Origin of the sequence: Acinetobacter towneri DSM 14962 = CIP 107472 (genome assembly GCF_000368785.1) — a bacterium.
Classification (GTDB): domain Bacteria; phylum Pseudomonadota; class Gammaproteobacteria; order Pseudomonadales; family Moraxellaceae; genus Acinetobacter; species Acinetobacter towneri.
In genome coordinates this window covers 202,313-259,983 of record NZ_KB849690.1, presented here as the reverse complement: position 1 = coordinate 259,983, position 57,671 = coordinate 202,313, and the positions used below count along the sequence as shown (strand labels likewise).

The 57,671-nt window shown below is 40.8% G+C and carries 47 protein-coding genes, 2 tRNA genes and 3 pseudogenes (1 of these 52 cut by a window edge); 16 read left to right on the top strand and 36 right to left on the bottom strand.

The features are described 5' to 3' along the window. The 6 genes and pseudogenes from F947_RS14350 to F947_RS08445 all read right to left on the bottom strand — a co-directional run. Nucleotides 1–106 (bottom strand): annotated as a pseudogene (locus F947_RS14350) (type II toxin-antitoxin system RelE/ParE family toxin) (its annotated part extends 155 nt beyond the left edge of the window); the annotation flags it as partial. 52 nt (nt 107–158) lie between these two features. Then, nucleotides 159–401 (bottom strand): type II toxin-antitoxin system ParD family antitoxin, encoded by a 243-nt coding sequence (locus F947_RS08465; RefSeq protein ID WP_004974509.1) that lies wholly within the window; start codon nt 399–401, stop codon nt 159–161. A 218-nt stretch (nt 402–619) separates the two neighbouring features. Then, nucleotides 620–2,251 (bottom strand): PglL family O-oligosaccharyltransferase, encoded by a 1,632-nt coding sequence (locus tag F947_RS08460; RefSeq protein ID WP_004974508.1) that lies wholly within the window; start codon nt 2,249–2,251, stop codon nt 620–622. A 152-nt stretch (nt 2,252–2,403) separates the two neighbouring features. Next, nucleotides 2,404–3,132: a TfpX/TfpZ family type IV pilin accessory protein gene (tfpZ, locus tag F947_RS08455; protein ID WP_004974507.1), complete on the bottom strand. Its 729-nt coding sequence runs from the start codon at nt 3,130–3,132 to the stop codon at nt 2,404–2,406. Beyond that, nucleotides 3,129–4,805, bottom strand: coding sequence for a PglL family O-oligosaccharyltransferase (locus tag F947_RS08450; protein WP_004974506.1), 1,677 nt, complete (start codon nt 4,803–4,805; stop codon nt 3,129–3,131). The genes tfpZ and F947_RS08450 overlap by 4 nt, the downstream gene beginning before the upstream one ends. Before the next feature lie 54 nt (nt 4,806–4,859). Then, nucleotides 4,860–5,321, bottom strand: a complete 462-nt coding sequence (locus F947_RS08445) for a pilin (protein ID WP_004974505.1) — start codon at nt 5,319–5,321, stop codon at nt 4,860–4,862. Nucleotides 5,322–5,600: 279 nt separating this feature from the next. On the opposite strand from F947_RS08445, the gene F947_RS08440 reads away from it, so the two are divergent. The 6 genes and pseudogenes from F947_RS08440 (at nt 5,601) to F947_RS08420 (ending at nt 9,693) form a co-directional block, all read left to right on the top strand. Then, the gene (locus F947_RS08440; protein ID WP_004974504.1) at nt 5,601–5,870 is read left to right on the top strand and encodes a type II toxin-antitoxin system TacA family antitoxin; all 270 of its coding nucleotides are present in this window, start codon (nt 5,601–5,603) and stop codon (nt 5,868–5,870) included. Nucleotides 5,871–5,879: 9 nt separating this feature from the next. Then, nucleotides 5,880–6,089: a type II toxin-antitoxin system Phd/YefM family antitoxin gene (locus F947_RS08435; protein ID WP_004974503.1), complete on the top strand. Its 210-nt coding sequence runs from the start codon at nt 5,880–5,882 to the stop codon at nt 6,087–6,089. 391 nt (nt 6,090–6,480) lie between these two features. Beyond that, on the top strand, nt 6,481–6,927 hold the full coding sequence (locus tag F947_RS08430) for a pilin (RefSeq protein WP_004974501.1): 447 nt from the start codon (nt 6,481–6,483) through the stop codon (nt 6,925–6,927). Between the two features lie 76 nt (nt 6,928–7,003). Further along, nucleotides 7,004–7,171: pseudogene (locus F947_RS14860) on the top strand (type IV pilin accessory protein); the annotation flags it as partial. 152 nt (nt 7,172–7,323) lie between these two features. After that, a pseudogene (locus F947_RS08425) lies at nt 7,324–7,572 on the top strand (polymerase); the annotation flags it as partial. A gap of 234 nt (nt 7,573–7,806) precedes the next feature. Then, complete coding sequence (locus F947_RS08420) at nt 7,807–9,693, top strand: DUF262 domain-containing protein (protein WP_004974499.1); 1,887 nt, start codon at nt 7,807–7,809, stop codon at nt 9,691–9,693. 52 nt (nt 9,694–9,745) lie between these two features. On the opposite strand, the gene F947_RS08415 is transcribed toward F947_RS08420, so the two are convergent. Genes F947_RS08415 through F947_RS08400 form a run of 4 tightly spaced genes read right to left on the bottom strand, consistent with a single transcriptional unit; the run spans nt 9,746 to nt 15,524 of the window. Further along, complete coding sequence (locus F947_RS08415) at nt 9,746–10,105, bottom strand: hypothetical protein (RefSeq protein ID WP_004974497.1); 360 nt, start codon at nt 10,103–10,105, stop codon at nt 9,746–9,748. 3 nt (nt 10,106–10,108) lie between these two features. Beyond that, entirely contained in the window at nt 10,109–12,166 is a 2,058-nt protein-coding gene (locus F947_RS08410; protein ID WP_004974496.1) for a hypothetical protein, read from the bottom strand. Beyond that, nucleotides 12,163–14,100: a hypothetical protein gene (locus F947_RS08405; RefSeq protein WP_004974494.1), complete on the bottom strand. Its 1,938-nt coding sequence runs from the start codon at nt 14,098–14,100 to the stop codon at nt 12,163–12,165. The genes F947_RS08410 and F947_RS08405 overlap by 4 nt, the downstream gene beginning before the upstream one ends. Further along, a complete protein-coding gene (locus F947_RS08400) occupies nt 14,097–15,524 on the bottom strand; it encodes a tyrosine-type recombinase/integrase (RefSeq protein ID WP_004974492.1) in 1,428 nt (475 codons plus the stop codon). The genes F947_RS08405 and F947_RS08400 overlap by 4 nt, the downstream gene beginning before the upstream one ends. Nucleotides 15,525–15,947: 423 nt before the next feature. On the opposite strand from F947_RS08400, the gene F947_RS08395 reads away from it, so the two are divergent. Next, complete coding sequence (locus F947_RS08395; protein WP_004974490.1) at nt 15,948–16,904, top strand: Arc family DNA-binding protein; 957 nt, start codon at nt 15,948–15,950, stop codon at nt 16,902–16,904. A gap of 48 nt (nt 16,905–16,952) precedes the next feature. Here the strand turns inward: F947_RS08395 and F947_RS08390 are convergent, their stop codons facing one another. Beyond that, on the bottom strand, nt 16,953–17,159 hold the full coding sequence (locus F947_RS08390) for a helix-turn-helix domain-containing protein (RefSeq protein ID WP_081402485.1): 207 nt from the start codon (nt 17,157–17,159) through the stop codon (nt 16,953–16,955). A 158-nt stretch (nt 17,160–17,317) separates the two neighbouring features. On the opposite strand from F947_RS08390, the gene F947_RS08385 reads away from it, so the two are divergent. Together F947_RS08385 and F947_RS08380 are read left to right on the top strand one after the other, a co-directional pair. Further along, on the top strand, nt 17,318–17,584 hold the full coding sequence (locus F947_RS08385; RefSeq protein WP_004974487.1) for a hypothetical protein: 267 nt from the start codon (nt 17,318–17,320) through the stop codon (nt 17,582–17,584). Between the two features lie 104 nt (nt 17,585–17,688). Continuing rightward, nucleotides 17,689–18,312 carry an HAD family hydrolase gene (locus F947_RS08380; protein WP_004974486.1) on the top strand — a complete coding sequence of 208 codons (624 nt, stop codon included), beginning with the start codon at nt 17,689–17,691 and terminating at the stop codon, nt 18,310–18,312. A 79-nt stretch (nt 18,313–18,391) separates the two neighbouring features. On the opposite strand, the gene F947_RS08375 is transcribed toward F947_RS08380, so the two are convergent. The 16 genes from F947_RS08375 to F947_RS08295 form a co-directional block, all read right to left on the bottom strand. After that, nucleotides 18,392–19,945, bottom strand: coding sequence for an esterase-like activity of phytase family protein (locus F947_RS08375; RefSeq protein WP_004974485.1), 1,554 nt, complete (start codon nt 19,943–19,945; stop codon nt 18,392–18,394). Nucleotides 19,946–20,055: 110 nt separating this feature from the next. Further along, nucleotides 20,056–20,934 (bottom strand): IS982-like element ISAba4 family transposase, encoded by an 879-nt coding sequence (locus tag F947_RS08370; protein WP_004973252.1) that lies wholly within the window; start codon nt 20,932–20,934, stop codon nt 20,056–20,058. Nucleotides 20,935–21,044: 110 nt separating this feature from the next. Further along, complete coding sequence (locus F947_RS08365; RefSeq protein WP_004974482.1) at nt 21,045–21,533, bottom strand: hypothetical protein; 489 nt, start codon at nt 21,531–21,533, stop codon at nt 21,045–21,047. A gap of 744 nt (nt 21,534–22,277) precedes the next feature. After that, the gene (locus F947_RS08360) at nt 22,278–22,838 is read right to left on the bottom strand and encodes a TPM domain-containing protein (RefSeq protein ID WP_004974478.1); all 561 of its coding nucleotides are present in this window, start codon (nt 22,836–22,838) and stop codon (nt 22,278–22,280) included. Continuing rightward, entirely contained in the window at nt 22,832–23,932 is a 1,101-nt protein-coding gene (locus F947_RS08355; RefSeq protein ID WP_004974476.1) for a TPM domain-containing protein, read from the bottom strand. Before F947_RS08355 ends, F947_RS08360 begins: the two co-directional genes overlap by 7 nt. A 19-nt stretch (nt 23,933–23,951) precedes the next feature. Then, nucleotides 23,952–24,542, bottom strand: a complete 591-nt coding sequence (locus F947_RS08350) for a LemA family protein (RefSeq protein ID WP_004974474.1) — start codon at nt 24,540–24,542, stop codon at nt 23,952–23,954. 291 nt (nt 24,543–24,833) lie between these two features. Further along, nucleotides 24,834–26,255 carry an FAD-dependent oxidoreductase gene (locus F947_RS08345; protein WP_004974472.1) on the bottom strand — a complete coding sequence of 474 codons (1,422 nt, stop codon included), beginning with the start codon at nt 26,253–26,255 and terminating at the stop codon, nt 24,834–24,836. 91 nt (nt 26,256–26,346) lie between these two features. Beyond that, nucleotides 26,347–30,822: a glutamate synthase large subunit gene (gene gltB, locus F947_RS08340; protein ID WP_171062584.1), complete on the bottom strand. Its 4,476-nt coding sequence runs from the start codon at nt 30,820–30,822 to the stop codon at nt 26,347–26,349. 543 nt (nt 30,823–31,365) lie between these two features. After that, a complete protein-coding gene (locus F947_RS08330) occupies nt 31,366–32,211 on the bottom strand; it encodes a hypothetical protein (protein ID WP_004974470.1) in 846 nt (281 codons plus the stop codon). A 10-nt stretch (nt 32,212–32,221) separates the two neighbouring features. Next, nucleotides 32,222–33,301, bottom strand: coding sequence for a 3-dehydroquinate synthase (gene aroB / locus F947_RS08325; RefSeq protein WP_004974469.1), 1,080 nt, complete (start codon nt 33,299–33,301; stop codon nt 32,222–32,224). A gap of 18 nt (nt 33,302–33,319) precedes the next feature. Beyond that, nucleotides 33,320–33,862: a shikimate kinase AroK gene (gene aroK / locus F947_RS08320; protein ID WP_004974468.1), complete on the bottom strand. Its 543-nt coding sequence runs from the start codon at nt 33,860–33,862 to the stop codon at nt 33,320–33,322. 37 nt (nt 33,863–33,899) lie between these two features. Beyond that, nucleotides 33,900–36,035 (bottom strand): type IV pilus secretin PilQ, encoded by a 2,136-nt coding sequence (locus F947_RS08315; RefSeq protein WP_167538857.1) that lies wholly within the window; start codon nt 36,033–36,035, stop codon nt 33,900–33,902. Nucleotides 36,036–36,095: 60 nt separating this feature from the next. Next, nucleotides 36,096–36,620, bottom strand: coding sequence for a pilus assembly protein PilP (locus F947_RS08310; RefSeq protein WP_004974465.1), 525 nt, complete (start codon nt 36,618–36,620; stop codon nt 36,096–36,098). Then, a complete protein-coding gene (locus tag F947_RS08305; protein WP_004974463.1) occupies nt 36,620–37,327 on the bottom strand; it encodes a type IV pilus inner membrane component PilO in 708 nt (235 codons plus the stop codon). Before F947_RS08305 ends, F947_RS08310 begins: the two co-directional genes overlap by 1 nt. Next, nucleotides 37,324–37,959: a PilN domain-containing protein gene (locus F947_RS08300; RefSeq protein WP_004974461.1), complete on the bottom strand. Its 636-nt coding sequence runs from the start codon at nt 37,957–37,959 to the stop codon at nt 37,324–37,326. The genes F947_RS08305 and F947_RS08300 overlap by 4 nt, the downstream gene beginning before the upstream one ends. After that, nucleotides 37,959–39,017, bottom strand: a complete 1,059-nt coding sequence (locus F947_RS08295; RefSeq protein ID WP_004974460.1) for a pilus assembly protein PilM — start codon at nt 39,015–39,017, stop codon at nt 37,959–37,961. The genes F947_RS08300 and F947_RS08295 overlap by 1 nt, the downstream gene beginning before the upstream one ends. Before the next feature lie 169 nt (nt 39,018–39,186). On the opposite strand from F947_RS08295, the gene ponA reads away from it, so the two are divergent. Beyond that, nucleotides 39,187–41,736 carry a penicillin-binding protein PBP1a gene (ponA, locus tag F947_RS08290; RefSeq protein WP_026438400.1) on the top strand — a complete coding sequence of 850 codons (2,550 nt, stop codon included), beginning with the start codon at nt 39,187–39,189 and terminating at the stop codon, nt 41,734–41,736. A 123-nt stretch (nt 41,737–41,859) separates the two neighbouring features. Here ponA and F947_RS08285 read toward each other — a convergent pair whose 3' ends face one another. The 8 genes from F947_RS08285 to F947_RS08250 form a co-directional block, all read right to left on the bottom strand. Further along, on the bottom strand, nt 41,860–42,663 hold the full coding sequence (locus F947_RS08285) for a putative RNA methyltransferase (protein ID WP_004974455.1): 804 nt from the start codon (nt 42,661–42,663) through the stop codon (nt 41,860–41,862). 71 nt (nt 42,664–42,734) lie between these two features. Next, entirely contained in the window at nt 42,735–43,853 is a 1,119-nt protein-coding gene (gene mraY, locus F947_RS08280) for a phospho-N-acetylmuramoyl-pentapeptide-transferase (RefSeq protein WP_004974448.1), read from the bottom strand. Continuing rightward, entirely contained in the window at nt 43,854–45,263 is a 1,410-nt protein-coding gene (locus F947_RS08275) for a UDP-N-acetylmuramoyl-tripeptide--D-alanyl-D-alanine ligase (protein ID WP_004974445.1), read from the bottom strand. It abuts the gene before it with no gap. A 9-nt stretch (nt 45,264–45,272) separates the two neighbouring features. Next, a complete protein-coding gene (locus tag F947_RS08270) occupies nt 45,273–46,766 on the bottom strand; it encodes a UDP-N-acetylmuramoyl-L-alanyl-D-glutamate--2,6-diaminopimelate ligase (protein ID WP_004974444.1) in 1,494 nt (497 codons plus the stop codon). Nucleotides 46,767–46,776: 10 nt separating this feature from the next. Then, entirely contained in the window at nt 46,777–48,600 is a 1,824-nt protein-coding gene (gene ftsI, locus F947_RS08265; RefSeq protein WP_004974442.1) for a penicillin-binding protein PBP3, read from the bottom strand. Nucleotides 48,601–48,612: 12 nt separating this feature from the next. After that, nucleotides 48,613–48,942, bottom strand: coding sequence for a cell division protein FtsL (ftsL, locus tag F947_RS08260; protein WP_004974439.1), 330 nt, complete (start codon nt 48,940–48,942; stop codon nt 48,613–48,615). A gap of 11 nt (nt 48,943–48,953) precedes the next feature. Beyond that, nucleotides 48,954–49,865 (bottom strand): 16S rRNA (cytosine(1402)-N(4))-methyltransferase RsmH, encoded by a 912-nt coding sequence (gene rsmH / locus F947_RS08255; RefSeq protein WP_004974437.1) that lies wholly within the window; start codon nt 49,863–49,865, stop codon nt 48,954–48,956. A gap of 197 nt (nt 49,866–50,062) precedes the next feature. Next, entirely contained in the window at nt 50,063–51,076 is a 1,014-nt protein-coding gene (locus F947_RS08250; RefSeq protein ID WP_004974436.1) for a sulfate ABC transporter substrate-binding protein, read from the bottom strand. 504 nt (nt 51,077–51,580) lie between these two features. Between F947_RS08250 and F947_RS08245 the strand changes: the two genes are divergently transcribed. The 5 genes from F947_RS08245 (at nt 51,581) to F947_RS08225 (ending at nt 54,259) form a co-directional block, all read left to right on the top strand. Then, nucleotides 51,581–51,868 (top strand): hypothetical protein, encoded by a 288-nt coding sequence (locus tag F947_RS08245; RefSeq protein WP_004974433.1) that lies wholly within the window; start codon nt 51,581–51,583, stop codon nt 51,866–51,868. 141 nt (nt 51,869–52,009) lie between these two features. Next, the gene (gene gltX, locus F947_RS08240) at nt 52,010–53,518 is read left to right on the top strand and encodes a glutamate--tRNA ligase (protein ID WP_004974431.1); all 1,509 of its coding nucleotides are present in this window, start codon (nt 52,010–52,012) and stop codon (nt 53,516–53,518) included. A 57-nt stretch (nt 53,519–53,575) separates the two neighbouring features. Next, nucleotides 53,576–53,651, top strand: a tRNA-Ala gene (locus F947_RS08235). Nucleotides 53,652–53,687: 36 nt separating this feature from the next. Then, nucleotides 53,688–53,763: transfer RNA gene (locus F947_RS08230), tRNA-Glu, on the top strand. 154 nt (nt 53,764–53,917) lie between these two features. Continuing rightward, nucleotides 53,918–54,259: a hypothetical protein gene (locus F947_RS08225; RefSeq protein WP_004974430.1), complete on the top strand. Its 342-nt coding sequence runs from the start codon at nt 53,918–53,920 to the stop codon at nt 54,257–54,259. Nucleotides 54,260–54,387: 128 nt separating this feature from the next. On the opposite strand, the gene ettA is transcribed toward F947_RS08225, so the two are convergent. Further along, nucleotides 54,388–56,049, bottom strand: a complete 1,662-nt coding sequence (gene ettA / locus F947_RS08220) for an energy-dependent translational throttle protein EttA (protein WP_004974427.1) — start codon at nt 56,047–56,049, stop codon at nt 54,388–54,390. A gap of 281 nt (nt 56,050–56,330) precedes the next feature. Here ettA and F947_RS08215 point away from each other — a divergent pair, with 281 nt between their 5' ends. Then, the gene (locus F947_RS08215; protein ID WP_004974425.1) at nt 56,331–57,608 is read left to right on the top strand and encodes an O-acetylhomoserine aminocarboxypropyltransferase/cysteine synthase family protein; all 1,278 of its coding nucleotides are present in this window, start codon (nt 56,331–56,333) and stop codon (nt 57,606–57,608) included. The last annotated feature ends 63 nt before the right edge of the window (nt 57,609–57,671 follow it).

The window sequence follows — 57,671 nt, the reverse complement described above, 5'->3', positions numbered from 1 at the left end:
CAATATCTACACATGCATAACCAATCAGCGGTGAACTCACTAACAAATGAAAGGTATTTTCCAAATGTTGCGTGTATTGGTCAGCTTGAGCTACACCAAAATTAAGTAAGGTGTATTCTTAAATAGCAGTGAAGTCGTCGACAGCTAAATTTGATAGCTTATACACGATGCTTCTGCTTCACTTGAGCCGCAATATCTTTTAGGCTAAGTGTACTTTCTCCACTGTTCTCACCTGCTTCAATCGCTTGCTTTAAAGCTGCAGTTTGATTTTCTTGCTGCTCCAATAATCTTAGTGCAGATCGCATCACTTCACTGGTTGAACCATAACGTCCAGATTCAATCAGTTTGCTCACAAAGTTATCGAGTTGTGGGCCAATTGTTACACTTGTAGTTCTCGCCATCAGCATGCCTTATTGTGTGAATAGATCATACAATTCTAACACAACTCCCTTTATCTGAACAAAAGTTCAGCATCTCTTTAAATTTTCGCACATGAAATCAATTTTATAATGAATACCCCCTCTCTTTTTAAAGAGAAGTTGGGAGAGATTTTCAACATTGAAAATTTTCACCATATTTGGCTCACTATTTTCAAATCCCCCTCCTTGCGCTACACAAATCAGCGCGGCTTTGCCTCATCCAATAAAGTCGCATAATCTACATTGACCTGCCACAAAGTGCTTAACAACCATAATTGCTTTTTGGCTTCTGCTTCATAACCGTTAAATGCTAATACGCGTGCATATTTCAATAAATCGTAGCGGGTTGGATAATTCAACACAATTTCATGAATCTCTTGCAGCTGTTCAGGCGTCTGCTGAGTGTATGGATTTAAACGAATCCACTCAATGCGGCGGTTAAATTCTTCGAGTACCAAAATACGCTCTTGATGGGTGATTTTTTCAGGTGTATGTTCGTAGCGTACCGACTGATTCAATTTAGGCACCATCACTTCATAATCACGATAAATCAGCATCAACAACAATGCACCAATCACAAAAGTCGTGCGTAAATAAATTGGAGATAAAGTGAAGTTTTTAAACACCCGTTGTGACTGAACCATGCCGATAATAAAACCTACAGGCAGCAAGAAGTAGGCATAGTTTTGTGGAAACTCCAGCATTGCATGCACACTAAATGCACCGACCATCAGAATACCAACAACCGATTCCACCGACTGGGTATATTTATGCAATTGGTAACCCCAATAACCCAAATACGCCAAAAATGGTACGCCTAGTATCACACCATTCCAAAGTAAAAAGTCCAAAATGAAATTGTGTGCGCTACGAATCCACACAGGGCCTTGCACAAATTCACTAATCGTGACATACGCCACACTGGTTTGATGCCAACCATAGCCCCACCACGGTTGATGTTCAATCGCAGCGAGCATTTGCTGCCAAATGGCCAAGCGCGACATATCACCTGTGGCGCGTTGTACCACATCACGAGATTGCACCGAAAGGTCTGCACTTTGTGAGAGCAATTGACTAAAAGCAGGTGCGATAAAAATCAGCCCGATAAATGCGGCAAACCACAGCAAGCTATAGCGGCATTTAATCCGCATCACACCACGGTATTGTTGATAGCTCAAATAGGTCAAGAGACACAGTGACGCCAACCACGAAGTCCGTGATTGACTCAATACCACACCGACCAAAATCATGGCAGCTGCAATCACAATCCACATGGTTTTAAGTTTTTGTTTTTCGTATAAATATAGGCATGCCATGAGTGACATCACCAAAAAGGTCGCCATATTATTGGGTTGGGCGAAGTTGGCATAAGGACGTTGCCCGATTTTAATATCTACCATAATAGGCAGGTATTGATCGATTGTGAGCCACTGGCAAATGGCCATGAATGCGGTAATACTTCCCACGCCAAGCAGCACATAACTAAAGCCTGTAAAGATGCGTTCACGTTCAATACTATTTTGAGTGAGGTTATAGCCAAAAATGATTGCCAGCCAAAAACTAAAGATATACACGCTGCTGAGCAAGGCTTTGTCAAAGAAATAGACTAAGCCAAAGCCCCACTGAATGAAGGGAACACTGCACAATGCCAATAATGGCAGGCTGATTTTAGGTATCTGTAATTTTTCTTTGAATAGGCAAACTGCGAGTGTAAACAGGGCAAAAAATGCGTATAGTTCGCCTGTATAGGTAACCCACGGGCGGTAGTGAATAGGCAATAGCCATGCTAGGGAGATGAGGATGGCAGCCAAAAATAGCAATGCAGATTTCATAAGAAAAATAGACCAAAAAACTGGCTCTATCTTATATTTTTTTAGACAAGATGATAGTGCTTTGTGTAGCAGGTTTAATTGGAATTCTGCCAGTTTTAAAATGGGATGATCGCATGGGGAATACTTAAATTCCCCATTTTTAACTCAAGAAATTATTCCCACGGTCTTAAGTCTACAATTTTGATCACTTCGGCTGTTTCTTTCTTCATTAAAACCACCATATCGACTGTATTGGCTTTTAAAGGTAACCATGCATCCGCATTTGGATATTTTTTCAAGATTTCTTCAACCCTAGCCTCATTATTGAAATGTACTAAGTTATTCAAATTTTGAGTTTTTAGCTTTATCTGATTCCGCATATTCTCCAAAGATTGATAGTATTCAGGTCTTTGGCTCAAAGACACACCTCCAAAGACTTCATCAAACATCACTTTTTCTCTTAGCTTAATATCTTCAGGGTATTTAACAGCGACATAGTTTGGCGACAACCCAATATTCCCTATTTGTAGGCTCTCATTGCTAACAATCTCATTTTTTCGGACAAGTTCAAAACGATCAATATTATAAACAATATATACTGGTCGGCCTTTTTCAATGCTATATAAGCCATATACCAAGGCAGCTAATTGAATCAGAATAATGATTGTTAAATCTATTTTGAGAGTTTTCTTACTTTCTTTATAGACAATAAAACCAAGGATTGGGCCAACGATAACATCGATGATCAGCATCATTAAAAAGATTTTTGTTACACCAACAGCCTCTGCTAAAGGTGCTGGATACCATAATTTAAATACAACAAGTAAAACTAAACTTGCAATAAATGCCGATATTAATAAATGCCCAAGAAAAAATTTAGCCCTTTTATAATTTAATTTCATTTAGAAGCCCCTTGATTCATCCATTCAAATGCTAGATTTGGTTGTACAATATATAATGAATTCCATGAATACTGATGTTCATGAAGTTTTTCTATAATGATGAGTTGGTCCTTGGCTTTTTCTATGTGACCATTCAATGCCAACACTTGAGCATAACGATATAAGGCTGCAGCAGATGAAAAACGATAAGCTGCTTTTCTCACCGCCTCTATCTCCTCTAGACTCATGTTTGAACGAGGTTCAGTTCTAATTAAAGCAATATGCGCACTAAGCTGGGTTAACATCTGGATATCTGGTGTTCTATGCTTCGCTGCAATAAGACCAATATTTAAAGACTCATAGCGTGCTGATTCTATATCTTTTTCGATTACTCGATATTCACTCAATATTTTTACAAACATTAACAAGCACAAAAGACTGATACTCAATCCTGAAAAAAATGAAATAGGAATATATCTTGTATTTATATTATCTGTATCGGATTGAATCAAACCTAAGATCAAACCTGTCGGTAATAGAAAAAATGCGTAGTGCAATGGAAATTCAAACATCGCATGTACGATCACTCCCCCCACCATTGCAAGCATAAGGAAATTTTCTTTACAAAATGCTTTGTCTATATATTTAACTAACCAAAATATCAAAAATAAGCTAATTAATCCCCCTAACGGAATACCAGTCCATACGAATATATCTAATATTAAATTGTGAGTATGCTCCATCCAAACTAATGATGAAAATTCCAAAGTCGTTTCGACTTGAGCGACACTCACTTGATTCCAACCATAACCAGACCATGGTGCATTACCAATGGCAATGAGCATTTCTTTCCACATCTCTAAGCGATGAAATCCAGATACTGCTCTATTGAGAGGATTAATAGCAAAGCCTAAGCCTAAGATTTTAGAGAGAAAAGGAATAATGATTACACTACAGACAACTAAGTAAAGTACTCCAGTAAATACCCACCAAGATTTAATATTTAATCTCGCTGATGAAGCTTTCCACCACCACCAAATACAGAAAAAAATCAGATAAACCCAAGGAGTTCTGGACTGAGTTAAGGCGATTGCAAATAAAAAAACAGCACTGAGCAAAGCTAAAACAGAAGCATTAAATACCTTGGCTTCATACAAATAACAAGTAGAAATGACAGCCATAACCAAGAAAGTGGCAAAATTGTTTGCCTGCGCAAAATTCGCATAAGGTCTACCACCCGGAGTTAGATCTACGACAAAAATCCCATGCCGTTCAATCATCAACCACTGCAATAACTGAATGTAAACAGAAATAAGTGCGACCAGCAAAATAAGCCAACAGACAATCTTAAAACTATTTTTTTTGTTTTTATCATCCTGACCGATAGTATTTCCAATCATTAATGCAATAAAAAAACCAAAGATATAAATTGATGCAACCAGCGCATCCCCTAAAAAATATATTTTTTGAAAGAAAAACTGTAATAATGGAATACTTGCGATAATCAAGAAAGGTAAATTGATAGATGAGATGACCAATTTCTTATAATGGGCAACTGCATAAACCAATAGCAATAATAAGCTCAGAAATATGGAAAAATCACCATGCGAACTTGCCCATGGAAAAATATGATTTGGGCTCAGCCAAGCAAAAGATGCACACAGCACCGCAAAAAGTATCAATATTTTTTTCATAAATATCATCTATAAAAAAAGAGGCTATACAGCCTCTTTTATACAATTCTTAAATTAGAACTGACCACGGCATGAACCTGGTAAATACTTTTGAGGAATAGTTGTTCCCGCACTAGAATCACCACACTTCCAACCATATACAGTTACACCAACATCACCGTTAGCTAATGCTGTGTTAGCATCTTTGTATGGAATTAGAGTAAGTTGGTTTTTACCTGAACCCAACTGATCAATATTCTTAGCAGTCACGGTAATAACACCTTTGTTGTCAGTCGCTACAGAATCTACATATTTAGTTGTTTGAGATGCAGATTCACAGCCCCAATCACCAGCAGCTGGAAGCGTAGCACCAACAGCACTTTGTACAGTTTCAGTTACAGTAGTACGGCATTGAGAAGCAGCTAAAACTACTTCTGACACTTTTGCACGAACGGTATAGTCTTGGTATGCAGGAAGTGCAACCGCAGCCAAAATACCGATAATTGCAACAACGATCATTAATTCGATACAATCCATAAGTCACTTTATATGGACACACTCCAAGCCATTGAATTCTATTAATTTACCCCATTTTGTATTTTGTCCATATGGACATGCTTTTATAACGACAATTTTTTCAAGTTTGTCCATATCCTAAAAATAGCATAGTGTGTTTAAAAAGTATTTTATTCCGCATAATTAAAACAAGCAGACATGGAAAGAGAATTTTTGTTTATATTTATACCGACCATAAGACTTTATATTTGCTATGTGTCATACAAAATACAAAAACTTCTACCCAAAAGAAGATGAGTAATGACAAACAATGAGGTTATAGAAATACATGTAGATGCTGAAACAAAGCAATTGGCAGAACAAGCTGCGATTGTTCTAGGCTGCTCTGCACTCAGTGAGTTTTTTATTTATTTAATTCAAAATTACGCACCGCAAATTTTGCACGAACACACTCATATTCAGTTAAGTCATGCACAGTTCGAGCAATTTATCGAAGCATGTCACACTCAAAATACCGTTCCTGACCGATTAAAACAGGCTGCTCAACTTTTAGATAAAGAAAACTCTTAAGGAGTAAAAATGAAAGTCATCACATGTGAAGAGCTGCAAGAAAATTTTGCGGATATACTCGATTACGTTATAGAGGATCACGCACCTGTACTTATTAATAGAAAAGATAAACAAGCCGTGGTGCTGATAAGTCAAGATGACTACAAAGCATTTGAAGAAACAGCGTACCTACTCAAAAGTCATGCCAATACAAAACGGTTACGCGATTCAATTGCGTAAATTGAAGCAGCTCAAACTAAAAAGCACAACCTCGTTCAAAAATGAACTTTAGTTATGTAGATGATGCTAAAAGTAGTTGTATATTAAAAAAGTACACTAAGTTTTAGGCTTTAAGCTACTCTCTCAACTCAAACATAAAAAAATCACTCAGAAAATTATGTGACACAAATCACAAAATGACAATATTTGTCAAAATCGCAGAACGCCGCCTGACAATAATTGTCACTTTTTAACAAAAATATACAGATGAATTTATAGTCTGAATTTTTTTATGTATAAGGTGCTGTTTTTCTGTGTAAATTGTCTATAATAAAAGTTGGCACGTTTAGTGCTAAGTATAAAATAGCTTACAAAGCTTATAATTAAATTAACAACATTTGTGGAGAATGTTATGAACGCTCAAAAAGGCTTTACATTGATCGAGCTAATGATCGTAGTCGCTATTATCGGTATTTTGGCTGCAATTGCGATTCCGCAATACCAAAACTATATTGCTAAATCACAAGTTAGCCGTGCTGTAGCAGAGCTAGGAGCAATTAAAACTGCTTATGAAACTTGTATGAATGATGGAAAAACTGATGCAAATGCTTGTGCTTTGGGTTGGACTGCTTCAAACATTATTACTCAAACTACACCAGGTGTTGATACTGATGGTACAAATAAAGCAGCACTCTCAGAGACAGGCACGATTGTAGGAACATTTAGTGGTAATGCTGCTGCAGCATTGCAAGGTACTACTCCAAAAACTGTTACTTGGACACGTACAGCTGATGGCGCATGGACTTGTGCTACTACTGCTCCTAAAAAATATGAAGCTGCTGGTTGTCCTGGCGTATAAGTTCGGATATAAAAAACGCATCTTTAGAGATGCGTTTTTTTGCTAAAATCTTTTAATAATATGTATTACCATTCAAAAATTAGAACAATTCAACTCAAAAACTGAAGTTAAAAAAACTTTAGCTAAATATCCAAATGCAGATGCTTGGCTACCGCTAAAAGCCAATGCAATAGATATGGTGGTGTTAATCAATAAAGAATCTGCAAGCATCATCAAAATAGTAGACTTAAGACCGTGGAAATAATTTCTTAAGTAAAAAATGGGGAATTTAAGTATTCCCCATGCGATCATCTAATTTTAAAACTGGCAGAATTCCAATCAAACTTGCCACACAAAGCACTATCATCTTGCCTAAAAAAATATAAGATAGAGCCAGTTTTTTGGTCTATTTTTCCTATGAAATCTGCATTGCTATTTTTGGCTGTCATCCTCATCTCCCTTGCATGGTTATTGCCCATTCACTACCGTCCGTGGGTTACTTATACAGGTGAACTTTACGCATTTTTTGCCCTGTTTGCCCTCGCAGCCGGCCTTTTTAAAGAAAAACTACAGATACCAAAAATCAGCCTGCCATTACTGGCATTGTGCAGTGTTCCTTTCATTCAGTGGGGTTTTGGCTTGGTTTATTTCTTTGATAAAGCCTTGCCGCAGCGACTTCTCTGTTGGCAGTGACAGAGAATAACGAAATAGTAGTATGGTTAGGTAATGCTTCAATACCACAACCTGAAGCAGATAAGAACAGTTTAGACTTACTTTTATATAATGAATTAATACCCACAACTAATCACTAAAAGTATAGTCAAGTTATTTTCATTACAATTATTAGACTGTTATATTTAATTTGTTACAATAGGGGAATTTATTTTATTAAAATCCATTATGAAAGCTTCACAACAATTACTTTCCAACATCTTAAATTCAAGCAGTGCAAATGAGCATTATCATATTCCTAAGTTTCAAAGACCGTATAGCTGGCAAAAAGACCATTGGGAAAAGTTTCTAGATGACATAGAAGAGGACGATTTAGGCCATTTTATCGGTTCAATTATATGTTTATTTGATGAAAGCTCTACTGAGCCAAATACAGACAAAGTATTTGAACTTATTGATGGACAGCAGCGTTTTACAACCATCTCAATTTTTTTAGCTGCTCTTAGAAAAAAATTGAATATTGAAATTGAAAAATCGAAATCTAATCTAGACGAAGATGAGTTCTTTGAATACAAAGCAACCTTGATTAATATTTCTAATCAGCTTATTAAGAAACTAAAATCGTCTAACAACCCACAGCAGAAAGGTGTTTTTTCAGTTGGAAATGATAATTTTATCCTTAGGTTCTTACCATCAACACAAAATGATAACGAAAGCGACTATAAGTATATTCTTAGCTTATGTGGCGTTTTACCTGAATCTGTAAAAAAACCTAACTATTTTAATTTAAGAAGAATGTCTAAAGCTTATTCATATTTTTTAGAACGGTTAGAGGAAAAAAATCTGGACGATTTAAAAAATATTGCTCAAAAGGTTAATGCTATTACAATGGTTCATATACAAGTTAGTTCCAATAGTGATGCTTTTAGACTATTTGATACACTTAATAACCGTGGATTACCGTTATCGGCAATTGATATTATCAAAAACAAAATGCTTGCCACACTAACCAGTAAGTATAACCAAAACATAGATTCAGCCTATGATCAATGGCAAGATCTAATTAACAATATTGAAGGGTTAGAGGACAGATTTCTAAGACAGTATTTCAATGCTTTCAATCACTTGCCATTAATTTCAATGAGCAACAAGAAAGCAACAACATCACAATTAATTAAGATTTATGAAGAATTGATTGAAAAAAGAGATACGCAAAAATTATTTTCAGACTTAATTGCTAAATCAAATATTTACAAGTCACTTGTCGAGCCAGATACAAAAACAATAATTGGTCAAAATCTTCAAGAGTTTAATTATATTAATACTGCGCCAACCTATACTTTATTAATGTACTTAATGTCCTTAGACTCTAAGTTTTTTTCTAATGACTATGAGCAAACCTTACTTGAAATTTTAGAATTTTTGCAAAAATTTGCTATTAGAAGAAACCTAACCGATATGCCAAAAACTCGAGCACTAGATCAAATCAACATTGATGTCATTGAAAATTGTCACAATGCCATGAAAGATGGTAAAAAAATTGATATCAACTTAATAAAGTCATCTTTTTTAAATAATAAACATAAGCCTGCAAGCATTGATCAAGTCAAAGAGATACTATCAAGTAATGATTTCTACCAGAATAGTATGTCTAGATATTTACTAATCAAATTAGACTCTCTTTGGACAAATCGACAATACAATCCTAATTTATGGGAAAGAAATAATAAAGGTGACTACATTTGGACGATTGAACATGTATTACCACAATCAGAAAATATATCTAAAGATTGGGAAGAAATGCTCAAAAAAAATGCAAACAATCGAGATATAAAAGATATACACCAAGAAAGTGTACATAAAATCGGGAATTTAACTTTATCTGCTTATAATTCAAAATTATCTAAAGGTAGTCTAACTCAAAAGCAAAAGTTGAATATTATAAAACTTGGTGGCCTTACAATTAATATTGGCTATCAAAATGGCTTAGCAATCAACACCAACCTTTCTTTTAATAATCAGTCATTAAGTAATGTTAGCGATTGGACAGATATGGAAATTATGAAGAGGGGGCATGTTATGGTAGATTTATTAATAAAAACCTTAGATTTTTAATTTTAATATCCCTTTATAGCCACTAAGCCCACAAACTTAGTGGCTATATAAATCAAAAAATTCGAGTATTTTGCCTCAACTCAAAATTTTCCAACAACAGCGAGTTCGCCTTTTCCAACAGCCTCTCATAATCTTCCTGAAGTTTCTCATAATCAGTTTTAACCGCCTTGGTCTTGCTTTTGGCTTTTTCAACCCGCTGTGTAGGCGAAAGTACATTTTGTCCTGCTTGCTGTGCAGCCAGCTCAATTGCCTGTACCAATGCTGCATGGCGGCTCTTTTTAATCGAACCCCGTTTACGCCCTGCTTCAAGCGCTACCGTGTCATTATTAATGGCAGAGCCTTTCGGTAGGACAGTCGGTTTATTGGCTTTTAAACGCTCTAAAGCAGCGTAATAATCATTAAGTGCACTCATATTTTACACCTCAATATTGATCGTTTTAATTTTTTGAATCATTTTGTTTAAAGCCAAAATCTCACCGTCCATTTGCCCGTACAGCAAGCTATTTTGGGTTTGTGTATCTCGTACTCGCTGTAGTCGCTGAACTGCTTTTTGCATTTTTTCAGCACTCCCAGCATCAAACACAGCATGGGCGCAACTCAAGCAACTGGTAATAGCCGTAAAAGAAATTTTTTCACAGGAGTCTGGATTGGTACAAGCACCAAAAAGACTCGGTTTGTAGGCAATTTCTCCCTTTTTCATTCGCTTAATCGCTTCATTTCTATCTGGAAATACTTTAAGTAGCTGTTCACGATCTTTTTGTAGCTGTAAATAGGTGCCTGCACCACCGAGTAAACGACTAGAACTATTAATTACACCATCCTCAAATTGCGCATATGAATGCATTAGACGTTGATATTCCAGCTCTTGAATAAATTCCTTTTGGCTCTCACTGGCTAAAATATTCGGGGCAAATACTGCATTATTTCGGTAATACAACGTCATAGACTCTGTTAGATGCTTAAATTGAACAGACAAAGCACCGAGTCCGATCATGCCTGAACGTGCGCCATAAACTGCAAGTGAGCGTCTAAACTGATGCGTGCAAATATTCCAGTATTGACCAATTTGACAGTCTTTTTCTTCACGCCAGTTGCGGAAACCATCGAAAGCTTCAAGCTCGGCGATATCACTTTCTGTGATTTTCAACCCCTCTCCAAGCAAGACAGTAATACGGCTTAAGTACTGATTAAAATTGGCATTAGTTCGCGTTGGAGCACCTTCAAAATTAGAGATAAAATCCGTTTCATTTTCGATATTTCGATTGTTTTTATGCCGATGTTTTTGTGAATATCGTGCTGGAAATAATGGATATTCACAAGGATTAGAAAAATCGTAATGCGGATTAAATATGGCGTAGATTTCACCAACACTTTGTGCTGCATGTACGCCAGTTTGAATATCTTCAAACGTAATCCAATAAGTAGACTTGTTGCCACCCCCATGTAACTTAGAGGTGTAGCCCATAACCACATGCACAAGATGCTCATTACTTTGAACCGTTTGATAGCAATCATAAGACAGCTGATTTACTTCATTGTCCCGCATACCAGTAAACAAATGAATCCACAACTTGGCCATTCCTTGTATCAACGTCATGTAGCGAGTCAAATTCGCATGTTTTTGAATCTGATTATTTTCAAACAGCGCTGTTAAACCGAGTAAATCTCGAGCATCAGTAAAACTTACCGCATTTTTTTCACGCTTAAATTCTGTCGGCATCAAAGCAAAATTTGCATCCTGCTGCTTGCGCTGAAACCATTTCAGAAGTGCTGAAGCATTTTGATTAAACTCGTTTAATAAATCTGCTAAAGCATTAATTAAGGCAATATAAATACGTGAAGGTATTAACTTAGTTTGCGGACCCACTTTGCCCGATTGCAACCTGAGTTGAACAGCCAACTTTGCTAAATGCCCTATTGGCTTATATGTACTAAAAGCAGGAATGAGCAATGGGTATTGCTGTTGCAATGCAAAACAATCCGTTAAAAATGCTTTGATATGGATGGCTTTTTGATAGCTCACACCAACATAAGCATTATTTACTTTTGACATATAAGCAACATCGCTAAACAATTGCTGCAATGTGCAGCCATTTTTATATGCAATTGCTGCAAACTGGCGCAAAACCGTATGCCGCTGTTCAATACTTTTAATAATCGACTTACCTGATTTTATATAAAGCAAAGCAAAACTGATTTTTTTCATTTCTGCCCGAATTTGACAGTAAAGAAAGTCATTTTCTCGGGCATTTTCAAGCCAGCTATCAAAATTCAGGCGACAATGACACTTCGGTAAATATGGAGAAAGATCCCACACATTGTCTGAATAAACTGATAGTGTTTCACCGTTTTTTGTTCGAGACAGTACAAAAGAAGCAGGTACTGTCAACTGATCCTTTTCTAAATGATACTCATCTGGCAAAAACTGCTCAGCAACACCCAATGAATATAGATATGAATTAAATGAACTCATGATATCCACCCCAGATCAATTAAAAGCTCAAAATGATTGAGCCAATAGGCATCTAAATCACCGTTTTCTACTTCTTCTTGAATTGAAAAAATACGATCACGCAAATTCCCATAAGTATTTGATAAATTGTTGAGTACTTCGTCAATTCGATGTAAAACCACACCGAAGTGTGACTCCCATTTGATCAAATCCGTGGCTTTCTGCTTAACGTAGCCGAGCAGGCTTTTTAGGGATAAAAGCTTGCGTACATCTTCATCGTCAGCGTGGACTGCATAGTATTGACAGAATAGGCAATACTCAAATTGCTGACAGTTTGGAGCTGGGGCTTGTTTGGTAAAGCCTAAAGTTTTTTCAGGTTGTAGATTGGTAGTCGTACAAGCCCCGACAGGTAAGGTTTGAACATCAACAGTCTCATCTAACGTTTGCACAGGAATGCGCTCAACGGTTCGAGTTTGTGCCACCGCAACTTCTCTCAACTCATGAAAGAATTGTGAAATTTGCTGACTCGCATCTTTAAATGAAGTTCGACTGTAATTCTTGCGAGCTGTATCGAGTGAATGCCCCATTTTTTCAGCTTCGAGTAAGAGATCACCATCGCTCAATTCAACATATTGACTGCTAACATGCTTGCGCCACTCTTGTGGGGTGATCCAGGCCATTTTTGGGAAAATGCGCTGTAAAAAATTTTTTATTAATTGTAATCTGGCGTTGCTTACAGGTCCCAATTGCTGAATTTCGTTGCGCAATGGAAAGATAAAATCACATGGCTCATCTTGAATATACCATTCTCGAAGTTCCAGAATCTTCCTAAAAACTGGCTCAAATTTCACCCCAAACTCTGGCCGTACTGTCTTGCCACCTGCACGGCTTTTTGTACCTGAGAAACGTCGGCCTTGTGTGGATGGCAGGACTTCCATGCTGTCGAGTTGTAATTGTTGAGCAGTGTCTAGATTTGCACCAGTTTGTGCAATAAATAACAGCATGCCGATTGCTAGACCGTAGGATGCAAGTCTTGTACGCTCTAAATGTCGCTTGTCTTTATTACGCTCTTCAAGTTTACGAATCGCTTGATTGCGATTTTCACGTACACGCTTTCGATGTTCACTATCCTCAGCAAGCCCGAAATCCATCAACATTTTTGACAATGTCGGAATTGAGCTATATTTGGCTAAGTAACTCTGTACATCAAACTGAATATGTTGTTTTTCAGTTTGATGATGAAAGTTCGAGTAAAAATAGAAGTTTTCTTCATCCACGGATTGAAAATGTGCAGGAAAGTCATTTTCTTGTACAACAATACGATGAATTTCAAGAAAGGCATTCAACAAAGTTGCATAAGTTTTTTGATGATCTTGTTCTGCGATCGGTAAAACTGGCACATCATAACGCTGAGACTGTACTTGCATCGCTTGACTAAAAATATCAATTTCGTGACAATCAAATACATATGCGATTAACTTCGCTGCATTACGCTGATATTGTTTTGCTGTATGCGCAGCCAGGTTTTCTTCGTCAGTATCTGCAAGCAAAGTGCGATCAACTAAATATTTACTGTAACGACGATACGCATCGATAACGCTGTCTTGATTTGATAAATCAAAATTTTTCTTTTGCAAATCCACATAATCTAGAAACATTTTACTAGTGTAGTAAAAGAGGCCTTTTGATAAGTCTGATCCGCCCATTTGCAACAAATAATTGGTCAAACATTGTAAAAAATAGCGTCTTTTTTCATCAAAAGATGCAGATAACTGTTGTTCTGATAAAACCTCACCAGATACTCTTTTCCGATAAAACAGAGTTCCGATGTCGAATGTCTTAAAAGCAAAAGAAGCTGTCTTATCTTTGCAGACAAGAACAAGTCGCTCATGCTCATTAATTTGTTTATTGATATCTGAGATATGCACAAAAATCGGAGAACGTCTAAAATTCATGACAATTCTCCCGCAAAATTGACAGAAGACATCACGTATTTCATTAAGCTTGATTCATACTCATGCTGAATTTTACTACGCCATTCTAGTCGCGATTTATAGTTCAAATACTGTAAAGTCGTACTAATATTAGTATGACCCATTCTGGCTTGCACATATTCAACAGCGGTCATAGCAGAATGCCCTTCTGGCAGGTGCTGTAACTGACTTTCGAGTAAATTCATACCAAAACTGGCGCGTAAATCATGAAATCTAAAGCTTTTAAATTGTGGATCAATCAGGCGAATTTCAGGCAATAGTACGACTTTTAAATAACTACGAACCGCTTCACCGTCATACAATTTCAGCCTCACCCCAGATGAGTCAGATGCTTTAATCTGCTCAGTCAGTTCTTGCTGTTCAGTTTTGCTTGTATAAAATGATGTGCCAAATTTGGTGAGAAACACATAGTTTTCATCCGAGTCGCCTAAGTTTGATTTCTGTCTACGCTGACACGCTCGCTCACTATTGATATAGATTTTAAGATCTTGCACTAACCACTTCGGAATTAATAATCTCATTGACTTTTGAAATTTGGTATCAATGCCTGTACCCGCTCCAACTAGCAGATTAATAAAGCCATGACTATCTGGCTCACAATCAATTAAGTTTTTGATTCGTAAAGTACAAATCGTTTGCAAACGTGCGCCAGTGAATAATGCAAGATAGAACATCAGCTGATATTCACGTGATGACTTCCGCAATGCTTTTAATACAACAGCTTGCTCTTCAACAGTAAGCGGACTTAACTCACCACCATCCGCAATCGTTTCAGGATTCGGTGCTTTGGCCGGAACATGAATCGCAAGATCATGCGACTTAATTGCCATTTTTCTACGTGCGCCAAACTCATTATCCACGGCAATGTATTTGTAGACGTCTTTAAATGGTATGCCGTAGCGCTGATGATCAACCAAATCTTCAGTAACAAGAAATCGGTAAAAGTTCACCACTGCATTAATTCGATTACGTGCCGAACTAACTGAAATTAGACCTGCATTCGCTTGCTCAATTAGCCGAGTACGATATTTAAAAATCGCATTTGACTGTTTTAGTTTGTGAAATTTCAAACAGTCCAATTGCTCATCTTCTAAAAAACGCTGAAAATCAACAAGCTGATGCGCAATAGATGCAAAGGTTTTAAAATCGTACTGTACTGTTTGCTGTAATTTTTTCAGCAAATACAGATTAAAAATTTCTGACGGATGACCATCTCCCTGAATAATTGAAGGAAATTCGAGATATGCATCACCATAATTTTCGAACTCGGCATCATTGAAACAATGAGTTGCCTTAGCCAACGTCAATAATTGAAATTTTTTGATGGTCACGACTTCGGCTTTAGACTGGTAGCGTGACTGACCATTTTTAAGTTTAGTGCTCATTTTGAGCCTCCTGTTTATTAAAAACAGGCAAAAAGTGACCTTGAGATAGGATTGACAAAAATGTCCCTATTCATCAAAATACAAATGTCTGATCACCAATGAAGACATTCATAAGAGCTCATGTTGGAACCATGGGCTTTTATACTTTTTGCCGAATGAAACTTTAATTTTTCAATTGATCCTCCGTAATTTGTTTAAATTGAGTTAGAATAAAATTCACTTGTGAATTTAATGACCTATTTTGTAACAAAGCTTCTTTTTTCAACCAGCTTTTTAATGCAGGTGAAATGCGCAGCTTGAGTTGTGTCGAAGAACTTAATAATTTCATATGAACCACCATGGTTATTATTTTGGTTTATCTTTAAACCATGTTTTGATTAAATTAAACTCTATAAATATAGTCAACACGGGATTGTATTAATTATGTTAATTTCTCAGGATGCTCAACTAAAGATTCGTGTCCCAAGTGACCTAAAACAAAAAATTGAAGAAGTTGCAAATCAAGAAAAGCGTTCTATGAATGCAGAGATAGTTGATCGCCTTGAAAAAAGCTTTCACTTTTTTACCCCCTCTGAAACCAATCCTTCAAATTTAAAACTTTCGTCCTATCAGATAATTGATCGAAAAGTAGAAGTTGCTGAAAGACTTGCGCACAGCCTAAATTTAATAAATAGCTTCAAAATGAATGCAATAAAATACTCACATATTGCTCAAATGTGTGAGTATGAAAATGCGGAAATCTTTCTAAATTGGCTACAAGCAAAGCAAGAACCTTCTTTTGCTGAGTTGAAGAAAATTGCATCATATTTATATGTGGATGAGAACTGGCTGATACATGGCGATGGACATCCCATCCCATGCTCCCATTGGCAACCAGAAAATAATGTAGACTTCAATATTAATTCTCTTTTCTCTTACGTTGATCCTGTTTCTAAGCATGAGTCTGAAGCCCAAAAGATTATTTTTGTTCGAAATATATCTAAAGAAGGTGAGTTAATTATCATCAAAATATTACAAGATTGGCGTGTCGAAGTGCTAACTAGTAATATTCATGTTTCTACTTATAATGGAGTAGGTGGAACGAATATGTTAGAAAACTTTGCACGTATATGTTCACAATTATACAAATCAACCAAATATTTAACGAAAACTAATGCCTATTTAATCAATAATGAATTATTTGAAAAAATTTTAAAGTGCGAAGAACACCCTCTAGCTCTACTAAAGAAAGAGCAAACGAGTATTTGGTGGGAAGCTTTTTGGGATGCAACTGACTCAAATCACGTTCGAAAAGACTTTTTAGACATATGGCACGACTGGGATCAAACTTCCTCTATTGCCGTTAATGCCCTTTCTAAAAAACTTATAGATAAAGAGTAGATATCTAATCACTACAATTTTTAGCACCTCATCCCATTAAGTGATGTGTTAATGATTGGTATATTCAAATAAATCCTGCATATTACAATTAAAATATTTACATAATGTATCTGCGACTGAAAGTTCAATTCGCACGGCACGATCATAGTAAAGACTGGTGAGGGTATTTCGATTAATACCTGTCGCCTGAGCTACCTCACTTAACTTTAAAATTTTTCGCTCACCCATCAAAGTTGATAGCCTACATCTAATCATAACGACCTTTAAATTAAAAAATTAACCTACAGCAAGTCAATTTAACTTGATAAATCATATTCAGGGTGATAATTTAACCTACAGCAGGTTATTTTGTTTCCTAAAAACAAATTAACTTTTCTAAATCTCATTATATAATTTTTTATGGAAGTTCAGCTATGAATAACTATTTTTCTCCAAAATTCTCTGTTTCAGAGGAAGTTCGTTCAACTGCTGTTGCACTGATCAAAGAGTTTAATATTGACCGTACATTTGATTTAGCTTTGTTTCTGAATGTTAACCCCAATTTAAATGACCAAGATGCAACTTTAGCCTGGGTTAATTATTTTGAAAAAAATCAACATGATCTCAGTGACTTCAACTATGTTAGACGTCACTTCATGAAAAATTTTCCTAAAATCATGTTTGCAAATTTTAGCGAATAAAACAAACAAAGGGAGATATCAAATATCTCCCTTAATTTTTATAGCAATGTCTCTTATGATAATCTCAACAAAAAGTAAAATTCAATTTAATTGGTTGTAAAAATATGGAATCATTTATAAAAGCAGGTCATATTGAGCCTTCAGTCATTATTTTTGACGTGTTTGGTACACTTATAAAAATAGAGAAAAGACGTTCCCCATATAGAAAATTAATGAAATGGTTAAAAGAAAATGGGCGACAACCAAAATCTGATGATGCCAAATTTATTATGTCCCAAAATTTAAATTTGGCAGAGCTTACAAAGCGATTAGCAGTAAATATTCCAGACCAATTTCTGCAAGAACTTGAGCATGATTTAGATGAAGAGTTACGCTCTATTAGACTGTATGAAGATACCTTATCAACTCTGGAAGAGTTAAAAAAATTGGGATTCAGGTTGGCATTATGCTCAAATTTAGCTATGCCATATGGAAAAGTTGTTTCTTCACTTTTACCTTCTCTTGATGCTTATGCTTGGAGTTATGAGGTTGGAGCAATTAAACCGGATTCACAAATTTATCAATATTTAATTGATAAATTACAATGTCATGCCAAAGACATTTTGTTTATTGGAGATACACTTTTAGCTGATTACAGTGGTCCAACTGAATTTGGTATGTCAGCTCGTTTAATTGATCGTAAGAATGGGCAAAAGCTGGCAGATGTTTTAGCTGATATCATTCGGTGATTAATATTGGCTTAAGTCTGAAAAAAACTAGTTGAATTTAAAAAGCCCAAAAGTTTTAGCTTTTGGGCTTCATTCATTGTTATGGGTTGAAAAGATTTAACTTATCGGCAATATATAAGGTAGGTGTATCGACACGCATGCCCACATTATCCAAATACTTTTGCTCTAAACCATTGGTTGTCCAAAGCCCCATGTCATCATCATTCACAATGCCAAGAGTTTGTCGGTTAATCAACCATAAACCTTCCATTTTGTCATGTGCATAACTTACACGTTTGCCCATATCCAATACCAAGGTTTTACTTGCAGGCTGAATATTTAGTGCTTGTAATGCTTCCCATTTTTTGTCGTTATTGATGAAATACTGCTCTAAGGTTTTACCTGCAATAGTTAAACCAAGTTTAGGATCTTGCACTAGATCACCCTGAGTTGCGATATCCTCCAAATTGGTAGCATCCTTCAGATCAATACGATAAACATGTTTCATGATATTCGGATCGTCTTTAAGGAATTTGCCATCACGTTCCAGTACTAAAAACTCATGATCATTAATCGCAATAATAGCTGAGTTTGAGTTAGCATCAATTTCTTGACAATAGAGATACTGAGCAACTTTTCCTGTTTCAAGATTGATCGTCACAATACGTGTTAAGGTTGATTTATTAACAGCTTTGGTCGGTAAGTCCATTGTCGATTGCATAATCCCAACCAATGTTTTTTGGTCAGGTGTAATAGTTAAACCTTCCATACCACGGTTGGCACGACGATATCTAAATTCTTGCGGTAAAGTGAATGTATTGCGCACATCATTTACAAAAGGATTAATACGACCAATTTCTTTTCCATTGGCATCATAGTGCACAATGTGCGGGCCATATTCATCACTTACCCAAAATGTACCATCATTCAATGCTGCTAAACCTTCAGTATCTAGACCATAATCGTCAAGCTTGATTGGGTTAGTTAGTGGGTCATATGGCTTTGATGGATCTTTGGCAATTACCTCACCATTGATATCGTAAGGTGTTTCACCTGTACCACCGAGTGCAGCAGTATTCGGCAATCCACTAATATTATTTCCATCACGATCTTTTAATAAAATTGTTTTGATGAGTTTAATTGAGCCATCATCTTGCACCTCAAACAGCCCAATTTTAGGTACATAGTCTGGCATTGGGAAAATCTTACCAGCACCATTCACGCCATCATTATAGTCAGCATTTGGACCGCGATCTGTGATTGCATAAAATTGTTTATTGTTAGTAGGGTGCGCAGCAACATCAGATCCAAAGCCACCTTGTCGAAGGGTAAATGGACTAGCAATAGTTGTTCCATTTACCTTAAAGCTCGTTAAATTTTGGTAAGGTAAAGCAACACCTTGGGCAAATAAATTTGGACCACACTGGGTTGAGCTTTGCTGGATTTCATTAGTATCCAGCTCCCCATTTTGATTTTTATCCAAACCGCTTTCAATACGTGTTCCAGCACTCCAGCAATCATCATTTCCAAGTACTAAAGGCGTCTGTTGAATCAAACTATTCAATCCATTTTGACCATTGTCCCCATCATCAGTACATGCTGTTAAGAAAATTGTCGAAGCTAATAAAGCTAAAGTTAGTGGTGTTTTTTTCATTGTTCATAAGCATCATTGTAGATTTAGATCTCATGGTAAAAATCAAAAATGACATTAATGTGAATAAAATATAAATCATTCATGATATTAAAATCTTAAATTAACCCCAGTTACGGATAAGCTAAAGATTTAATCACATGAATTTTAGGCTTATTCTTTTGGCAAAGTTGATACGCACATAGTGAAGAAAATACGCCTGCTAAAAAACCAGCAATCGAACGATGTTTACTCGTAACTAAGTGATATTTTTCTTTCAATAATCCTATCAATGTTTCAATTCTTTTACGTTGTCGTAGATGAAATTCATCAGAAAATGGCAATAAGGTCACTCTCATATTTTTTCTTGGATAAGTAATTAAATCAATGCCTTGCTCTTTAAGTGTTTCTTTCAATGGTTGGCTAATGTAGCCTCTATCACCATAGACCGTTGCTGATAAGCCATTCACTAAATCCTCAACTTTTTTAAGATCAGCAATATGTCCGTTTGATAAATCTGAATTTACAATTTCACCCTCTTGATTCATCAGCAAGTGTAATTTGCAACCATAAAACCAGCCCATCGTACTTTTACCACGAGAAGCAATCTCATCTAAAGCATGATGACCTTTAGGGATTCTTTTATTTTTACAAACAGGTAAAGGTGTTGAATCAATCCATAAATATGAACTTTCATCTTTTTGGCTCAACGCATAAAGCAAAGCATGAATAGCAAGTTGGTGCTGATTGATGAGGGTAATCAGGTTTTTATAACAAGGCAAGTCTTTAAAGAGTTTGCTTTCAAACTGACAAAGCAAGTTAAAAAACATCTTAAAATTATGTACTTGAGATGTTTTATAGTAGATGGAGATAGCCACAATTTCTGATAAAGATAGCGTTGCTTGTCTGATACGTTGACGTTTGTTTTCTTGCTTGAGAAATTGCCAATAGATGGGTTCAAATTTTTTGAAAAAATCATCAACAATACAAAAAATTTCTGTAAAATCGTACATGGTAGTTAGAGCCTTTGGGTTGTGTCGTAACTTTCTAAATGGCTCTAACTACCTTTTTTTCAAGGGCTTTTCTTATCCGTAATTCGGGTTAAATTAGCATTTAAGTTCAGCTATCTTCCTAATTTTTTAAAATAGGTTTCACATTTTGAAGCGGTATTGGCTCTAGCTGTTGCATATTCAATACCTTGAATCTCACGCTGCTGAGCAAAAACTTGAATCGCAGGATGTAACTGTTCTGAGCAACTGGCATCGTTGCTAAAGTATTTTAAGGTCTTGGTATTGGCAAAATATATTGCAGCAAACAATCGCCCATCTTTAAACACAATCGCGGATGAAGCATCTAAACTGCTTCCAGACCGACCCTCATAATACAGAGCCTCATCTGTTTTCAGTAAATAGGGCGCTGAGTAATTGTCGAAATTAAATTGAAATTTTAGATAATCATGCTTTAACAATGTTTGAAGTTCTGTTTGGATTTTTGGATTCAAAACAATTTGAGGAATTGATGAAATATCTGAATATTCAATGAAGTCTAGTTCTTGAGCATGAGTAAAAACGGAGATTGAAAAAAGTAGAAAAAGATAATGTTGATTCTTCATATCAAATTTATTATTTTATGTCCATATTGACTTACTTATGGATTGTTCATTTTATATGGACACTTATGGAGTATCGATAAGGGTAAAACCTTTTTGAGCGTTCATAAACATTCTCCACAAATGTTTGTTAATTTAATTATAAGCTTTGTAAGCTATTTTATACTTAGCACTAAACGTGCCAACTTTTATTATAGACAATTCTCACAAAAAAACAGCACCTTACACATAAAAAATTTAGAACTTTTAATTTGACTGTGTATTTTTGTTAAAAAGTGACAAATATTGTCAGGCAGAAATTGGAAATTTAACAAATTTTGTCAATTTTATAGCAATAAGTCACACTTTTTAATTTTTAAAATAAACTCATCGCACAATTGTTTGCATTTTTGATCTAAATTTCAGCAAATTTAGCTTGTGTGCAATAGTTATCTTTTGTGCTTATGTGGCTTCCCTTTTTGAAAAATTAAGCCAAATTTTGCGAAAACGCCAATGTTGAAAATCTCTCCTAGCCTCTCTTTAGAAAAGAGAGGAACATTCATTATAAAATTGATTTCATGTTAAAAAAATTAAAAATACGCAAGTTTTCACTTTTTGGCACATCGCCCAAATAAACTTGTACAAACTTCCCCCCTTTGAAAAATGTGAGCCATATTAGCTTTGAACTAAAATATGCTCGTACTAGCCTCCCCCTTTGAAAAAGGGGGATTGAGGGGGATTTAAAAAAGAAAGGAACACTAACAGCTCTCAACCCAAAATAATCGGGGCATTGCTCAATTCATTCTGACGATCTACCAACTTACGGTCATAAAAAGCATCCAAAATTTCACCAATTTCTTCCACACCTGTTATCACCGCTTGTCGATACTGCTGCTGTGCCAAACCCTGCACAATATGCGTACAGACATCATCCCACACCTGTTGCGTGGTCGCGGTTTTAATGCCACGATCAATCACAATTTCTACTTTGCGTTCACACAAATTCAGGTACAGCAAAACGCCGCTGTTTAGTTCAGTATCCCAAACCCCTAATTCTGCAAATAATTGGCGTGCACGGGTATGCGTATCTATCGCATACGCCAACCGCGAGGGTAAACAGCCTTCAATCACCACCTGAATTTCACCTACATGCCCATGCTCGGCGGCAGTGACCGCTTCTGCAATGGCGTGTTGATCTTGCGCATTAAAAAAACGTTTGGTGGCAGGTAAATAAAAGAAATGCTTCAGCCAACGCTTTACACTCGGACGCGCTGGAATGTCCATTTTCGGTTGGGTAATAATCTCTGTTGTATCGGTTGTTGTTACCATGATCCTGATGCTCCTCCCCCACCAAAGCCACCGCCGCCGCTATAGCCACCGCCACCCAAACCGCCACCGCCACGTCCACCACCACGACCTGCAGAGGACAAGAAAATTTGGAAAATGGTCTGTGCAATGGCAGTAATGAGTAAAAAGAAAATTCCCGCGCCAATCATTAAACTGGTGATTAAGCCTGCACCATTGACCAAACCTGCCACTGTACCTGCCACGGCAGCGGTTGAAGCACTTAGGCGTTTTCCGACAATCAGTGAGCCAATTACCCCTGCAATTAAAATAAATAAAGCAGTGCTCAAGGTTTTTTCACGCGCCTGTTGTTCTTGCAAGGCTTGTTCCTGACGCTGTTTCAGTTCTTGCGCCGCCTGTGCAGCAACTTCTGGATCTAGGTTTAAAATCCGTTCAATTTCTGCCACGCCTGCATCTATGCCTTGTGCATATTGCGCTTGTTTAAAATAGGGGGTAATACGCTGGTTAATAATCCGACTGACCACAATATCGGGCAGCACGCCTTCTAAACCGTAACCTGTTAAAATTTGAATACGGCGGTCATTGACTGCGATTGCCATCAACACACCATTGTCTTGCTTAGCAGAACCGAGCTGCCATTGTTCTGCAACTCGCATGGCAAATTCAAAAATATCTTCCTGCCCTGTAGTTGGAACAATCACCACACCAATTTGCGCTTTGGCTTGTTGATGTAAATTTAAAATCCGCTGGCTGATTTGCTGTTTTTCTGCAGCAGTCAGCAAATTGGCTTGATCGACCACGGGCTGATTCAGGGTCGGTAAAGCACGGATAGATTCACCCTCTGCCATATCATTGGCAATTTGTGGTTGCTGAACGGGTGTTTCTATAGGTGCTTGCTGAGTGCTCGATGTAGGCTGACGTGAATTCGCAAGATCAGGGATAGGGTTTACATTTTGAGGATGCTGTTGCTGCACAATTTTACCCAACACCACAGCTTCGGCGGTTTCATCCGTTGCTGTAGCAACTTCACTATATGCCAAGCCACTAAAACACATGACAACCATCAGCAGCAGCATCTGCGCTAGATTTATACAGGTCTTGCTGTACGATTGCAGCATCCAGGCATCCTCCTAGGCGTTATTCAAACGAAACTTTAGGTGCGGTTTGTGCGCTTTGTTCTGCGCTAAAGTTTGGTTTGGTGTCCATGCCAATCACTTTAGCAGTCATGACTTGCGGGAACTGACGTGCATAGCTGTTAAAGTCTTGCACTGTGCTAATGTAACGGTTACGCGCCACGGCAATACGGTTTTCTGTGCCTTCTAGTTGTACTTGTAAATCACGGAATTGCTCATTGGCTTTTAAGTCTGGGTAATTTTCAGACACCGCTATTAAACGTGATAAGGCACTGGTCATTTGCGCCTGTGCTTCCTGATATTTCTGGAATAACGCAGGGTCTTCCAATACCGACTTATCCACTTTTAAGCCTGCGACATTGGCACGTGCCTGAGTGACTTCAGTCAAGACTTGTTCTTCATGTTTGGCATAGCCTTTGACCACATTCACCAAGTTTGGCACTAAATCGGCACGGCGTTGATATTGGTTTTGGACTTCTGACCAAGAAGCAGTCACAGCTTCATCTTTCACTTGTAAGGTGTTATAGCCACATCCGCTTAATGTCAAAGTACTGCTTAAAGCCACTGCGAGCATGGTTTTTTTTGTGAAATTCATAAATTAACCTCTAAATTTTCTTTGTATTTGTATGAAATGATTTCATTCTAACGTGAAATTCTGACCTGTTTGTGTATTTTGTTTAATCGAGCGAATCACCAAACTGTTTACATCCAACAATAACCTTGTACAGCAGATTGAATTGATATTGAAGTTTCAGCTCTTAAACCTTATATGAATCAGGAATGGCAATAAATTCCACAAGAAGATGAGCTAGATAAAATATCCAATAAAAAAGGACTGAATTCCTTAAAACTCAGCCCTTTCTAGATCTAAGCAAAACAAACTCGTTTAGACCTCTAAATAATCTAAAATACCTTCTGCCGCCTGACGACCTTCCCAAATTGCGGTCACGACCAAATCAGAACCACGCACCATATCGCCCCCTGCAAAAATTTTCGGGTTTGACGTTTGGAACTTAAATGTTTGCTGTTCTGCTGCCACTACACGACCTGAACCGTCTACCCCAACATTGGCAGAGGCAAACCAATCTGCAGGACTAGCACGGAAACCAAAAGCAAGCAATACCGCATCTGCAGCTAAAACTTCTTCGGAACCCGGTACAGGCTCTGGGCTGCGACGGCCACGGCTGTCTGGCTCACCCAATTGAGTTGTCACCACTTTTACACCTGTAACCTTGCCATTTTCACCTACAATTTCAATTGGTTGACGGTTAAACAAGAAGCTCACCCCTTCTTCACGGGCATTGGTCACTTCACGACGTGAACCTGGCATATTGGCTTCATCACGACGATAGGCACAAGTGACTTGCTGCGCACCTTGACGAATAGAAGTACGGTTACAGTCCATGGCAGTATCCCCACCACCCAGTACAATCACTTTTTTGCCTTCAACACTGATGTATTCTGCAGGGTCTTTTTCCCAGCCTTGGCAACGGTTGACATTGGCAATCAAGAAATCCAGCGCATCATAAACACCATCTAAATCTTCACCAGCAAATCCACCTTTCATATAGGTATAAGTGCCCATGCCCATGAACACGGCATCGTAATCTGCAAGCAATTGTTCAATCGTGATATCTGTACCAATTTCGGTATTTAAACGGAATTCGACACCCATGCCCGAAAAAATTTCACGGCGGCGTTTCATTACGTCTTTTTCCATTTTAAATTCTGGAATACCAAAGGTGAGCAAGCCACCAATTTCAGGGCGTTTGTCAAAGACTACCGGTTTAACGCCATTACGCACCAAGATATCGGCACAGCCTAAACCTGCAGGGCCTGCGCCAATAATCGCCACTTTTTTATCTGTCCATTTCACATGCGACATGTCTGGACGCCAGCCCAAGGCAAAAGCTGTATCGTTGATGTACTTTTCGGCATTGCCAATGGTGACTGCACCAAAACCATCATTTAAAGTACATGCGCCTTCACACAAACGGTCTTGCGGACAAACACGTCCACAGACTTCAGGCAAGGTATTGGTTTGATGACACAACTCTGCTGCCTGAAAAATACGACCTTCCGAAATTAGTTTGAGCCAATTCGGAATGTAGTTATGCACAGGGCATTTCCATTCACAGTACGGGTTACCACAGCCCAAACAACGATGGGTCTGATTAGCTGCCACTTCTGCAGTAAACGGTTTATAAATTTCCACAAACTCATTTTTGCGGACATCGAGATCTTTTTTCTCTGGATCTTGGCGTGCTACATCCAGAAATTGAAAGTCATTATGTAGGCGTTCTGCCATGTCTTTCTCCGTAGGTGGATGTGGATAACGCGACATTTACACTGGGTATAAGTCGAAAGTTATCCACACCTGCCGAATGCTGAGTCGTGGATTATTGTGGATCTGCTTGGGTGGTTTTCAACAAAGTCTGCAAGTTTGCAGCTTTTGGTTTCACCAACCAGAATTTACGGCTATAGAAATCAAACTCATGACGGATCTTATACGCCCACGCACTGCCTGTTTCGGCAATATGTTCATCTAAAATACGTCCTAAGAATGCTTTATGTTCTTCCATCGCTTCAGTCGAAATACGATTCAGCTCAATCAGTTCGTGGTTGTAACGATCTACAAAGTCATTGTCCAAATCGAGTACATAGGCAAAACCACCTGTCATACCCGCACCAAAGTTGTGTCCCACTTTGCCCAATACCGTTACAATCCCGCCAGTCATATATTCACAGCAGTGGTCGCCTGCACCTTCAATTACCGCAAACGCGCCCGAGTTACGCACCGCAAAGCGCTCGCCCGCAGTGCCCGCAGCAAATAATTTACCACCAGTTGCACCATAGAGGCAGGTATTACCAATAATGGCTGTGTTTTGAGTTTGGAATGGCGAACCTTTTGGTGGGAAGATGGAAATACGTCCCCCCGCCATGCCTTTACCCACATAGTCATTGGCATCGCCCTCAAGTTTGATATGCAAACCACCTGCATTCCAAACACCTAAAGATTGTCCCGCAGTACCCGTAAGGTTCAATTTGACAGGATGATGTTCCATGCTCAAGTTACCATAACGACGGGCAATTTCACCTGAAATACGCGCACCAATTGAACGGTCACAGTTGCTCACATTAAAGTAATATTCGCCCCCTGTACCTGCTTCAATTGCAGGCAACATTTCTGCAATCATTTTTTCAGCCAAGACGCCTTTGTCAAATGGTGCATTGCCTTCAACCTGACAATATTGTGCTTTGCCTTCTGCCGCAGGGTGCGATTCCAACAAGGCACTTAAATCCAAGTGCGCATGTTTTTCGGTTTCACCCGGTAAAATTTCTAGCAAGTCGGTACGACCAATCAAGTCTTTCAAGCTCGCAACACCCAGTGCAGCTAACCATTCACGGGTTTCTTCTGCAATGAAAGTGAAGAAGTTGATCAGCATTTGTGGTTCACCAATATAGTGTTCCTGACGCAAATGATCTTGTTGAGTTGCTACCCCAGTTGCACAGTTATTTAAGTGGCAAATACGTAAGTATTTACAACCTAAGGCAATCATTGGGGTTGAACCAAAGCCGAAGCTTTCCGCACCTAAAATTGCCGCTTTCACCACATCTAAACCAGTTTTTAAGCCACCATCGGTTTGCACACGAACTTTGCCACGCAAGTCATTCACACGTAATGCCTGATGCGCCTCACTTAAACCCAACTCCCACGGCGAACCTGCATGGTGAATAGATGACAGTGGCGATGCTGCGGTACCGCCATCATAACCCGAGATGGTAATGAAGTCGGCATAGGCTTTGGCTACACCTGCTGCAATGGTCCCCACGCCTGGTTCAGATACCAACTTGACCGATACCATAGCCTGCGGATTGACTTGTTTTAAATCAAAAATCAATTGTGACAAGTCTTCAATCGAATAAATATCGTGGTGTGGTGGTGGTGAAATCAAAGTTACACCTGGCACAGAGTAACGCAAACGTGCAATCAAGCCATTCACTTTACCGCCAGGTAACTGACCACCCTCGCCTGGTTTTGCTCCCTGCGCCACTTTAATCTGCAACACTTCTGCAGAGGTTAAGTAAGCAGGTGTTACCCCAAAACGTCCCGAAGCAATCTGTTTGATTTTCGAGTTACGAATCGTGCCATAACGCGCAGGGTCTTCACCGCCCTCACCTGAGTTTGAACGCCCACCAATAGTGTTCATGGCAATCGCAATCGCTTCATGCGCTTCCGGCGACAAAGCCCCCAAAGACATCCCCGCAGAGTCAAAACGCGGCAAAATTTGCTCAACCGACTCCACTTGATCTAAGGCAATGGAATTGTCTGTTTTTAACTTGAATAGATCACGAATGGTTGCGATTGGGCGATTATTCACGATTTCTGCATATTCTTTAAAATCTGCATAATTGCCTGAACGCACCGCTTTATGTAAGGCATTGATCACATCTGGGTTAAAGGCATGGTATTCCTTGCCAAATACAAATTTCAGCAAACCGCCCTGATCAATTGGTTTACGTGATTTCCATGCAGTGTCTGCCAGTTTTTTCTGATCATTTTCAAGGTCGGAAAAGGTAGCCCCCTGAATACGGCTTGGCACACCAATAAAGCAAGTATTCACCACTTCAGCAGACAAACCCACCGCTTCAAACAACTGACCACCACGGTAAGACGCTACAGTTGAAATACCCATTTTAGACAGAACTTTGAGCAAGCCTTTTTCAATGCCTTTGCGGAAATTGCTTTGCGCATAGACTGGATCGCCCAATAACTCGCCTTTGGCAATCAAGTCATTGATCACATCATAAGCCAAATATGGATACACCGCAGTTGCACCAAAACCGAGCAATACTGCAAATTGGTGCGGATCGCGGGCAAAGCCTGTTTCCACAATAATGTTGGCATCGGTACGTAAACCGACTTGTATTAAGTAGTGATGCACCGCACCAGTCGCCATGACCGCATTGGCAGGCAAGTAACCTTCACGGATTTTTTTATCGGTGAGTACCAATAAAGTTTTACCCTCACGCACCGCTTGTGCAGCAGTTTCGCAAATCCGTTGAATTGCAGCTTGCAAACCTTCGCTTTCGGCATAGTTCAGGTCGATGTCGGCAATTTCATAGCCTTTACGACCCAAAGTGCGAATTTGGTGCATTTTGGAGTTGGTCAACACAGGGCTTGAGATAATCAAGCGGTCTGCATGTTCTGGACCTTGCTCAAATACGTTTTGTTCACGCCCTAAACAGGTTTCCAAAGACATCACGATCGATTCACGCAATGGGTCAATCGGTGGATTGGTCACCTGCGCAAACTGCTGACGGAAATAATCCGACACATGGCGTACCTGGCGCGACAATACTGCCATTGGCGTATCATCACCCATAGAACCCACGGCTTCTTGACCACTTTCTGCAATTGGACGCAATAATTGATCACGCTCTTCAAAGGTCACCATAAACATTTTTTGTGCGGCTTTTAAGGCATCACCTTTTAAACCCTGATCACACAAATATTCTTCAAGCTCTGGGCTACCTTGTAAACGGATTGAATTTTCACGTAACCATTCACGGTAAGGACGCATTCTTTTCAGATGGTTATTTACATCCTGCGTATCGAGCACTTTGCCAGTAAAGGTATCCACCACCAAAATTTGCCCTGGGCCAACACGTCCTTTAGAAATTACATCTTCAGGTTCATAACCCCACACCCCAATTTCAGAGGCCAAAGTGATGTAGCCATTTTTAGTGATCACCCAACGTGCAGGACGTAAGCCATTACGGTCTAACATACAGATGGCATGACGACCATCCTGAATCACCAAACCTGCAGGACCATCCCACGCTTCCATGTGTTTAGAGTTAAATTCATAGAAGGCGCGTAAATCGGCATCAATGGTTTCGACGTTCTGCCATGCAGGCGGAACCAACATGCGTAAGGCACGGAATAAATCCATTCCGCCACCCACCAGAATTTCCAGCATATTGTCTAAGCTTGAGGAGTCTGAACCTGTACGGTTTACAATTGGGTTTAGCTCTGTCAAACCTGGCAATAATGGATTTTCAAATTTTGGGGTACGTGCCATTGCCCAGTTACGGTTGGCGGTAATGGTGTTGATTTCACCATTGTGTGCTAAATAACGGAACGGCTGCGCCAACGGCCAACGTGGCAAAGTATTGGTCGAGAAGCGCTGGTGGAACACCACAATATGTGATGCCAGACGTTCATCGGCAAGGTCGGTATAAAAGTCTGCAATCGCTGCAGGCATCATCAAACCTTTATAGCTGATCACGGTTGAGCATAGCGTGGTCACATAAAAATATGGATCGGCAGTCAATTGCTGCTCGGCACGACGACGCGCCAAGAATAACTTGCGGTTGAATTCAACTTCAGTCACACCCAATGGGCAATTGACAATAATTTGCTCAAACGCAGGCAAAGACTGCATGGCGATTTCGCCCAATGCCTCATTATTGGTTGGCACCACACGCCAAGCCAAAACTTTACAGCCTTCTGCTTCAATTTCTTTGGTCAGGATATTTTTAGCATGTGTCGCCAAAGCAGGGTCTAGGTTCAGAAATACTGTACCCACTGCAAAAATTTCGCTCAGGGTAATGTCACTTAAGCGTTTTGCTTCTTCACGGAAAAATTGCTTTGGCATTGCCAACAGCAAACCACATCCATCGCCCGTTTTACCGTCTGCGGCAATACCACCACGGTGGGTCATGCAACTTAAACTATGAATGGCTGTCTTGACGAGATCATGGCTTGCATCACCCTGCATATGGGCAATTAAACCGAAACCACAGTTATCTTTAAACTCATCCGGTTGGTATAAACCTTGAGCGGGAGCTACAGTATTAGGCGATGGCATGTGCATAGCGTACCCTTCTTTTACTTGCCCAATTGGGCCAATTAAACAATCTGTTTTTGCGATTTAACTCAATTTACAACTCTAAACATCAACTTAGAGTAAATGACCTATCTCTCATTTACGCAACTTTTACACTTGAATGTAGCAGGCAAATTTGACAGTTTCGCACAATCATTGAATTTTTTGCGCCAAAATAGGGACAACAACTCAATTCACGCACCAATAAAAGCAAAAACAATGCCAACTTTATTTTTTTATTCAACCATAACCAAATTTCAGCATTCACCGCATAAATGTAAAATAAAATCACATTTTTAAGTCAAATTCGCACTGTTTTTGTGCACTTCATTATTTTTATACACCATGCTGCGCCATTTTAGAACGCATTTATGTATGAGAAGAATAGTATTTTTAGATCAAATTGGTGCAACTGAGCCAGAATAGCTCAATGCGAATCATAGACAAAAAGAATAGAACAAATAAAGGCAAGCGATGGTTTGAATGACTAAAATGAAGCTAAAAGAATATTGGAAGTGTTTATGATTAGTTAAAAGGATCGCGCACTTCAGGTTCAGGTGCATCTGGCTGAGCAGGTGCTGTACCACTTTGTGATTTTTGTACATCAACGACATTACCCTCCTGATCACGGCGGGTAATTGTAGTGCTGGTGGTACTATTTTGCGGTGCAACTGCCTGCGTAGTCGGTGCAGTCGTTGTGGTTGCAGGTGGACGTGCCAAAGCACTTTCATCTATTTTAGGCACAGCTGCTGGACGTAAATTTACCGCATATAACTTGGTGCTCAGCCCCATTTCATCTGCACCTAAATCATTGACATAAGGACGATAGTCAGCAAATTGTACCACAACAGGCTGAATCGTTTCAGGAAATTTAAATGGCAATGCGGTCAAGGTTTGTGCGGCTTCGCGTTTATTGCCAAAACTGCCATATAACATCACATATTGTTCAGCCTGCCCCTCACCGCTTAAACGAATATAAAACAGCTTGCTCCGATCTGTTTGCTTTTTAATAAAACTTTTAATGATGTTTTCATCATTGACCCGAAACAGTTCAATCGTGCTGTTATTTTTTTGTTCCTGAATAAATTTAGTACCGCGATATTCAGCCTCATGCAAACCAGAAGCTGTTAAACGCGTGGTGAGTTCCAAAGGGCGGACTTCTTCTTGCAAACCACCCAAATAGGTGGTTGCAGCAACCTTTTCGGGTTGAATTTGTAATTCAATTTCAGACTCTGGTTGTTTTTCAATTTCAACCAGTTCTTCACGGTCAGTCATCGCCCAAAAAATCAGTGCCGCCAATAAACACAGCACCGCGCCCAGCAACCAAATTGACTGTTGAATTTTTTGCCAGTGTGTACGCAGTGCTGTCATATGCTGCCTTTTATGCTTGATTGGCTAAAATCGCCTGTTTCATCAATTCTAAGTCAAACTCTTTGGTGATGATGGCTTGACCCAATTGCTTCATGAGCACCAAACGTAATTGACCATTCAGCACTTTTTTATCGTGTGCCATATAAGCCAAAAACTGATCCAGTGGAATTTGCGGACATACTATCGGTAAATTGGCACGAGAAATGATATTTTTTGTACGCTCTACATCTTCGGCAGAAATCCAGCCCATACGCTGTGATAAATCGGCTGCCATTACCATCCCTGTCGCAACAGCTTCACCGTGTAACCATTCACCATAACCCAAATAAGATTCAATTGCGTGCCCAAAAGTATGCCCAAGATTCAATAAAGCGCGTTCACCTTGCTCTTTTTCATCATTGGCAACAATACGCGCTTTATGTGCACATGAACGATATACCGCTTCTGCCAGTACAGCAGGATCACGCGCCACTAATGCTTCCATGTGCGTTTCAAGCCATTCTAGAAACTCGACATCACCCAAAAGCGCATATTTAATGACTTCGGCTAGGCCTGCAGACAACTCACGCTCAGGTAAAGTATTCAGTTGCGACATATCTGCCAACACCACTTGGGGCTGCTGAAATGCACCAATCATGTTTTTACCCAGCGGATGATTAATCCCTGTTTTGCCACCGACACTGGAATCGACCTGCGACAATAAAGTGGTCGGTACTTGAATGAAGTACACTCCACGCTGAAAACTTGCCGAAGCAAAACCTGCCATATCGCCAATCACGCCACCGCCCAAAGCCAGCACCGTACAATCACGGTTAAAACCAGCTTCCAGCAAGGCATCAAAAATAAGAGTGAGATGCTGAATATCTTTGTATTTTTCTCCATCAGGCAAAATACAGGTTGCCACTTTCTTACCAAGTGCTTCAACAGCCGTCACATAGTGACTTAAATACAAAGGTGCAACCGTGGTATTGGTCACTATCATGACTTGCTGACCTTTAATATAAAGTGCAAGTAATTCTTGGGGCTGAAGATCACTGCCAATAAAAATAGGGTAACGGCGATCGCCGAGTTCAACGTGTAAAGTCTGCATGAAAAAGTCGCTTTCTACCTAAGATATTTGCTCTGAAACAATCGTATTTAAGATTTTTTGCGCCAAATCTCGCGCAGCACCCTGATTGGTTTCAATAATATAATGCGCCACCTCACGATACAACGGATCACGCACTGCAAGCAAATCACGTAATCTTTGTTCGGGGTTTTCGACTTGAAGTAAAGGACGGTTTTTATCGCGATAGGTTCGCTGAAGTTGAATTTCGACAGGGGTATATAGATAAACAACAATACCACGTTGTTTTAAGAAGTCTCGATTCGGGGCTTGAGTCACCGCGCCGCCACCTGTAGCAAGTACAAGTTTATGCCGTGTGGTTAACTCATCAATAACCGCTGTTTCACGACTACGAAACCCTTGTTCACCTTCTTTTTCAAAGATCCAAGGGATCGTAGCGCCAGTTTTGCGTTCAATTTCATGATCACTATCTAGAAATTCACGCCCTAACAATTCCGCCAAATGGCGTCCTACAGTGGTCTTGCCTGCCCCCATCGGCCCTACCAAATAGATATTTGGTAGGGTGTCAAACTCTTTGCTTAGCAAGGAGTCACCTATAAATTTTGTTTAAATTGAAAATATATTAATGATTTCTTGAAACACTGTCATTAACAATTCGTGGTGTAACAAAAATCAGCAACTCACGTTTGTTGTCCGACTTGATATCTTTACGGAATAAACGTCCGATATAAGGAATATCGCCCAAGAATGGAACTTTGGTTTGTGAGTTAGCCGTTTGTTGCTCAAAAATACCACCCAAGACCACAGTTTCACCATTATCTACCAAAACGTTGGTATTCACCGCGTTCTTGTTAATGGTGAGCTGACCTGTAGGTGTAGGTGCACCTGGTGAGTCACTGGTGATATTTAATTGCATTTGGACTTTACCGTCAGGCGTGATACTTGGGGTCACATCCAAACTTAAAGTCGCATCAATGAATTCTGTAGTAGATACGGCATTGACACCACCACCTTCAGAAGATTGATACGGAATTTGCGTACCCGATGCCACTTTGGCATTTTGCTTATCTGCAGTCAGAACTTTTGGTGTCGAAATCACTTCACCGTAACCATCTGCTTGTAATGCCGACAACTCCAAATCGAGCATAAAGTCAGACAAGCTGATTAAACCAAATGCAATACGGCTGGCACCTGGACTGGTCACACCTAAATCGACATTCAAGTTTTGTGGCCGTTCAATTTCGTACTTCCAACCACCTAAATCATCATTTTTTTCTGGTTCACGTAAGTTCCACAAAGTCGTATCGCTACCACCCACCAACAAGTGGTTATTGTTGGTAATCCCTTGTGACAAGATGCCCCACTTCACCCCCATTTCCTTGGTGAAATCTGTGGTTGCACGAACAATACGTGCTTCAATCATCACCTGCTTCACAGATACATCTAGCAAATCAATCATTTGACGAATCTGATCAATTTTTGCCGATGTATCGTTGATGATTAAGGTATTGGTACGTGGATCTACCGACACTGTACCGCGTGGACTCAACAAGCTACCAACGCTATCGCCTAATGGATCAGTACCTGTATTGGTATTTGAACCACCACGTGATGCATTCTTGCCTTGCGTAATTAGTTTTTCAATATCTGCCGCTTTGGCATAGTTCAATTGAATATATTCAGTTTGTAGTGGCGCCAGTTTCACACTTTGCGCAATCGCTTTGGCTTCTTCTTCTTCGGCTTTAATCAATTCAGAAACAGGTGCAATCCAAATCACGTTGCCATTACGACGCTTATCTAAGTTTTTGGTTTTCAGGATAATATCTAAAGCCTGATCCCAAGGTACATCTTTTAAACGTAAGGTAATGTTGCCTTGCACAGTGTCTGCTGCCACCATGTTAATGCCTGTGAAATCAGCCAATAACTGCAATACACGACGCACTTCGATGTCTTGGAAATCCAGTGAAATCTTTTTGCCTGTATAGCTTTGCGCTGCACGCGGTTTAAACGGGTTTTTATCGACAGGGCGTTTTAAGCTGATGGTTAGCTTGTCTTCTGCCTGATATGCCATATATTCATAGCTGCCCGCAGCCTGAATGGTAATCACGCCATTGCTGCCATCATTGTGTGCATCAATGGTCGACACAGGTGTTGCAAAATCATTTACATTTAAACGGCGTGCCAAATGTGTTGGTACTTTATTGCCTAAAGTACGCACCACAATTTTGCTGCCTTGCTGCTGCACATCTACAGGCGTATTGCTACCGAGTAGATCAATCACCACCTGACCTTCGCCTTCACCGCCACGCTGGAAACCAATATTGGATACACCTTGCGCACTACGTTGGGCAGTCACGGCAGCCACAGGGGTTGCCGTTGTTGAGTTGATTTTTAAAATAAAGGTGTTGCCTTCAACACGCGTGGTAAATGCGCCCGCATCGGCCAAGTTCACAGTTAAACGTGAACGCTGTGCATCTGAGCTTACCTCTACAGAGCTGGCTTCTTTGGTCGCGACTGCAACGCTGTTTTGCTTAAGCGTTTGTTGCGCTTTATCAAAATCTAAAATCAAGCGGGAAGGTTGTTCCAGCTGATATGCTGCAGGTTGAGGTGGCAAACCATTAAACATGACACGAATTTCGGTGCCCTGTCCCGGAATTTGCATGGGTACGATGTTGGTAATGCTGACTTGGGCATTGGCAACTTGCATCACTGCCATTGCGACTGCGCCCATTGAAAACTGACGGAACAAATTGTTCATTGTATTACCATCCCCAAAAATAAAATCTTTCACACTGTTATTCATTTTTATTCCTTTAATTTATGGCGCAGGCCCAATTAAAACTAAACTTCTTGGACGTTCTACATAACCTTCACGACCATCTGGAATAATTTCGATTAAATCAATTTGTGTAGGTGTAATATTCACCACACGACCATGATTTACCCCCATATAGCTACCACGCTGGATACGCTCAATTTCACCATCAGGTGTTTGAATCAATGCCAAAATTTGACCATTTTGACGCATACTGCCTTTCATAGTCAGTGACTCAAGTGCGTAATTTTCCAGTGGTTGTAACTGGCGAGCAAGGTTCGGATAAACGCGCTTCCCTGCCATAATTTTAAGCTCTGCCGCCAATGAACTTGGCATAAATGGGCTTTTGAGCTGGTGTGCTGCATAGTTAAAGGTTGGTGCAGGCTCAAACACAGGTGCAGGTTCAATGGGTAGTGGTGGCTGATTACGAATTTCAGCCATTTGTGCATTGACTGCATCAATCCGTGAATCACATCCCACCATCAACAAAGTTACCATCAGAGCCAACGAAAGCTTTTCAATTTTCATTATTTCGCTCCTCCAGCATTACCCGCGGTTTGTGCATCTGCACTGCCGACATAACGATAAGTTTTTGCTTGTGCTTTATAGGTCACTTGCGGAATATCGGTTTTCTTGTCTTTATTTTCAGTCGCCACAATTTCAAAGTCGTGCATGGTCACAATACGTGGCAATGCTGCTGTACCGCTTACGAATGAACCAAAGGCATGATAATCGCCTGTCGCTTCAATTGAAATTGGCTGTTCAATAAAGAACTCTTGTTTAATTTCGTTCTCTAAACGAATGTTTTTAAACTTCAAACCTGAATTCACGCCTGTGACGTTAATATCTTCAACTAAACCTGGAATTTCAGTTTCTTTTGGCAATTGTTCAAGTTGTTGGTTAAAGTTCGCTTCCATTTCTTGTAATTGCGCTTGGTATTGCTGCAAATTACGCAATTTAGAATCTTTTTCACGGAACTCATTTAACAAGTTTTGTTCTTGTGTATGTGCTGCTGCAATGGCATCTAACTTTGGCTTGATTACGACAAAGTAACCTAAAGCTAGAATCAGGAAAATAATAAAAATCCAGCAGGTAATTTTGACCGAAAGTGGCCAAGCACCATAATTGTTAGGATCTAGGGTATTGAACTGTTGAAAAAACTTTTCAACTGTCATTTTCTTTTTCGGAGCAACAGCAGCATCCTGATTTACTTCATCAAATTCATCGAGACTCATTGTGCTGCCCCCGCTGCTGATGTTGAATTAGATTCTGTTGGTGTTACTGGAATTGCAATTTCTTCTAAATCTGAAGTCACTACAAAAGTACCGTAACTTTCCTCTACACGAGGAACCACAGAGCTTGGTGCTTTATCTTTATTTTCTTCTTTAGCTAAGAATGAATTCATAAATGCATTGCGATACCACGGCGATGCTTCCAAATTACGCAAGAATTCAGCCACCGTATTTGGACTTTCAGCCTTGCCCTCAAAAGTGAATTTATTGCCTGTACGGCTCACTTTGGTTAAGTACATATTGCTTGGTGTCACACGCACCAATTCATCCACCAAACGCACGGCAATTGGACGCTGACTTTGTAAGCCCTGAATAAGCTTCATGCGCTCAACAATGGCATTACGCTGTTCTTGCAAGCCTTCTAAAGATTTTAATTGTACATCTAGGTTTTGGTTGGTACTGATCACCAATTGATTGGCTTGTTCTTGATCTTGTAACTTCGCGTTGTAGAAGAACCACGCCAAAGCCACCAATAACACCCCAACAGCAGCCGCTGCAATACAAAATACAATAAATTCTTTTTTACGTTTTTCTCTTAGCTCATCGCGCCAAGGGAGTAAGTTAATCTTTGCCATTAATCAAAACTCCTCATTGCTAAACCACATGCCACCATCAATGACGGCGCATCACTTTCAATTCTTTTAATGTCGATTTGTGGAGAGAAGCCCATTTGTAAGAATGGATTGGCAATGGTCACACGGTAGCCCAGTTTTTGCTGCAACAACTTCGCAAGACCTGGAATATTGGCATTCCCCCCTGCCAATAAAATGTGATCAATTTCGTTAAATTGTGAAGATGAGAAAAAGAACTGCAATGAACGTGCCGCTTGTTGCACCACCGCTTCTAAGAACGGTTCGAGCACCTCTACATCGTAGTCATCTGGCAAAGTACGGCTTTTTTTCGCACGCCCTGCTTCTTCATACGACAAACCATAACGGTTTTGAATTTCTTGTGTCAGCTGCTTACCGCCAAAGGTTTGCTCGCGGGTATAAATAATTTTGTTATTTTGCAGTACCGACAAGGTGGTCATGGTATGACCAATATCCAAAATACCAATGGTGTTCACACCCATTGGCAGGGTATCGGAGAACACTTTAAAGGCATTTTCGATGGCAAAACTTTCGACATCGGCAATTTTGGCTGTCAAGCCGCCCAACTCCAATGCTTCTACTCGTGCTTCTACGTTTTCTAAACGTGTTGCAACCAGTAACACATTGACTCGGTTTGGATTGGCTAAACGGTCTGGTTGGACTTCAAAGTCTAGGCTGACTTCATCTAATGGGAATGGAATATATTGCTCGGCGTCCATACGAATTTGAACTTCACGCTCATCGCTAGTCATATCTGCATCCATTTCAATGATTTTGGTAATCACCATTGAGGTTGGAATTGCTAATGCTGCAGATGTAGATTGCGTGTTTGCTAAGTTCAATGCACGTTCAAGCGCATCCCCGACTGCTTCTGGATTGAGAATGTTTTTTTCAACCACACTGCCTTCTGGAAGTGGGACCAGCGCATAGCTCTCGACCCAGTATCTACCATTCTTAACAGAGAGTTCTAATAACTTAACAGAAGTAGAACTAATATCTACACCTATTAACCCCTTACTTGGCTTACGATATAACCTACGCACAATAGTACCATTCCTATTATTTTTTTATCCCCAAAAAAATTTAACCTACTAATCCGCGCTGGTCTATAATTTTTTACGGATACAATAATTCATCTAACAATCCGTAAATCTACTCGCTATACTGACCAGCAATTAGTTTGCTATTAGCGCTTATTAAAACGCACTTGTTATGAAAAAGCTATCTTGTTCGGGTCGTGTTCATCCATTTTTTTTGATCATAATTATAATTTTGGTCGCAATACCGATGGGTTTCTATGGCATGTATCTCTATATTGCCCCATCTTTGCCAGAAATGACCACCTTAAAAAAAGCGCCATTATTAAAACCATTACAGGTTTATAGTGCCGATAATGAGCTAATTGCCGAGTATGGCGGCAAGCTTTCTGTGCCTGTCGATTATGAACATATTCCTGAAAAATTCATTTTTGCATTCTTAGCTGCAGAAGATTCTGCCTTTTTTGAACACAGTGGGATTAGCTTCAAAGGCTTAGGGCGCGCGTTGAGCGAGGCGGTAACAGGCTCCAATGTACAAACTGGCGGCTCAACCATTACCATGCAAGTGGCAAAAAACTATTATCTCAGCCCTGATCGTACTTTAAAGCGTAAACTCACCGAAATCTTTTTAGCGCGTAAAATTGAACAGAACCTGAGCAAAGAAGAAATTTTGACTTTATACGTCAATAAAATCTTTTTGGGTAAAAATGCCTATGGCATCGCGGCAGCTGCCAAAATTTATTACAACAAAAGCTTAGAAGAGCTGTCGATTGCACAAATGGCGATGATTGCAGGCCTACCTAAAGCACCTTCGCGCTACAATCCTGTGGTGAATCCTGAACGTGCTTTGGAGCGTCGCAACTGGATTTTGGGACGTATGCTGCAACTGGGCTATATCAATCAAAATGAATATCAAAAAGCCATTGCTGAACCCATTAATTTAGATATGCCAGACCGCAGCATCAGCAATAAACATCCGTATATTGGGGAAATGGTGCGTGCTGAACTGGTTAGTAAATTTGGCGAACAAGCGGTTGATTCGGGCTATAAAGTTTACACCACGGTAGACAGCAAACGTCAGATGTATGCAGAACAGGCGGTACAAGAAGGCTTAGAAGCCTATGACCGTCGCCACGGCTGGCGTGGTGCAGAGGCACACGACAAACCGCTGAATGAGTTTCGTGCTTATGCCAACACCTACCCTGCGCAAGTCAGCAAAGTGCTGAATAATTCTTTTGAAGCGTTAATGCAAGATGGCACAACAGTTACTGTACCATGGTCAGGTATGTCTTGGGCGCGCCCCTATCGCAATGCCAACAGTGTAGGCAATGCGCCAAGTCGTGCGGCACAGATTGTAAAAGTCAAAGATATTGTCCGTTTACGTCCAAATGAAAATAAAACCGCTTGGTCATTGGTACAAGTACCGAAAGTGCAAGGTCAATTGGTCGCAATTAACCCAAATAATGGCGCCATTGAAGCGTTGGTCGGTGGATACAACTTCTATCAATCTAAGTTCAACCGTACTTTACAAGGTTGGCGTCAACCGGGTTCCACCATCAAACCTTTTGTGTATGCTCTGGCTTTAGAGCGTGGTATGACGCCACACACCATGGTCAATGACAGTCCAATCACCATTGGTAAATGGTCACCACGTAACTCCGATGGTCGCCATTTAGGCATGATTCCGTTACGTCGTGCTCTCTATTTATCTCGTAACACGGTTTCGGTACGCTTATTACAAGAAGTCGGTATTGAGCGTACCCGCCAACTATTCATGGATTTTGGTTTGCAGGAAGATCAGATTCCGCGTAACTACACCATTGCATTGGGTACACCACAAGTTTTGCCTATTCAAATGGCAACGGGCTATGCCACTTTTGCCAACGGTGGTTACCGTATTCAACCGCACTTCATTAACCGTATTGAAGATGCTTATGGCAAGGTGATTTATCAAGCCAATCCTGAATATGCGTGTATTGCTTGTATTAATTCCAAAGAACAAACGACTGAAAGCGCCGAAGCCACCACACCAGATGATGAAGTGATTGAAGTGACCAATAAAAAACTGGCACAAGCTGAACAATATCCGAACTTATTGGCAGAGCGTAGTCAGTACAAACAGGCACAACGTATTTTAAAATCTAGCTCGGCGTATGATATGTCCAATATTTTACGTGACGTAATTCAACATGGTACTGGACGTGCTGCGCTCAGAATTGGTCGTGGTGATATTGGCGGTAAAACAGGAACCACCAACGATGCAAAAGACGCTTGGTTCGCAGGTTTCAACGGCAAACTGGTGACCGTAGCTTGGGTCGGCTTTGACCAACCGACCACTTTAGGACGTCGTGAATACGGTGGTATCGCAGCGCTGCCAATTTGGACAGACTTTATGGGTAATGCACTCAAAGGCACACCTGAAGCTTGGGTCAGTTTGGACAGCAAAGCCAAAGCGCCACAGCGTGAACTCAATCAAATGAGCGCAGAACAACAGCAGGATTATCGTGCTTCACCGCCATTGGCACGACCATTGTATCGACCTGCACCTGCAGCACCAGTACGCGCGCCTGAGCGTGATTTTGACGACTTACCAGGCGAGGAAGTGTTAATTCCTGACAATGCTGCACCGCCTGCCATGCAAGCGCCAAGCAACAACCCTGCTAAACCCAATGCAGCCAAACCTGCTCCCGATGCATTAGAAAACTTAATTGATGAAGTCTTATAACCGCAGATAAGCAGTCAGAAAAAAGCCCTCATTTACAAAAATAAGGGCTTTTTTATGGGTACAACTTAAACTTTACTGACAGTCAGTTTTTCAAAAGTATGAGTTTGACAGAAGCACTCAAACTTACTTTTTCTGAAACAGATAAATTTGATGCTGTGCTGTCACATCAAATTGGGTTTGTTGTTCCAAGGTCTGACGACGCTCTGCTTTGGCTTTGTAAGCATAAGGTGTCATGGCAATTAAATGATTTAAATCGCTTTGATTGAGCTGCAACGGCGTTTCCACCACGCTAGCATCGACTAAATCAAAGGCATCTTGTAATTGAGCGATAAATTTTTCAGGTTCATGCGGCTTCACTTCTTCAAACAAAGCTTGACGCATCGCCAATAAATGCTCAGGCGCAGGCGTTACTACCAACAAATAGCCTTGTGGTTTTAAAACCCGTAAAATTTCCTGTTGCGGAATTGGGCTAAACAAGCTTGCACATAAATCAATACAATGTTCTAAAACAGGCAAAGTTGCCCCTGTCCCCACCACCCAAGTCACTGCGGGATTCAGTTTCGCCGCCACTTGTACGGCATTCTTGGCAATATCCACCCCGACACACTGCAACACTTCGCCTTGCATGGCAGCGGTGTAATAGCCTTCACCACAGCCAATATCCAACAAATTTTCGATGCGTAAGGTGCGAATTTTTTGCACCACTGCCTGTTGCAAGGGCGCATAATGCCCTGCACTTAAAAATGCGCGACGTGCCTGCACCGAAGCAGGTGTATCCCCCGGATTTTTACTGTGCTTATGCTGCACCACATGCAAATTGACGTAGCCTTGTTTCGCAACATCATAGCTGTGATTGTTGGCACAACGCCACGTTCGATCATGCAGTTGCAATACCTGACGACACACAGGACACATCAGCAAATTCATCATTTTCTCCAGAGTGAACCACATAAAAAAGTCGGCGAGTGCCGACTTTTAAAATTTTCGGTTGGATAGGCTTAACGTAATTTTAAAGTCATTAAACCTAAAACCACCAGCATAATTGTGATAATCCAGAAGCGAATCACCACTTGAGTTTCACGCCAGCCTTTCTTTTCATAGTGGTGATGCAACGGCGCCATTAAGAATACCCGTTTATTGCGCATACGTAGTGAACCAATTTGCAGGAATACCGAAATTGCTTCAACTACAAACACCCCACCCATAATCGCAAACACGATTTCCTGACGTACCATCACGGCAATCGTACCCAGCATTGCCCCCAAAGACAATGCGCCGACATCGCCCATAAAGACTTGTGCAGGATGCGCGTTATACCACAGGAAGGCTAAGCCTGCTCCAATCATCGCGGCACAGATTACCACCAACTCAGACGCATATTTCACATAAGGGATATGCAGATAATCGGCAAAACGAACATCCCCCGCTAAGTAGGCAAAGACGCCCAAACCTGCCGCAACCAACACGATTGGCATAATTGCCAAACCATCTAAACCATCAGTCAGGTTCACCGCATTTGAGGCACCGTTAATTACCAAATAGGTAAAGATAATGAAGCCAATACCGAGTGGAATCGACGACAATGGAATGCTGAAATCTTTAAAGAATGGAATCAACACATCCAGCATATCTGCGGTTTGTGCAGGATTTGGCTGTTGGGTTGCAATCACATACAACGCAATACCCGCACCCAATGAGGCCACCGAAGTCCAGAAGAATTTTTTACGCGCAGGCAAACCCGCATTGTCTTTGTAGCGAATTTTAATCCAGTCATCTGCCCAGCCTACAGCGCCAAAAATGACCATAACCGCCAGTACAATCCAGACGTAAGGGTTAGATAAATCTGCCCATAATAGGGTCGAAATACCAATGGAAAGCAGGATTAATACCCCGCCCATGGTTGGCGTACCCATTTTTTTGGCATGCCCCTCAGGTGCATAAGAGCTGACTGCTTGACCGTATTTTAATGCTTGCAGTTTACGAATCATCACAGGACCTAGCACCAAACCGATGCCAAGCGCAGTCAATACACTCAGTAATGAACGTAATGTTAAATAACGAACCACCTGAAACGAGCTGTTATAGCCCGCCAGCTGTTCAAATAACCATAACAGCATTTAAATTTTCTCCATCAATGCAGCCATCAACGTTTCCATATGGGTATAACGAGAACCTTTAAATAGGAAACTCATGGACTGAGGTTGATGTGTTTTTACCAGATCAATTAAAAACGGCAAGGCTTGTTCTTGAGTGACAAAAGCCTGTAATTTTTTTCCATATTGGGTACTGCGCGCACCTTCTTGGGTCGCAGGTGCAAATTCACCGACCGCCACCACAAAGTTGATGCCACCAATAGACACCAAATCACGCCCCAACATATAGTGCTGTTGTGCTGCACTATTGCCCAGCTCACCAATATCACCAATGACCATAACTCGCACACCTGTTTGCTGTGCAAGGACTTCGCCTGCAGCACGCATAGAGGTTGGATTGGCATTATAGGTGTCATCAATGAATAAATGTGTGCCTTGCTGAATAAAGTTCAAACGGCCTTTTGCCCCCTGTGCCTGTTCCAAGCCTGCGACAATATCATCTAAACTTACGCCAATTGCCAGTGCAAAAGTAGCAGCAGCCGTAGCATTCTGAACATTGTGTTCACCCGCGAATGGCAAGTGAATCTGACGCACACCTTGGGCAGTATTTAAACAAAAACTTGCCGATTGTGGCTGCAACTGAATGTCTGTCGCAAATACATCACCGCCTGCACCAAAACTTAGACGCTGTTCTGACTGAACCGCTTGCTGAATCTGTTCAGCAAAATCATCGGCAGCAGGGACAATGGCCGTGCCTTGTGGGGCAATATGTGCATAAATTTCAGACTTAGCCCGACAAATGCCCTCACGTCCACCAAACTCACCCAAATGCGCAGTACCAATATTGATAATGCCTGCCACCTGCGGCTGCACCAAGTTTGAGGTGTAATCGATTTCACCTTGATGACTGGCGCCTAATTCCATCACTGCATATTGATGGCTTGCATTCAACTCCAACAACATCATCGGCACACCCAAGTCATTATTCAGGTTGCCACGGGTAATTAAAGTCGGTGCCAAACGTGACAAAATACTACCGAGCATTTCTTTAGTGGTGGTTTTACCGCTACTGCCTGTTAACGCAATCACTTTTAATTGAGGATGTTGCTGACGACGAAATGCGCCCAAGTGTCCTAAAGCTAAACGGGTATCAGGCACGACCAATTGGCAAATATCTGCGTCTACAGGCTGGCTGACAATTGCCATAGAACAGCCCTGAGTCGCTACTTGTGCCACAAAATCATGCGCATCAAAACGCTCACCTTTTAAAGCCAAAAAGGCATCGCCTGCTTCAGCATGGCGTGAATCGGTTAAAATACGTTTAATCTCGCCTTGCGGTGCTTGCCCATTGAACCAATAACCCTGTGTTGCCTGTTTGAGTTGTTCGGCAGTCCAAGGTTCTAAAATTGCGGTACTGGTGGTGGAAGTGTGCATACAAATTCCTTATTGGGCAGGATAAGCAGAAGGTGAACAATGCTGTGCATCTATCGCAGATTGCACTTCAACCACATCGTCAAACCAGTGTCTTACCCCATCTATTTCTTGATAGTTTTCATGACCTTTGCCTGCAATCAAGACAATATCGCCTGACTGTGCATGTTTGACTGCATATTTAATCGCTTCACGACGATCATGAATTTCATGGCTCTGTGCCACCGACAAATCGACACCTGTCTGCATATCGGCAAAAATTTGCAAAGGATCTTCTGTACGCGGGTTATCAGAAGTCAAAAGCACAACATTGGCATAGTCCAATGCCGCTTGGGTCATCAGTGGGCGTTTACCACGATCCCGATCTCCACCGCAGCCAAACACCGCCCAAAGCTGTGCGCTAACATGGCGTTTTAAGGTTTGCAACACTTGAATTAGGGCATCTGGCGTGTGTGCATAATCCACCACAAATAAACGCTCTGCATCACGCAACACTTGCATACGCCCCGGTGCGCCTTTAAGTTGTGCAGTCGTGTGTATTAAATCCTGTAATGCAAAACCTGCTTGCTCTGCTGCGATTAAACTCGCGACCAAGTTTTCAACATTAAAATGTCCGAGCAACGGACTTTGCACCACATATTCTGCCGTAGCAGTTTGTAGATGGAAACGTACACCATTCAGACTGTATTCAATCTGCTGTACTTGATAGTCTGCCGCTTGCTGCGTGGAATAAGTCAAAATTTTCGGTTGCGCAGGGTTCTGTTGCGCCGCTTGCAACATGATCCCAGCATATTCATCATCTAAATTGACAATTGCAACTTTTAAACTGGCAAACTGAAACAGCATGGCTTTGGCTGCAGCATACGCCTCTAAAGTACCGTGATAATCCAAATGATCACGGCTCAGGTTGCTATATACCGCAATTTCAATATCGCAGCCATTTAAGCGCCCTTGCTCCAAACCATGTGAACTGGCTTCAATTGCGGCAAATTTTGCCCCCTGTTGTGCATAGCTGTATAAAGCATTTTGCAGTTGCAAGGCATCTAAAGTGGTATGTGTTGAAGCTTCCAAATTAGGCAAAATTCCGTTGCCTGTGGTGCCCATGACTGCACAGCGTTGGGCTTGTAACATTAACAACTCAGCAATTAAGCGGGAAATCGTGGTTTTACCATTGGTGCCCGTGACTGCAAGCATACGCGCTAAAGGTACAGGCTGTCGTGCTTGTAAATATTGTTTTTGCCACTGTCCCATGCGCTGACGCACATCTGGCACCACCAAATTATTGGCAACTGCCAGTTCAGTTTCCGAAATCACCGCCAAAGCACCTTGATCTAAAGCTGCTTGTGCAAATTGTGCGGTTTTTTCAGGCTGCGACAAACTGGTCAGGGCAATAAAAATTTGCCCTGCTGTCACATGGCGGCTGTCGAGTTGAAAGCCCTGAAAGTCTTGTATCATCCAATCTGCAACGCGGGAACTGCGATAAATATTTTGAAAGCTGATAGACATGCGTCACCTGTTATTGGATGTTGGGAGTTTCTAAAGGTTTATCTAAAGGTACGTTCATTAAACGTAAAGATTCTTGCATCACACGAGCAAATACAGGCGCTGCCACCAAACCACCATAATACTGTCCTGTTGGATTTTCCACCACGACAACCATGGCTAAACGCGGATCACTGACTGGCGCAACCCCAGCAAACAAGGCACGATATTCAGTCTGTGAATAGCCTTTGCGGTCTGCACGAAGTTTATGCGCTGTTCCCGTTTTACCTGCAACCCGATAGCCTGGAATATTGGCTTGACGTGCCGTACCACCGGGTAACGTTACGGCTTCCATCATCAGTAGAACTTGATCGGCAATTTTAGCATCAACAATTTGTTCGCCTTTAGGCTGTTCTTCTAATTTGTATAAACTCAGCGGCATTTTTACGCCTTTATTGGCAAGCATGGCATAGGCATCTGCCAATTGCAGCACAGTGGCGTTCAAACCATAACCATAAGACATGGTCGCCACTTCCGACACATTCCACTTGCTTGGCGGCAAAATTAAACCTGCACTTTCACCCGGAAATTTCACTGCAGAACGCGCACCAAACCCTAAACGCTTATAAAAAGTCGGCAAGGTCGCATACGGTAAAGATAAGGCAATTTTCGCCACACCCACGTTTGACGATTTTTGGATGATTCCCGCCAAAGTCAGTGAGCCATAATTGTGAGTATCACGAATGGTATGATTACCCACCCGCATTGAACCACCACTTAAATTGACCACGGTATTCGGTGAATATTTGCCACTTTCCAGTGCCATTGCCACCGTCATAGGCTTCATGGTCGAACCCGGTTCAAAAGAATCCACCGCACCACGGTTACGCATGGCATCTTTATTGGACAAACTTTTTTTGTCATTCGGGTTATACGACGGCCAACTGGTCATCGCCAAAATTTCACCCGTTTTCACATCTACCGCAATTGCTGTGGCTGAACGGGCATTATTTGCCACCCCTGCTGCAGTCAATTCACGATACATAATGTATTGCAAACGTGAGTCGATACTCAGGGTAATATTTTCGCCCGGTTCAACCTCTCTCACCACTTCTGGGTCTTTGACACGGTTACCCTTTTTATCGCGCACGATTTGCTGTTCACCATCCACGCCTGCCAAGCGGGTATTTAGCTGCATTTCCAAGCCTTCAATGCCTGTGCCTTCACTATTGGTCAAACCAATAATTTGTGCATTCGGCTGTGGCTGCGGGTAATAACGCTTATAGTTTTTCTCGGTATATACCCCTTGGAAATTACGTTTTAGAATCAGCTCTGCCTGTTGCGGCGGCACTTCTTTTTGTAAAACCAAATAACGTGAACGCGGACGCTCGTTCATTTTATTTTTCAGTTCTTGGCGATCCATCCCAACTGCATCGGCAAGTTCATCTAAATTCAAGTTTTTATCTGGCAATTGACGCTGCAATTTACGACTGGTCGGATTTTTTTCCAGCTCTGCGGTAATTTCATCAAACAACTTTTTATTGTCAAAATAATCACGTGGATCAATCACCACTTTCATTACAGGGGTACTAATTGCCAAAGGCACACCGTGGCGATCATAAATCACCCCGCGCATAGCTTTGAGCTTTTCTGTTCTTAAAATATTGGCATTGGCTTTGTTTTGTAAAAAGTCATGGTTCACAATTTGCACATAAAAAGCACGTCCCACCAGTGCCACGAACACCAGCAGTACCACAGCCCACATTAAGTAAAAACGCCACATTTCTACATGAATGGCATTTTTTCCAGTTACCGATTGCTGTTTCTTTCGGGTTTGCTTTTTGCGCGTATCGACCATGTGCAACTCGCCTTATTGTTGTGCTGAAGTTGTAGGCAAAGAAATCACCACCGTTTGCTGTGCAGGCGGTGAATACATGCGCAATTGCGTCACCGCACGAGTGCCAATTTGTGCAGTTGCACCAAAGGTCTGCTGTTCAATTAACAAACGCCCCCATTCGGCATTTAAGTCATCCCGCTCGCGCATATAAGAACTCAGCTCACGATAATCATGCCGATACTCAAACACCTGAAACACCACCATAATCGCGCTGATAAACACCAGCGCCAATAAAATAAAATAGGCGACCATTTTTTTCAGTCGCACTTGAGATTGATTTTTTTCAACGGTTTCAGTTTTCATTATTGGCCTTTTCAAGCTAATCGTTCTGCAACACGTAGCCATGCGCTGCGTGAGCGTGGATTGGCTTTGACTTCTTCATCACTGGCACGCACACGTGAGATTTTTTTCAATCGACGTGTATCTTGTTGCTGTTGTGGCAAGCCCCAACCCGAATCTTCAGGCAGGCTCGATTCTTTTTGAATAAACTGTTTAATTAAACGATCTTCCAAAGAATGGAAGCTAATTACCGCCAAACGACCTTCGGGTTTTAATACCTCAACCGCCTGCGGTAAGAAGTTTTCAATATCTTCTAATTCTTTATTAATCGCAATACGAATTGCCTGAAAAGTACGTGTTGCAGCGTGTTTGTTTTTTTCCCACTTCGGATGGGCAACTTTTACAATTTCAGCCAATTGTGCGGTAGTTTCAATATAACCCGCCTGTTTAATGGCTTTGGCAATACGGCGGCTATAACGCTCTTCACCATATTGAAAAATCACATTGGCTAAGGCTTCTTCTTCAATATCCACCAGCCATTCTGCCGCAGTCGGGCCTTGTGAGTTGTCCATACGCATATCAAGCGGGCCATCTTTCATAAAGCTAAAACCGCGTTCTGCCTGATCTAGCTGTGGTGACGACACGCCTAAATCGGCCATCACACCATCGACCTGAGTGACGCCCAAATCATTCAACGCTTGCTGCATATCGGCAAAACTGGCATGAATAATCTGAAAGCGCGAATCTTGCTGCGCCAATTCTGCTGCCACGGCCAAAGCTTGTGGATCTTTATCAAAGGCATAGACTCGTGCCTGCGCATCCAATTTGGATAACAACAAACGCGTGTGTCCACCTCGTCCAAAGGTGGCATCGACATAAATTCCTGTATTGCGATCTGCCAACACGGCATCAACAGTTTCATGAAGTAATACAGAAATATGCGACATAAGGTTTAATCAATACAGCTAAAATGTAACTGCACATTATTACCTTGTTTTGGCAAAGCTCCAAACGTCTTTTTGTAGATAAATATTACTTTCCATAGGGAAAACCGTTTTTGACTTTTTTAAAGCACAAAAAAATCTCCGTAGAGATTTTTTTGTGTGCCAATCCAATAAAAGATTATCCGAAAATGGATATCTGTTTAACGCTTAGTATTATAAATTTGGTCGAAAATCGCACCATTCACAAAATGGGTTTTTTGTGCATTTTCCCAACCACCGAACACTTCATCAATGGTGAAAGTTTTTAATTTCGGAAATTGCGCTGCATATTTTGCAAGGACTTTTTCATTACGTGGACGGTAGAAATGCTTAGCCGCCATTTCCTGACCTAAAGGTGAATATAAATAGTTGATATAGCCTGTCGCTAACCATTTATTGCCATTTTTTTCTACTGTGCGGTCTACGATTGCCACCGAAGGTTCAGTCAAAATAGAAATAGATGGATAAACAATATCAAACTTGTCTTTGCCTAAGGTTTTTAAAGTTACAAGGGCTTCATTTTCCCAAGTCAACAACACATCACCAATGCCACGTTCAGCAAATGTAGTCATCGACGCACGTGCTGCCGAATCCATCACTTTTACATTGTGGTACATCTTGCCCACAAATTCTTGCGCTTTGGCCTTAGAGCCGCCCAGCTGCTTTTCTGCATAACCCCAAGCCGATAAATACACCCAACGTGGCAAACCACCTGTTTTCGGGTTAGGGGTAATAATTTGTACGCCTGGTTTGGTTAAGTCATTCCAGTCTTTAATGTTTTTCGGATTGCCTTTACGCACCATAAAGACGATGGTCGAGGTATAAGGCGCAGAGTTATGAGGAAATTCTTTTTGCCAACCTGCTTGGATTTGACCTGACTTTACAATTTCTTCAATGTCATTCGCCAATGCCAAAGTTACGACATCGCCCTTTAAACCATCGACCACAGAACGCGCTTGCTTGCCTGAACCACCATGTGATTGTTTAAAGTTGACGTCTAAACCTGTACGTTTTTTCCAGTACTGACCAAACGACTTGTTAAATTCATCATAAAATTCGCGGGTCGCATCATACGATACATTTAAAAACTGACGATCTGCAGCCTGAGCAGTCGTTGCAGCAAAACCTGTTGCCAATAGCGCAGCAGCCAATAAAGCTTTCAATTGAGTTTTCATTACAGCACACATCACCTTTAATCTGTCGCTCAATATATGCAATGCTCAGGCGCTGCGCAATTTGTAAAAAACATGCAAAAAATGATTAAATTCAAATAATTTAGCTTTAATTAATTGTTTTTAATCAATTTAATTCAAGATGCGGCGTTTATTCCAAATTTATACCTTTTTATGGATTAGATATATGAAAAGTGAATAAAACTTTGATCCGTTTTTAGACTCAACGGTAAAATAAGCGACATCACAGCAATCAAACCCGCTTCAAAACTATTTTATTGTGACTTTTGTAACAATCTTCACGATATCTCCACAGTTGTTTGTTACAACATGTTCTAAATCAAAGATCATCTGAAAAATCGGTATATAGTGAGTAAATAATGATAAAGATCTTATTAAGAGTGTGACGCAAATCTACTTTTGTTATGATTTTTGTGATTAAATATTAAAGTGATTAAAACAATTTATAAATTGTGAGTTCACTCATAAAGGAAAGGGGGAATCAAAATGAAATCTAAACTCATGTTCGCAGTATTACTCAGCTTAAGTACAGTCGGTCACAGTGCAGTGATCAAATCTGCTGAAAGCAAAACCAATTTAACTGAGGCAAAAGGCTCTTTAATTGAAAAAGCCATTACCCAGCAAAAACAGGCAGACAAGCAAAAGTTTGAATCGAATAATGATTTAAAAGTGCTGACTTCAATTAATCTTGCCCCAACTCAAAATTTCTTTGCCTTGCAAAATCAGCGTTTTAGCCGTTTCGTACAAGCCTTATTCCCGCAAGGTAACTCATAAGTCTGCATCAAACTCACTGCCTTTAATCCCCTTTTCAAATGCAGTTGAAACGCCCAAGTACAGAATGTTGAATTTAACATTAAGTACTTGGGCTTTTTCGTTATAATGGTTGCAATTTACATTTTGAATTAATTTTTGCTTATGACTGTTCGTACTCGTATCGCGCCTTCTCCTACTGGTTTCCCGCACGTGGGAACAGCGTATATCGCCTTGTTTAACTTATGTTTTGCCAAACAACACGGTGGTGAATTTATTCTTCGTATTGAAGATACTGACCAACTGCGCTCAACCCCTGAATCTGAAAAAATGATTTTGGATTCATTGCGTTGGTTAGGCTTAAATTGGGCAGAAGGTCCAGATATCGGCGGCCCACATGCACCGTATCGCCAATCTGAACGTATGGATATTTATAAGCAATACGCCTTGCACTTGGTTGAACAAGGGCATGCTTTCTATTGCTTCGCTACTAGCGAAGAACTAGATCAAATGCGTGCAGAACAACAAGCACGTGGTGAAAGCCCGCGCTACGATGGTCGTGGTTTAAACTTGTCTGCAGATGAAGTGCAGCGTCGTTTAGCGGCAGGCGAAGCGCATGTGATTCGTATGAAAGTGCCAACCGAAGGCGTATGTAAATTTAATGACATGCTGCGCGGTGAAGTGGAAATTCCATGGGCGCAAGTCGATATGCAAATTTTGCTGAAAACAGATGGCTTGCCAACTTACCATTTGGCCAACGTGGTCGATGACCATTTGATGCAAATCACTCACGTGATTCGTGGTGAAGAATGGATTCCATCGGCACCGAAACACCAATTGCTTTATCAATATTTTGGTTGGGATATGCCTGTGTTATGCCACATGCCATTGTTGCGTAACCCAGACAAATCAAAATTATCTAAACGTAAAAACCCAACTTCAATCAACTACTACAAAGACATTGGCGTATTACCTGAAGCTTTGCTGAACTATTTAGGTCGCATGGGTTGGTCAATGCCAGATGAAAGTGAAAAATTCACCTTAGCCGAAATGATTGAACACTTTGATATTCAACGTGTTTCACTAGGCGGCCCTATCTTTGATGTGGAAAAACTCAATTGGCTGAATGGTCAATGGATTAAAGCGCTTTCACCTGCTGAGCTGTTAGATACCTTATTGGCTTGGAAAGCAGATCGTGCCAAATTGGAAGAGATTGCTGCCGCGATTCAACCGCGTATTAATTTACTCTCAGAAGCGGTCAATTGGTCTGCACATTACTTCAACCATTTCCCAAGCTTGAGCAAGGAACAGTTTGAAAGTAAAAAACTGTCTGAAGAACAAGTGCGTCAAAGCCTACAATTTGCAATTTGGCGTTTAGAAAGTCTATTTACTTGGAACAACGACACGGTGAGCCAAACCCTAATGGATTTAGCCAACCAAATGGAAATCAAATTGCGTGATTTCATGCCTGCGTTCTTTATTGCAATTGCAGGTTCAACCGCATCTACACCTGTGATGCAAACCATGGTCACCATTGGTCCTGACCTGACCTTTGCGCGTTTGCGTCATGCCTTAGAAGTGGTTGGCGGACCAAGCAAAAAAGAAGTTAAAGTCTGGGAAAAACTGAATGAAAGCATCAAATTGCCGAAAAATGATGCAATTGATCTAGCTTAATTCATTTTTTTGTTGACGTGTGCGCGCAATAGCCCTAATATTGCGCTCACACAGACTGGGGTCATAGCTCAGTTGGTAGAGCGCTACAATGGCATTGTAGAGGTCAGCGGTTCGATCCCGCTTGACTCCACCAAGTTTAAATAAGGCTTTACCTGTGTTGCCTCATCAAGTCCCTATCGTCTAGAGGCCTAGGACATCGCCCTTTCACGGCGGTAACCGGGGTTCGAATCCCCGTAGGGACGCCATATTCAAGATGAATATAAACTCACTTATCTTCATCTTATAATAAAGCTCAAGCAATGACTTGGGCTTTTTTATTGCCCTGTTTTCTGACAGACTGTTTTTGATTTGCCGTACATTTGGTTAGAATAACGATCAGATTAGAATTTTGGAGTTGTAATGCAATACCGATGCCCTAAATGTCAAAGCCCAAAAATCATGCCTGTTGCGCAGGCAGGTCAAACAACACCGCGTCCTGTGGTGCCAAAAAGCTTGGTGATGCTTATTCCAGCGGTATTTGTCTTATTACTTCTTGTCTTGATCAGTATCGCCATGTGGATTTTTGGTGATGGTGCAGGCACAACCTTACAAAGCATTACTGTGGCGGTATTTGTGCTGTGTGTAATTGCAGGTTTCTTGTTTTATCGTGATTTGCCTGATTTCAAAATTTCTATGCAAGCCTTTATGCAGTCACAAAAAAAATGGAAGTGCCGTGAATGTGCACATGAGTGGGAAGTTTAAACCTCACTGGTCTACATCTAGATTAAGAAAAATGTTGCTAGGTTGATCACAAGACCACATCATCGAGCAAATATAAAAAAACCAGCCTTCTCGGCTGGTTTTTTTAATGAGAACTCAAGTTTTTAGACTTAAGCGCCAATTTTACGGTATTTGCTACGTTTGGTTGCCAGATCATCACCATATTTCTTACGGCGATATTCTTCAAACTCAGTATAGTTACCTGTAAAGAATTCTGGTTGCTCATCTTCGAATGACAAGATGTGCGTTGCAATACGGTCTAGGAACCAACGGTCGTGCGATACCACCATCACTGTACCTGGGAAGACTAAAATTGCATCTTCCAGTGCACGTAAAGTTTCAATATCCAAGTCGTTTGATGGCTCATCCAGCAAGATCACGTTTGCGCCCTGCTGTAGAATTTTTGCCAGTTGTAAACGGTTACGCTCACCACCCGACAATTCACCAACGCGTTTTTGCTGATCCTGACCTTTAAAGTTAAAGCGACCAATATAAGCACGCGATGCAATTTCATAATCGCCCACTTTCAAAATGTCTAAACCGCCAGAAACTTCTTCCCAAACAGTTTTGTCATCATCTAGAGTGTCACGAATCTGACCGACATAAGCCACTTTTACCGAGTCACCTAAAGTCACGCTGCCCGTATCAGGTTGCTGCTCGCCAGTCATCATACGGAATAAAGTCGTTTTACCCGCACCGTTTGGACCGACAATCCCCACAATCGCTGCAGGCGGCACAGTAAAGGAAAGGTTTTCGTAAAGTAAGCGATCACCAAATGACTTGCTGATGTTTTCCACTTCCACCACTTTGTTCCCTAAACGTGGGCCAGGTGGAATATAAATTTCAGAAGTTTCGTTACGCTGTTGGAATTCACGCGAGTTAAGCTCTTCAAAACGCTCCATACGCGCTTTGTTTTTCTTTTGCTGGCCTTTCGCATTGGAACGTACCCATTCCAATTCTTTTTTCAAGGCTTTAGCAAAAGATTCTTCTTGCTTCTGTTCTTGCTCTAAACGGTTATTTTTCTGCTCTAACCATGAAGAGTAGTTACCTTGATATGGAATACCATGTCCACGGTCAAGTTCTAAAATCCATTCTGCAACGTTATCCAAGAAGTAACGGTCGTGGGTAATTGCCACAATCGTACCTGGGAAGTCTTTTAAGAAACGCTCTAACCAAGATACAGATTCTGCATCCAAGTGGTTCGTCGGCTCGTCTAGAAGCAGCATGTCTGGTTTAGACAATAACAAACGGCATAAAGCCACACGACGACGCTCACCACCCGATAATTTGTTAACATCAGCATCCCAAGCTGGCAAATTTAATGCTGCCGCTGCTTGTTCAAGCTGATTGTTCAGGTTGTGTGCATCCCAAGTTTGGATAATCGCTTCTAACTTCTCTTGCTCTTTTGCAAGTTTGTCGAAATCTGCATCTGGATCTGCATATTCTGCAAAAACTTGGTCTAAACGCTCTAAAGCATCTAAAGCTTCACGCACACCATCTTCCACGTTGCCGCGTACATCTTTGCTCGGGTCTAGTGGTGGTTCTTGCTCAAGATAACCAATTTTGATGCCTGGCTGTGCACGAGCTTCACCAGAGAAATCTTTATCTACGCCCGCCATAATACGGAGCAAAGTCGATTTACCTGCACCGTTTAAACCAAGCACACCAATTTTCGCACCTGGGAAAAATGATAAGGAGATGTCTTTCAAGATTTCGCGCTTAGGCGGAACCATTTTCGACACTCGGTTCATCGTATAAATATATTGGGCCACGTAGGACTCCTCAATAGAAAACCAAATCTGGGGCTCAGATGAGCAGCCCCTGCTCTAATGAGCGAAAAAATAATCGGGTATTATACCTGAATACGGAGAAAAAATAAGACACCACAAACATCTTGCATGCTTTGTTACAACTCTAGCGATCAGCGGATAAGCACAGGACTTTTTGCCTGCTATATCAAATTTACAGCTAAATATTGCAGCATTTTTACACTTTCTTTCATATTTAAAAGTGCTAGACTCAAACCAATTTAACTCACGAAGATGAAGTAAACATGACCTATAAAGACGAAACTTTGGCCATTCATGCAGGCTATAGCCCAGAACCAACCACCAAAGCCGTGGCTGTGCCTATTTACCAAACCACTTCTTATGCCTTTGATAATACGCAACATGGTGCCGATTTATTTGATTTAAAAGTACAAGGCAATATTTACACCCGTATTATGAACCCAACCACTGCAGTATTGGAGCAACGTGTTGCAGCACTTGAAGGCGGGATTGGCGCATTGGCTTTAGCATCGGGTATGGCTGCAATTACCTACGCAATTCAGACCATTACCGAAGCAGGCGATAACATTGCTTCAGTATCAACTTTATACGGCGGTACTTACAACTTATTTGCCCACACCTTGCCTAAACAAGGCATTGAAGTACGTTTCTTCGATTATCAACAGCCTGAAAGCTTACGCGACCTGATTGATGACAAAACCAAACTGGTCTTTGTAGAATCCATTGGTAACCCATTGGGCAATATTATTGACCTTGAAGCGATTGCGAAAATTGCGCACGAATACGGCATTCCAGTGGTGGTGGATAACACTGTAGCCACGCCTGTCTTGCAAAAATCATTTGATTTTGGCGCAGACATCATCATTCACTCACTGACCAAATATATTGGTGGTCACGGTACGTCTATTGGCGGCATTATTGTCGATAGCGGTAAATTCCCTTGGGGCAAATATCCTGAGCGTTTCAAAGCCTTAAATACACCTGACCCAAGTTACCATGGTGTGAACTATGTAGAAGCCTTAGGCGCTGCAGCATTTATTGCACGTGCACGTGTAGTACCACTACGCAATACAGGTGCAGCGATTAGCCCGCATAACGTATTCCTAATTTTACAAGGTTTAGAAACCTTAAGCCTGCGTATGGAACGCCATACTGAAAACGCGCAAAAAGTAGCGGAATATTTACAGGCACATCCAAAAGTGAAATGGGTCAATTACGCAGGTTTGAAAGATCACCCGCAACATGCGTTGGCACAAAAATATGTGAAAGGCAAACCTTCTGCAATTCTGTCTTTTGGTGTGCAAGATGGCCGTGAAGGCGGAACCCGCTTTATTGATGCACTGCAATTATTCACACGCTTGGTCAATATTGGCGATGCCAAGAGTCTGGCTTGCCACCCTGCAACCACCACTCACCGTCAGTTGAGTGCAGATGAACTCAAAGCGGCTGGTGTGAGTGAAGATATGGTGCGTTTATCCATCGGGATTGAACATGCCGATGACTTAATTGCCGATTTAGAGCAAGCTTTAGCAGCCGTATAAAAACTCATCAGTTCAAACTTTGTACTGGCATCCTGCTGATTAATTTCAACAGGATGCTTTTTT

Coding starts and splice junctions, on each gene's coding strand:
- F947_RS08225 (WP_004974430.1), top strand. CDS start 53,918: ATGCAATACCGATGCCCTAAATGTCAAAGCCCAAAAATCATGCCTGTT.
- ftsL (WP_004974439.1), bottom strand. CDS start 48,942: ATGAAAACTGAAACCGTTGAAAAAAATCAATCTCAAGTGCGACTGAAA.
- F947_RS08310 (WP_004974465.1), bottom strand. CDS start 36,620: ATGAAAATTGAAAAGCTTTCGTTGGCTCTGATGGTAACTTTGTTGATG.
- F947_RS08285 (WP_004974455.1), bottom strand. CDS start 42,663: ATGAATTTGCTGATGTGTCCTGTGTGTCGTCAGGTATTGCAACTGCAT.
- ponA (WP_026438400.1), top strand. CDS start 39,187: ATGAAAAAGCTATCTTGTTCGGGTCGTGTTCATCCATTTTTTTTGATC.
- F947_RS08380 (WP_004974486.1), top strand. CDS start 17,689: ATGGAATCATTTATAAAAGCAGGTCATATTGAGCCTTCAGTCATTATT.
- F947_RS08400 (WP_004974492.1), bottom strand. CDS start 15,524: ATGAGCACTAAACTTAAAAATGGTCAGTCACGCTACCAGTCTAAAGCC.
- mraY (WP_004974448.1), bottom strand. CDS start 43,853: ATGCTGTTATGGTTATTTGAACAGCTGGCGGGCTATAACAGCTCGTTT.
- F947_RS08300 (WP_004974461.1), bottom strand. CDS start 37,959: ATGGCAAAGATTAACTTACTCCCTTGGCGCGATGAGCTAAGAGAAAAA.
- F947_RS08410 (WP_004974496.1), bottom strand. CDS start 12,166: ATGAGTTCATTTAATTCATATCTATATTCATTGGGTGTTGCTGAGCAG.
- F947_RS08365 (WP_004974482.1), bottom strand. CDS start 21,533: ATGAAGAATCAACATTATCTTTTTCTACTTTTTTCAATCTCCGTTTTT.
- ftsI (WP_004974442.1), bottom strand. CDS start 48,600: ATGGTCGATACGCGCAAAAAGCAAACCCGAAAGAAACAGCAATCGGTA.
- F947_RS08345 (WP_004974472.1), bottom strand. CDS start 26,255: ATGGCAGAACGCCTACATAATGACTTTCAATTTCTGGATGTAGCACGC.
- F947_RS08270 (WP_004974444.1), bottom strand. CDS start 46,766: ATGTCTATCAGCTTTCAAAATATTTATCGCAGTTCCCGCGTTGCAGAT.
- F947_RS08245 (WP_004974433.1), top strand. CDS start 51,581: ATGAAATCTAAACTCATGTTCGCAGTATTACTCAGCTTAAGTACAGTC.
- F947_RS08395 (WP_004974490.1), top strand. CDS start 15,948: ATGTTAATTTCTCAGGATGCTCAACTAAAGATTCGTGTCCCAAGTGAC.
- F947_RS08330 (WP_004974470.1), bottom strand. CDS start 32,211: ATGACAGCACTGCGTACACACTGGCAAAAAATTCAACAGTCAATTTGG.
- F947_RS08370 (WP_004973252.1), bottom strand. CDS start 20,934: ATGTACGATTTTACAGAAATTTTTTGTATTGTTGATGATTTTTTCAAA.
- F947_RS08305 (WP_004974463.1), bottom strand. CDS start 37,327: ATGAGTCTCGATGAATTTGATGAAGTAAATCAGGATGCTGCTGTTGCT.
- rsmH (WP_004974437.1), bottom strand. CDS start 49,865: ATGTCGCATATTTCTGTATTACTTCATGAAACTGTTGATGCCGTGTTG.
- F947_RS08435 (WP_004974503.1), top strand. CDS start 5,880: ATGAAAGTCATCACATGTGAAGAGCTGCAAGAAAATTTTGCGGATATA.
- F947_RS08250 (WP_004974436.1), bottom strand. CDS start 51,076: ATGAAAACTCAATTGAAAGCTTTATTGGCTGCTGCGCTATTGGCAACA.
- F947_RS08430 (WP_004974501.1), top strand. CDS start 6,481: ATGAACGCTCAAAAAGGCTTTACATTGATCGAGCTAATGATCGTAGTC.
- F947_RS08405 (WP_004974494.1), bottom strand. CDS start 14,100: ATGAATTTTAGACGTTCTCCGATTTTTGTGCATATCTCAGATATCAAT.
- F947_RS08275 (WP_004974445.1), bottom strand. CDS start 45,263: ATGCACACTTCCACCACCAGTACCGCAATTTTAGAACCTTGGACTGCC.
- F947_RS08415 (WP_004974497.1), bottom strand. CDS start 10,105: ATGAGTGCACTTAATGATTATTACGCTGCTTTAGAGCGTTTAAAAGCC.
- tfpZ (WP_004974507.1), bottom strand. CDS start 3,132: ATGAAATTAAATTATAAAAGGGCTAAATTTTTTCTTGGGCATTTATTA.
- F947_RS08450 (WP_004974506.1), bottom strand. CDS start 4,805: ATGAAAAAAATATTGATACTTTTTGCGGTGCTGTGTGCATCTTTTGCT.
- F947_RS08385 (WP_004974487.1), top strand. CDS start 17,318: ATGAATAACTATTTTTCTCCAAAATTCTCTGTTTCAGAGGAAGTTCGT.
- aroB (WP_004974469.1), bottom strand. CDS start 33,301: ATGCAGACTTTACACGTTGAACTCGGCGATCGCCGTTACCCTATTTTT.
- F947_RS08215 (WP_004974425.1), top strand. CDS start 56,331: ATGACCTATAAAGACGAAACTTTGGCCATTCATGCAGGCTATAGCCCA.
- F947_RS08350 (WP_004974474.1), bottom strand. CDS start 24,542: ATGAATTTCACAAAAAAAACCATGCTCGCAGTGGCTTTAAGCAGTACT.
- gltX (WP_004974431.1), top strand. CDS start 52,010: ATGACTGTTCGTACTCGTATCGCGCCTTCTCCTACTGGTTTCCCGCAC.
- F947_RS08315 (WP_167538857.1), bottom strand. CDS start 36,035: ATGAACAATTTGTTCCGTCAGTTTTCAATGGGCGCAGTCGCAATGGCA.
- F947_RS08360 (WP_004974478.1), bottom strand. CDS start 22,838: ATGGTAACAACAACCGATACAACAGAGATTATTACCCAACCGAAAATG.
- F947_RS08375 (WP_004974485.1), bottom strand. CDS start 19,945: ATGAAAAAAACACCACTAACTTTAGCTTTATTAGCTTCGACAATTTTC.
- gltB (WP_171062584.1), bottom strand. CDS start 30,822: ATGCCATCGCCTAATACTGTAGCTCCCGCTCAAGGTTTATACCAACCG.
- F947_RS08440 (WP_004974504.1), top strand. CDS start 5,601: ATGACAAACAATGAGGTTATAGAAATACATGTAGATGCTGAAACAAAG.
- F947_RS08465 (WP_004974509.1), bottom strand. CDS start 401: ATGGCGAGAACTACAAGTGTAACAATTGGCCCACAACTCGATAACTTT.
- F947_RS08445 (WP_004974505.1), bottom strand. CDS start 5,321: ATGGATTGTATCGAATTAATGATCGTTGTTGCAATTATCGGTATTTTG.
- F947_RS08420 (WP_004974499.1), top strand. CDS start 7,807: ATGAAAGCTTCACAACAATTACTTTCCAACATCTTAAATTCAAGCAGT.
- F947_RS08460 (WP_004974508.1), bottom strand. CDS start 2,251: ATGAAATCTGCATTGCTATTTTTGGCTGCCATCCTCATCTCCCTAGCA.
- F947_RS08390 (WP_081402485.1), bottom strand. CDS start 17,159: ATGATTAGATGTAGGCTATCAACTTTGATGGGTGAGCGAAAAATTTTA.
- F947_RS08355 (WP_004974476.1), bottom strand. CDS start 23,932: ATGCTGCAATCGTACAGCAAGACCTGTATAAATCTAGCGCAGATGCTG.